The following is a 57,671-nucleotide window of genomic DNA, read 5'->3' on the forward strand; positions in this document are numbered from 1 at the left end:
GTAGTTGTTTGCCAGAATATGGGCAAGTATTGGGTCATATTTTTTTTCCGTATGTCTGGCTATTCCGATTGTTATGTGTTTTCCAAGCCGGGCAATCATATCTTCCTTTACGTTTTCATAGCTTGTACCGGCGCTTTTATCTACCAGAATTACAAAGTTTTTATGATTTTCAAAAAGCTGATACAGGTATTTATTGCCCACTTTTTCAAATCGATTCAGGCCGTTGCCTTCTTCAAGGGCTTCTTCTGCCTCCATGGCCTGGAAAAAACTCTTGTAAACATTCCCCACCACCGCATCAAAAAGTTCAGTCTTGTTCTTAAAATAGGAGTAAATCAGGCCCACAGACACATTTGCCCTGCGGGCAATATCTGCAAGCTTGGCACTGCGGTAGTCTTTTTGATAAAAAACCTCTTCCGCTGCCTTGAGAATATTGTTTTTGATTTCCTCTTTTAAAACTTGCAAATAAAACTCCTTTACTCTCCCGATAATTTGTTTTTTCAATCACACAAAAAAACAAGCTGAAGCACTGCTGTTTCAGGTATGACCGGCTCAAAGCTGAATGTTTATTCAAGAATAACAATTGTCCTGGTTTTTGTCAATACCTGAAAAGACTGAACGACCCTCTACTACAAGTCGGGGTGTTCACAAACCGTCGATTTGAAATCGACTATCATCTTGTGCGGACTCATAACGGATTGGCTTCTGAAGTGTTTAACACGACTCCAGACTGGTCATGCACCGTCCCCGGAAGCCTGTCCAATCTAATATTCTGCTCTGTTATGCTGAACTCTGATGCATATTCTGACTTGATTGATGGATTAAAACAGCTGATCTGGACGGGGATTCTGATGAGGATGTGATAGCAAGGTTTTCTGAGCCTAATCATATTGACTCAATTGTCGTGTTCATCAATCATCAGGTGGGACTACTATCTCCTCCAAATCCATTACAGGTACAAACTATGGTACCTCTTTAGAGACCTGTCATCCATAGACGCTGCTCTGGATACCGCTGAAGAGATTATTGTCTATTCCATGGAGCGGATCTGCAACGGAAAAAGCGTTCCATACTCCAAGAAAGTGATAAGTCTTTCAGATGGTTCCGCATCCATGATCATTAAGGGTGACAGGGAGCCGGATATCGGATACCGTCCCCAGGTGTGCAGAAGCCGGAACGGGTTCGTTACCGCGCTCAAGGTACCGGAGGGTAATACTGCGGACTCCCCTCAGCTTGACTCCATGGTCATGGAGTCAATACAGAACACCAATACTGTTCCCGAGAAAGTCAGTGCTGATGACGGATATTCCTCAGGAGCCGGACTCGAGATGGTTAAGTCCATAATCGGGGTAAAACATGTGAGTTTGTCAGGAACAAAGGGCAAACGGTTAATGACCGATGATGAATGGTTCAGTCAGGAACTCTCTGAATTCCGGAGGAACCGTTCTGCGGTGGAGTCATTGATGTTCGTTCTGAAGTATGTGGTCAATTTCGGCAGGGTCAGACGGAGAGGCATTCTTGCGGTAAGGACTGAGCTTATGGAAAAGGCGATTGCCTGCAACGTCATGCGTATCGTTCATCTCCGCAGGGAGCGGCGAAAGCAGATCCCCCTGGCATTGTAACCATACTTGGGCAGCTGACAGGTTGTTCTGGTGGTGGAATGTATCCTGATTCTGGGATACGGTCAGTTCCTGGATTATTTAAGCGGTATATTCCGCACTAATACGAGCATTGCCTATGCTAATGCCTTGGCGGGAGCCCCTGACTGGGTTATGATGCTTGAGGTGCTCCCTTTCTGGATGGGGTCTAGCTATGCCCTGCCCAATTCCAGTTCTAGCTCCAGTGACCAGAGCGACTTTTCCCAACAGCGAGAATTTTTCCAGGATCATGTTTTCACCCCTATGTGGTTCCATCACACCCCCCAAAGATATTTTTAATAACATCTCACCTAAAAAGAGCCAATACAACAAACGCCTTTCCTCCCCAACAGACATTGGGTTCGACATGAGTTCAACGTACCCAAAGTGGGAAGCACGCTTTCAAGCTCAACGCCTCTCACCAAAGAATCTATGCTCCATCAGTCAGTAGCGCTATCTCGACCGTCTATGCTGATTCTGATACAACGTTTTTTAAAAACTCGAAGAAGGATTTACCGGTGAATTGACACCCCTGATCGGCATTGAGAATCTTAGACTGCCCCACATCCAGAATTTTGTTCAAAGTGATGACACAAAATTGAGCATCCAGGATGTTGGAGACCTCCCAAGAGAGAATAGAGCGACCGCACCGGTTAATGACGGCTACACAATATATAAAGCCACTGGAAACGCCATAGCACGTGATATTCGTTCTCCAGAACCGGTTCAGCCTGATCAGCTGTGCGTTCCGAAACTGCCAGGGGAGAATCCCCCTCTCGAATAAAGGCTGCTGCATCCAGACGTGGGAGCTATGTCTTCAAAGCCCATAAGCCGCATCAGACGTTGAGCTCTCCTGCTATCTACGTCGTACCCTCCACGACGAAGACGGGCGATCATTTACGGCTCCCAGCCGAGAATATCACATCGCCTCCGCGATACTAAGCTCAGGACGGTCCAGTTCTACACAGGCCCGTCTTATTTCTTCCGATACAGATAAGCTTGGGAGAGCATCTATAGTTTACGGAAGACCCCGTGTGCTGGAGCTTTGGGATTCCACTACAATCTCCGTTTCTTCCACTACCTCATCTGGAGAGTAGGCCCCGAAAAAGCCCTGGAAAGCTGCACCAGGGCTTTTTGCCTTGAATTTCGGTAGACTTTGCTACCGTTTGACTGCCCATATATCTCTCTTTTTCTGAGACCACATGATACAGCAGTTTGTCTTGAACTTTACCTTAACAACTGAGCTTTTGGTCTTTTTTACGAAAGTACCGAACCTCCATCTCTCCTCAAGACACCCAAAAGCCCACTCTTAGTAAACTCAAAAAATATTTTAGTTTACAACGAAAGTACTTTTATATGTTACAAAAAGAACATTCAGAAGACTGTTTTTTTTGACTATTGTTTTCCTTATACTTGCAAGAACCTTACAACGACCGAGACATTCTCGGTGTATTTTTATGCCTCTGGATATTGTATAAAAGAACGAAACTTATTTGATTTTCAAATTCAATGTGGATATAGTCATATTGGAATGTAGCGTTCAACCTGTATGGCAGTGGCATACACCTTAGCCGAGCTGAGGAGGAATCCACGTGAGAGAACGCAAGAAGGACTTGGCCTACCAGGCTATCAAGAGCATGATTCTTTCCAAGAAGCTAACCAGCGAACAGTTTCTTTCCGAAAACGACCTGGCAAAAAAGCTGAACATAAGCCGGACTCCAGTGCGGGAGGCCCTTCTTCGTCTCAAATCGGAGGGGTTTATCCGCATCATACCCCACAAAGGAGCCGTCATCAACGAGGTTTCCATCGTGGAAGCTCGAGAGATTTTCGACATGCGTATGGCAATTGAGGAGTTCGTGGTTCGAAACGTTGCCGACCAACTGGAACCAGAACACTTCGCTATCCTGGACCGTTTGATCGATCAGCAGGAACAAGCGTCTGCGGCTAAGGACCTGGAGTCCTATCTGGCCGCAGATAGCGAGTTCCACGATTTTTTCCTGAGATTGTATAGAAACCGCGTCATATGGGATGCCGTTCTTCACGTCCGACAGCGTTTTCTCACCGTCGGGATATCGGTCCTGGTGACCCCTAAGGACATCGAGATATCCCTTCAGTACCACAAAGACATGGTGGAGGCTCTTCGAAGGGGAGATGTGGAAGAGGCGGTTCGCATAACTCATGACCACCTTAAATTCGGCAAGGCAAACCTTTTTCGGTAAACGTTCGGTGCCTTGAATCAATCTTCACGAATTTTCAGACATTAAGGAGGGAGCAATATGTGCGCAAAGCCAGTCCATAGAAAGGCGACGGTTCCGATCTCCTCGTACCCCAAGGATCTACTCACGAGTCTGTATCGAACCATGGTGACTATCCGGCTGTTCGAACAGACGGTCGAGAAGCACTTTCTGGCTGGGGATATCCCCGGATTTGTCCATCTCTACATCGGCCAGGAAGGCGTGGGTGCCGGAGTCATGGCCAACCTCACCAACGAGGATTACATCGAGAGTACCCACCGGGGACATGGACACACCATCGCCAAGGGCGCCGATCTCAAACGAATGATGGCGGAGATCTTCGGCAAGAGGACAGGCTACTGCAAGGGAAAGGGAGGGTCCATGCATATAGCCGATTTCAGTGTGGGGATGCTGGGAGCCAATGGAATCGTCGGCGGAGGATATAACCTGGCCGTAGGGGCTGGCCTGGCGTCCAAAATCCGAGGAGATAATCGAGTCTCCGTAGTTTTCTTCGGCGACGGAGCCTCCAATCGGGGAACATTTCACGAGGCTCTGAATATGGCGTCAGTATGGAAGCTCCCCGTTCTCTTCGTATGTGAAAATAATCAGTGGGCTTCCACGACCCCATACCTCACAACTACTTCGGTGGCCGACATCGCTGACCGGGCCCAAGGCTATAGCATCCCCGGCAGTATCGTGGACGGAAACGACGTTATGGCGGTCTACGAGGCAGCTAAGGACGTGATCCAAGGCATTCGATCAGGTGAGGGACCAGCCATTCTGGAGTGTAAAACCTACAGGATTAAAGGACATTTTGTGGGAGACCCTGAAAAATATCGAACTAAGGAAGAGGTACAAAAGATCTTCGATGACGATAACCCCATCGATCGTTTCGAAAGATCCGTCATTGAAGGGGGATGTCTCTCCCAGGGAGACTTAGACGTCGTGAAGGAACAGGCCCAAGCCTCTATTGAGGAAGCCGTTCAGTACGCGATGGCAAGCCCCGAACCTGATCCATCGGAGCTTTTGGATGACCTATACGTGTAGAGGCTGGAGGGATTGATCATGTCTGAGACGAAAACGATAAGTTTTTCACAGGCGACCCTTGAGGCCATGGAGGAAGAGATGGCTCGGGACAACACTGTGTTCATCATGGGCGAGGATATCGCCCGACAGGGGGGAATTTTCGGGCAATTCAAAGGACTCCCGGACGCTTTCGGAACAGAGCGGATTCGGGACACGCCCATCACTGAGACGGCTATCGTCGGAGCCGCCGTGGGGGCTGCTCTAGCAGGAATGCGGCCCATCGCAGACATGCATTTTGCCGATTTCATGTTAGTCTGTGGGGACGAGATCTACAACCAGATGGCAAAGGTCCACTACATGTTCGGGGGACAGAAAACGGTTCCCATGGTCCTTCGGGCACCTGACGGGCTGATCAACCAAGCAGCAGCACAGCATTCTCAAAGTCTGGAGGCGTTTTTCCAGCATATTCCAGGACTCAAAGTGGTGATCCCGTCCAATCCGGCAGACGCTAAAGGTCTCCTTAAGTCGGCGATCCGGGACGATAACCCTGTCATTTACTTCGAACACAAGGCCTTGTTCAATGTGAAGGGAGAGGTCCCTACAGGTGAGTATTTGACCCCCATCGGGAAAGCTCAGGTGGTGACCGAGGGATCGGACGTGACCCTGATTTCCTACTCTCACTGCCTCCACGCCGTGGCCAAGCCAGTCGTCGAGATGGCTGCCAGGGAAGGAATATCGGTGGAACTTGTCGATCTTCGATCCATATCGCCCGTGGACAAGGAAACGATCCTCCAGTCGGTGAGTAAAACCGGTCGGTTGGCTATCGTTCATGAGGCGGTGAAACAGGGGGGCGTGGGAGGAGAAATCGCGGCTATGGTGGCTGAGGAAGCCATCGATGTTCTGGACGCACCGATACTCCGATTCGGGGCTCCCTTTACGCCAGTACCCTTTGCCAAACCTCTGGAGCAGGCCTACCGAATCAAACCGGAGGTTGTCCTGGACGGCCTCCGTCGGATGATGTAGCTCATGTCCACCTTTCAGGCGGCAGTCGCCTACTCAACCAGGCGGATCGCGGCCCGCCTTACCCCGGGGAGCGACCTGTTTCAAGGGATTCGAGACATCTGTGAGCGGTACGACATAACCTGCGCCAGCATAGACCTGCTGCTGGGAAGTCTTCGCTCAGCGACGGTAACCTGTATCACCTCCGACCCGAACTCCCCATCGGGAACCGTCTATCGACCCCCTCTCACCGTCAGCGGGCCTCTGGAGCTTATCGGAGCGTGGGGGACCATCGGAGTCGAGGATAACGCCATTGCCGTTCATCTTCACGGTCTCGTCGCTCTTGACGAGCACTCCCCCATCTGCGGCCATTTTGTCGACAGTGGGGAGAACCTGGTATTGGCTACCGCAGAGATTCAGTTAACTGAACTGATGGGGATGGAATGGCTCAGAGAAATCGACTCAGAGACTGGTTTTCCCCTCTTCAAGCCTCAGCAGGGCGATCCCCAGCCTTAATAGGAGGTGATGATGAGAAAAATCAACGGCATCCACAATACGATGGATACACCTGAACAGCCACAACATAAGGAGGAGAGGACATGAAAAAATCGCTTCACGCAATCATAATTGCCAGTATGATTCTGTGTCTGTCCGCCACGGCTTTCGCCCAATATAAGGCCGAGTACAAGATGAGCGTCAACCCAGGAGCTGTCACAGCCTGGGGGATGGGGGCAGGCTATTTCGCCGATCTGGTCAAGGAACGAACCAACGGCCGGGTTAACATCAAGGTCTACTATTCAGGCCAGCTGTTCGCGGGCAAACAGACTGCCGAGTTCCTGTTGCTCCGTAACGGGGCAATCGACTTTTCCCTCGCCTCAACCATCAACTGGTCTCCCCAAGTCAAGGAACTGAACCTACCGGGATTGCCGTTCTTTATATCAGCCTATGGAAATAAACGTTATGAGGCCATGGACGCCATCGAGAACGGCAAAGCCGGCAAAATGATGATCAAAGCCATGGAGAAAAAGGGTGTCACCTTCCTAGCCTGGGGTGAGAATGGGTTCCGAGAGATGACCAACAGCGTCCGAGAGGTCGCCAAACCCGAGGACATGAAGGATCTGAAAATCCGGGTCGTGGGCAGCCCCATCTACATCGACACGTTCAAGGCCCTGGGAGCGAACCCCATCAACATGAACTGGGCCGAGGCTACCACGGCTTTCCAACAGAAGGTCGTGGATGGGCAGGAAAACCCTCTTGTTGGTATCTGCATTCCCGTCAAGATCTGGAACTACCATACGTACCTGACCAACTGGCACTATGTCATCGATCCCCTGGTTCTTGCGGCTAACCCCAAGGTCTGGAAGGGATTCTCTAAAGAGGATCAGCAGATCATCCGCGAGTGTGCCCTTGATTCGATGAAATACGAGAAGGCCATCGCCCGCATCGGCATGGACGATGGACAATCTCTGGCCTATCTTCAAAGCATCGGAAAAGCACCGGAGGAGGTAGATCCCTACGCCCTCTGTGAGAAGAACGGTATGGTCATAACCAACCTGACGCAGAAAAACCTGAAAGCATTCCGAGAGGCCACCGCCGGGATCCGGAAGGATTGGACAAAAAAGATCGGTCCCGAGTTAGTTGCCGCAGCGGAGGAGGATATGGCCTCGGTTAAATAACCGGATGAACACCCAGACCGGGGGGGGGGCCATACCTCTCCCCGGCTCTTGTCTCGAAAGGAGTGTCGACCCGTGGCTCGACGTTTTTTCGACCATTTTGAAGAGATCATCGGCTCCGTACTCGTTGCCGTTATGGTCACGATATCCTTCGTTAATGTAATAACTCGTTATTTCATAAAGATGTCCCTGTCATGGTCGGAGGAGATCACCGTCAATCTCTTCGTGTGGGTCGTCCTGCTCGGGACCGCCACCGCCTTCAAAAAAGGCAGCCATCTGGGGATGTCGTTTCTTTACGACAGGCTTTCCTCATCGTGGAAAAAACCTCTGAGTCTCCTGTCAGGACTGATCTGCATTGTTTTTTTCATAATTCTCGGTTGGCTGGGGGGCCTTGAGGTTCGGGACGAAATTCAACTGTCGGTCACCACCGAATCTCTTGCCATACCGGTATGGTACTACACCGTCGCTCTCCCAATATTCTCAGCGTTGATCATCCTTCGGGTGTTTCAAAGTACGTGGCGCTTTCTTCGGGATCAAGCCGAAGAGAAGGAGGACTAACCATGAGTTTTTCCGATCCGGCACTATGGACTCTGATTCTGTTCCTCGTCCCCCTGCTCATCAAGGTCCCGATCTCTATCGCCCTCGGCGGAGCCGCCGTAACAGTCGTGTACTTCTGGGAGATGGGGCTCCCCATGATCTCATATAACTTTTACGCCGGTATCTCCAAGTTTCCGCTTCTGGCTATCCCGTTTTTCATCCTGGCGGGGGTCATCATGGAAAAAGCCGGAATCGCCGAGCGAATTATCGACCTGATGAAAAAGCTGGCGGGCTCGATGACCGGAGGTCTCGCAATCGCTACCGTGGGGGTAGCGACCTTCTGGGGAGCCGTCAGTGGCTCGGGTCCCGCCACGGTTGCAGCTTTGGGGCTGATCCTTATCCCTGGCATGGCAACTGCGGGATATGACAAGGCTTTTGCGGCAGCCACCGTATCCGTGGCGTCGGGCCTGGCCATCATCATTCCACCGAGCATCGCCTTCATCGTCTACGGCGGGGTAGCTGATGTGTCCATCCCAGCCCTCTTCGCCGCTGGCTTTCTTCCAGGCGCGGTGGTCGCTCTATGTATGATGATGGCAGTCTACCTGGTCTCCCGGCAAATGGGCTACGGTGGGGGAGAACCTCCGAAACCAGGCGACCTCGTCCGATCGTTCAAGCGCGCACTCTGGGGCATCATGGCACCAGTGATCATTCTGGGAGGAATCTACGGCGGAGTGTTCACACCCACCGAGGCTGCAGCCGTGGCCGTTTTTTATGGTTTGTTCGTCGGAGTATTTATATATCGGACCATCAACTCATTCTCCATCATGTACGACATTCTCTCCTCGACGGTAACGGCAACATCGGTGGTCATGATCGTGGTAACCTGCGCCGGTCTTTATTCGTGGGTGGGGGCCACGGTCGGCTTGATCGAGAAGGCCGCAGGAGTTCTTCTGAGCATCTCGTCATCCTCCACAATCGTGTTACTCATGATAAACGTTATCTTACTTTTCGCCGGGATGGTCCTCGATGCTATCTCCATCTACTACGTATTCCTGCCCATCCTGCTGCCTATCATGGCACATTTCGGCTGGGATCCCATCTGGTTCGGAGTCATGATGACCATCAATCTGGCGGTAGGGCAGGTAACTCCACCTGTAGCGGTTAACCTCTACGTCGGAGCGAACATCAGCGGTCTGACTATTGAGGAAATCAGCAAGCCAGCGTTCCCCCTGATACTGGCGGCTCTGGTCGCCCTCGTCATCATTATCGTATTTCCCCAGCTCTCGACTTGGATGCCGACCATGCTGGGACTGAACTAGGAGGTGTCTCCATGGCAACCAATATACCCATGCCCAAACTGGGGCTCACCATGACCGAAGGGACCGTGTCCAAGTGGATCAAGCAAGAGGGTGATCCGGTAAAGACAGGGGAGGTTCTTTTCGTCGTCTCAACCGACAAAATCACCTACGAGGTGCAGTCTGAACGGGATGGTGTGTTGCTCAAAATATACGTGTCCGAAAACCAATCGGTCCCCGTGGGGGCCAATGTAGCGGCGATCGGAGAGGCCGATGAAGTGCTCGAACCGTGTGACGGAGCAGCACCCCTTCAAGAACCTAGCGAACCAACTCTACCGACGATATCTCCCGAGAAGTCGGGAGAGGAAACAAACCCCAAAGGACTTCGAGCCACTCCTAAGGCTCGAAAAACCGCCAAAGACCTTGGAATTGACCTGACCACGATATCGGGATCTGGTCCAGAGGGGAGCATCCGATGTAAAGACGTGATCACAGCATCCAAACGGAGTCCCAAGATGTCACCAGTAGCAGCCAAAATGGCAGCAGATCTGGGTCTCGATCCATCGGCCATTCCCGGGACTGGAAAACGAATCATGAAGGCCGACGTGACAGCTACAGGCACAACCGCCGTTCAGTGCCCTATCGGAGACACAATCGTCCCCATGACCACCATGAGGGCTATCATCGCCCGAAGAATGTTGGAGAGCGTCCAAACAATCCCCGCCGTCACTTACGACGTGGAGTTGGACTGCACGGCCATGATCAATCTCCGAAAGCAGGTCAAGGCTATGGGAGCCCAGATCTCCTACAACGACGTGGTCATGATGGCCTGCGCACGAGCGTTGACGGAGTACCCCATGTGTAACTGCTCCACCGACATGGAGAACCAGAGCTATATCATGCACTCGTCGGTCAACATCGGCCTGGCCGTGGCTATCGAGGGCGGTCTTCTCGTCCCCAACGTCAAGGACGTCCAGACTAAATTCCTCCTCGAGATTGCCACAGCCACCAAAGACCTGGTGGATAGAGCCAGATCCAATCGACTCCTGCCCCAAGATCTGGAGGGAGGGACCTTCACCATCACCAACCTGGGAATGTTTGGAGTGAAGAGCTTCAGCCCTATCGTCAACCCACCTGAGTCGTGTATCCTGGCGATCAACGCCATGAGGGAAACTCCAGTGGTTGTTGATGGAGCTGTGGTGGTCCGAACCATAACCAATCTGTGTCTCACAGCAGACCATCGTTCGGTGGACGGCGCCGACGGTGCCCAATTCCTGACTCGGGTGAAAGAGCTTCTGGAATCCCCGATGCTCCTGTTGCTGTAGGAGGCGATCATATATGACATCTCAAAAAAACGTGGTCGTCGTCGGTGGCGGACCGGGAGGGTACGTTTGCGCCATCAGGCTGGCCCAACTGGGCGCTTCTGTCATCGTTATCGAACGGGAACGAATGGGGGGCACCTGTCTGAACTGGGGCTGCATCCCAACCAAGGTTCTCGTCCACACCGCCGAGCTCTATCATGAGGCAGTAAACGCCGCCGATCTGGGACTCCATTTCGAGGGAGTATCCATTAACTGGAAGGAGCTCATGACCCGCAAGGAGCAGGTTGTCGAGCAACTGGTGGGCGGCGTCGAGGGGCTCATGGCCGCCAACAATATATCGGTGATCACTGGAGAGGCTTCGTTCCTATCGTCCAATACCCTTCAGGTGAACGACACGGTAATATCCTTCGACACCGCCATTATCGCCACCGGATCGGAGACGGTGATTCCGCCCATCCCTGGTATCGACATACCCGGGGTCATCACAAGCAGAGAGGCTCTGGATCTGGACAGAATACCCCACTCACTGACCGTGATCGGAGGCGGGGTTGTCGGGATGGAATTCGCCTCAATATACTCTATCCTTGGAACCAAGGTCACGGTGATTGAGATGCTCGATTCGGTACTCTCCTCTATGGACGGAGACATAACATCCGTGGTGAAAGGCAGGCTTGAGGGAGCAGGCGTTCGATTCCACACATCCTCACAGGTGACGGGGTTCACTATGGACGGCAACATCGTGGCAACCTCGGTAAAGACCCCTACAGGCCCAATGGTCGTCCACTCAGAAAAGACCCTCCTGTCGGTGGGACGAAGACCAGCCACAAACTCTCTCCTGTTGGAAAACGCTGGGATTCGTCATGATCGGGGACGGATACTCGTGGACGAGGCGATGAGCACATCGACTCCGAATATATACGCCATCGGCGACTGTTGCAGCTCCATCCAGCTGGCCCACGTGGCCTCGGCTCAGGGGGAAGTGGCAGCGGAGAACGTTATGGGACACAGGAGATTCATGGAATACAAAACAGTTCCGAGCTGCGTCTATACTCTACCTGAGGTGGCATCGGTCGGCCTCAGCGAATCGGAGGCAATCAGAAAGGGGTACGAAGTACAGGTAGGACGATTTCCTCTGTCTGCCAACGGCAAGAGTTTGATCATGAAGGGGTACGACGGCCTCGTGAAGTTCGTGGTAGACCGACGATACGACGAGATCCTCGGAGTTCACATGGTGGGGCCCAGGGTCACAGACCTCATCGTAGAAGGAGCTCTGGCCCTTCGACTGGAGGCAACGGTTGAGGAGATCGTCACCACGATACACGCTCATCCCACGATTGGCGAAGCTCTGGGAGAGGCTGCCATGGCTGTCCATCACCGGGCTGTTCATATGCCTCCGACAGCCCTCCCAATTACATAGAAAAGAGCTTTCTCCCCTGGGCAAGGTACAGTACAATGCTCCCAAAGAGCTTGAGAGGGGGAGAACTCATGACTGGACCGATCATCGCCATAGCCTCTAACCTGGAGTATCTGAACGAGGACAAGCTGACCCTGAACATAGCCTACGCCCAGGCTATTCGAAACACCGGAGCTATTCCGGTGATTCTGCCCGTGACCGACGATCACGATGAGATATCCACCGGGCTTGATCTGGCATCAGGCCTCCTGCTGCCAGGGGGATCCGACATATCCCCCCGGTTTTTTCGGGCAGAGCCTCACCCCGATATCGAGGAGGTTAAGCCCGAGCTCGACAGGTTTCAGCTGGCGATGACGGCCATGGCCCTGGAAAGGCAGCTGCCCATCCTGGGAATCTGTCGGGGAGCTCAGGTGCTGAACGTGGCTCTTGGGGGGAGCCTCATACAGCACATCGCCCCCGGAAAGGATACTGTTCAGCACCGTCAGAAAAGTCGTCGAAATGTTCCGAGCCACTCCGTGACCGCCGAGGCAGGTTCTCTTGTGGAGCAGATTCTCGGCCGGACTTTCCGGGTCAACAGCTATCACCACCAGGCGGTGGACACCCTGGGCCAAGGTCTGCGTATCACCGCTCGAGCGAGCGACGGGATCGTTGAGGCCGTGGAGCTTGAGGGGCACCCTTTTGTTATTGGAGTTCAATGGCACCCCGAGAACATGGCCGACCAGGACGGCCCTATGGCGCCTCTCTTTCAAGTCTTTGTTGAGGTCTGTGCATCTCGCTTGCCTTCCCATTCCCAGGAAACCGAGGATCGCCAGCAACGCTCGTCCGTACGACGTACAATCCAGATCTAAATACCAATATCGCCCCTGAAACTAAAAGCTGGGGAGACATTTTCCGATGTCTCCCCAGCTTTTTATGCATTTCAAGTCTCAATCAAATTAGCCTGACTTCGTAGCTTCGTCCGATCGTGCTATCTCATTGAGAGAGAGACCGATCTCCAAATATTGGGCCTCCGATTCCTGAAAGTGTTTCATGTCACGGGGATACCCCTCTTTGCGGTATTTCCGGTCTTTTTTATGTTCTTCGAGAGTGTGGCAAAGCTCCTGAAAAACCCCCATGGCCCGATCCATCTCGCGAACGTACGCTCGAAGGGCCATGAGGAACCGCCTCTGTGAATCCTCCGAGGGATTCAGCTCCTTTATGCCCTCCCGAACACCCCTCAGTCGCTCCCGCAGGGGAGCTACATCCCGAGCAGCAGCGAGAGGATCGGGACGGATAAAGCCCAGAGCTTTTTTGAAGGAGAACCGAAACAGACGGTTTTGGATAGCCAGGTACTCCCGAAGAACCCTGTTCGTCTCCAAAGCCGGCTCAGGAAAGTCGATCATGTATGCGCATCCTGACGAGCACGTTTTCCCAAGGCATGACGATGGTACCGAACCCAAGCACCTCGGCTGAGTTTAGCAACGAACATGCCCTGCACACTGAAAAATTCATCTGACAAGATAACAAGATAACCCCCTTCTCTGCTCTCGCCCTTTATAGTTGGATATCTCGATAAAGGAGTGTGTACTTTTTATCTTTCAAACGGTCTCACATATACGACCAAAAACTCAAGAAACCTCTCCAAAAGCAGTGTACCCCGACATGCGGGGAAAGGCAACTCATCGACAAAATCTGGACTCAAAACATTGAGATGAATCGCCTACCCCGGGCTTGCTTTTTTTGTTAAACAAGGTACACTAAGTTTGGTGCTTAATTTTTTTGCCCCGATCATGAGGGTCGAGGGCTTTTGTTAGTGCACAGAGGAAAGGAGACGATGGTTGTGAAAAAAGTTATTCGAGGAATTTTGGTTTTTTCGCTCTCCCTGATCGTGACCGCCTCCGCAATGGGGTGTACCGATATCGTGGCGGGCAAAGACGCCACGGTTGACGGTTCGGTCATCACCTCCCATACCGCCGACGGCGCCTTTTACGACGGTCGAGTTCGACTCATCCCCGGCGGTACACATTCAAAGGGCGAGATGACCCCAGTTTTCTGGAACATCACCAACGAGGAGTACGGTCCACCCCAGAAGATCGGCGAGATTCCTCAGGTAGAACAGACCTATGCATACTTCCACGTGGGATATCCCTTTATGAACGAACATGGGGTGGCTATTGGTGAGACCACTATCGGTCAGAAAGAGGAGCTTAAAACCTTCCGCCCTGACGCTCGGGCCATCCTGACCATTGAGCAGTTGGAGGCTCTCGGTCTCCAGCGAGCCAAGACCGCCCGGGAGGCCATCGCTGTCATGGGAGATCTGGCCGAAAAATATGGATTCCTTCCTTCCTGCGGGAGCGAGGGAGAGTGTCTGAGCGTCACCGACGCTAACGAGGCATGGATCTTCGAGCTCCGTAGCGTGGGCATGATGTGGACCAGGGAGAGTGGCAAGCCCGGCGCCATATGGGTCGCCCAGAGGGTTCCCGACGACATGGTCGTGGTCGTTCCAAATATGAGCCGTATTCAGGAGATCGACCCGAACGATACGGACAATTTCATGGTTGCCAAGGGATACAAACAGTTCGCTATCGACATGGGCTGGTATGATCCTAACGGGACGAAGCCTTTCATCTGGCAAAGAGCTTATTCTCCTTTGACGGGTAACGACAACTGGTCCCTCTCGTCGATGTGGATCCGCAACCGGCTTCATACGATTCACAAGATCCTGGCTCCGTCTCAGGAATGGGATCCCAACGCTGAAACCATGTCATATCCTTTCGCCATCAAACCCGAGAAGAAGATCTCCGTGGCAGACGTTATGGAAATGCTGCGGTCTCACATGACCGGAACTCCCTTCGACATGTACGAGGATCAGGCCTGGTTCGTCCGGGAGGGGGACAAGGCAGTGAAAAGCCCCTTGGCGACGCCCTTCCCCACGAAGGATGTTCGCCGACTTCTGGGCATCCCTTATAACCGCCCGGTGTCCAAATGGGACTGTGCCTATAGCTTCGTATCTCAGGCCAGACGGGACGTTCCAGAACCTATGCGGACAATTCTGTGGTTCGGGTTCGACAACCCCCACACCACATGCTACGTGCCGATCTACAACGGGGTTACCGATACGAAGGAATCGTGGCGAACCTTTGACCGAAACGCCTTCAGCCTGGATTCAACCCAGTGGGCTTTTATCCTGGCCGACGACCTCGTTAGCCGGCGGTATGGCGATTCCATGAGCGACCTTATCTCGGTCCGAGCTCCGCTTGAAAAGAGCTTCTTCGATAAGATCGCCGAGGTGGACGCCAAAGCGGCCAAGCTTTGTAAAGAGTGCCCCAAAAAAGCGAAGGCATACCTGACAGACTTCACAGATTCCTGCATGAAGGACGTGGAGAAAGCCTGGTGGACGTTGAACTGGTCACTTATCACCAAATATAACAACAACAAGATCCACTGATAATAAGCTGAGTACAAAGGGGAGGCCAACAGCCTGTGGCTGTTGGCCTCCCCTCTGCGTTTCTGTTACCGATGTATTTCCAATGAAAATAGAATGGACTGTTGTTTTCTGTAAACACCGCAAATTGCTACAACGAGTACTCCGTATCCGAGACTCCCATATCAGCTCTGAGGCTCTGGGCTATTTCATCTCGAACGACAGGGTCGCGGGACATCCCACGCCATATGGAAACACACGCGACAGCCATCACGATCGAAAAGGGGAAAGCCGCAACGATTGAAATTGTTTGCAAAGCCTTCAAACCTCCGCTGAAAAGAAGTACCGCCGCCAAAGCCGCAAGGAGAGCCCCCCAGAGCGCGACTTTGCCCCTGGAGGGATTCTCCACCCCTTCCTCAGAGTACATAGCCAAAACCAGTGACGCCGCCTGTCCAGATGTTATAAAGAATGTAGCCACCAGAAGAGCAGCCAAACCGGAGAGAATTTTTCCCAAGGGATAACAGGCAAAAACCTTGTAAAGCCCTGTCGATATGTTTTCAACAACCGCCTGCCCCACAGGTGCGATGCCATTGATCTCCAGATGTATTCCCGCCGTTCCAAATATGGCAAACCAAACGAAAGTTCCTAAACTGGGAGCCAGAAGGGCACCGGTAATAAATTCTCGAACCGTTCTTCCCCGGGAAACACGGGCGATAAATGACCCCGCAAAGGGAGCCCATGCAATCCACCAGGCCCAGTAAAAAACGGTCCATCCCCCAAGCCAGTCCGCAAAAGCACCTCCATAGGGTGCCATATGGAAAGATTCCTTGATCAGGCCACTAAAATAATAGGCAATCCCATCCAGTAACGACCGTAACATGGCGACTGACGGCCCGACGAAAAACATTACGATCATGATGAGAAACGCCAGCCACAGGTTGAGATCTGATATGAGTTTTATCCCCCGATTAATACCCGATATGGCCGCACCGATATAAACAACCGCCACACCGACGATAACAGCAAGTTGAGTTGTTACAACATCTGGTACACCCAAAAGATGGTTAAGACCACTGGCTATCTGCATCGCCCCCAACCCCAGAGAGGTTCCCAATCCTGCTAGGGTAGCAAAAATAGTCAGGATATCTATAATTTGACCAAAAGCACCCCTGGCCAGAGTCTCTCCCCCCAGAGGAACAAGGATACTGCTAATCAGAGCCGGAGCTTTTCTGCGGTATTGGGCGTACGCCATAGCCAGCCCCATAACACAGAACCCCGACCAAGGATGAAGTCCCCAATGGAAAAAAGTGATCTGCATCGCCTGTGATGCGGCTTCTATGGATTTGGGGTCAGCTACGGGAGGAGCCATGAAATGCATCAACGGTTCACCAACGCTGTAGAAAACCAAACCAATCCCCATTGATCCAGAAAACAACATCGCCAACCAGGAAAAATTGCTGAATTCTGGGCGATCCCCCGGCTTGCCTAGCACAATTCTACCGAAACGACTCATGGCAATCACAACGCTGAACAGAAGCAGGGCGGACATAACCGCAATATAGAGCCACCCGAAACGATCAATTAAAAACGAAAAAACACCATTTGCCAAATTTCCTAGTCCCTGGGGACTCACGACACCCCATACAACGATACACAGGGTCACTGCAGAAGAGCCGAAAAAAACGAAATTTCGTTGGCGTCTTTCCTTTATCATCCCTCATCGCTCCTTCTCAACTCTCAAAATCTCGATGATCAGCATTTACGGTGCCGTAAAAACTGTCTGACAAGAGATATCTGTCTCCAGAGCCGATATGGCCGTCGACACCAGCTTTCTTCTGAACTCAAACTCTTGTTCCTGATCAAGAGACGGGTTTCCTAATGGGTGGGGTATGGAACTGCCCTGAACAACCCGATTCGGTCCGATGGATACAGCAATATCTGTCAGATTTGTGACCACAACAACGGGAATGCCCGCCAATTCAATTTCCCTGGCCATCGTTGCCCCGCAACGAGTACATGTTCCTCAGGTCGTGACAAGCAAGACAGCGTCGACCTGATCGTCCCGAAGAAGTGCAATAATTTCCCGTGACATTCGAGAAGCATCTTTTTGAGCCGTCCCAGTTCCTACCGTAGCGAAAAATCGCGGATACACCGCTCCAATCTGACCCTGGCGCTCCAAAGCACGCACAGCGTCTAGAGGCAACACACGATTAGGATCTTCATTTGCCGCCGCCGAATCATAGCCCGCGTGGACAGTCACGAAATCACCAGCGTTCAGGCGTTCCATACCTGCTATGTCATATGCACCCCACAGTGTGGCCGATGCAGATTGAATTCTGTCTGGGTTACCTTCAGGAACAATACCTCCAGATGTTACCAGCGCAACGGTAGAAGCCTTCATGTCAGGTACAGCAGGAGCTATTGGCACGATATCCGGTTTCGGAATAGGCAGTTCTGTCTGAAAGGGCTCGTTTTTCAACTTTTTCATCAACATATCAAACATTCGATCACATGCAGGTACCCCGTCTTTGGGGAAATACTGCCGTCGAATACCACGTCCGAAATACCCCTCTTCATCGGCAGTGCCGAGGGGCACACCAAGGGCCAATTTTTCCGCAAATCCAGCAAGGGTACCCATATCCTGCCTCATATATGTAGCCTTCCGACCACCTTTGAAAACATACGCTGATTTACGGTACAGTTCCACCCCGGGGTTTTCCTCGTTCATTGAGGTCAAAACGGGAACGCCAAACCTCTCTGAGACAGCCGAACAGACTAAGCCACACCCAACACCATATCGACCTGCCATAAAAGCTGGCCCCGCTATGAAAATATCGAAATCGACGTTCTCAAGCCAAGACAGAATCGTGGTAAGAACTTCATCTGTCCACTCGTTAATATAATTGTCACCACAAATCACAGTGTGAGTAACCTCTACATGAGGCATAAGATCATTTAACATGACAGAGCTACCGACAAGGGGAGAATGAAACGTCGGTCCAGCATCTGCGGCATCCTCGCCTCCAATTTGACCAAAGAACTGGTTGATATAATGAATGGCCTTCATGTTTATTCTCCTTAAATTTTAAAATTCCGCACAACTTTTTACGGAAAATCCGGTTTGGGCGTCACCATCCATAAAAGCCTGAGCCTCAATGGTCAGAGATCCGTCATCCCTGACACAGCCTTCCCATCCACCACCACATCCATCACGGGCTACCGATTGCAGATCTCCAAGAACCACCGGCATAGGAGGTAACTCAAACACCTCCGAAACATTTCCTGCACTGACCAAGGCGTCCGCTTCTGGACGCATGAGAACCATGGGCTGAGAAGAGCCATCCTTTCCGGTACATTCGTTTACGACTCCAACGGTTTTAATCCCAACCTTTTCAAGACTGGCGATGCTCAACATGAAGCCCACATCAGCATTCCCATACCCCTCCCGAGAGATCAAAACGCCATCAAGCCCAAGGTTCTGAGCAAGCCTAACGTCCCTCAGAACGCTGACTCGTTTTTCTGAGAGCTCCACCGTCTCGTTGCTCAGGATAACACCAATAAAATTCACAGTTTTCCCGTGCTCTCGCATCAATTTTCGAATAACGGCATTTCTCTGAAACGAGTAGGTCGACATATTGTTCGAAGCAGGCGTAAAACTCCCACCAACAACAGCTCCATCAAGAATCTCGTTGGGATGAATGTATATAGGGAGAATTCTTTTCGTATCCCACCCGTACAGTTCGGCGTTATATCCCCGATCCTCCCATTGAGCCAGAACTTTCATGATATACCCCACTCTTGGAAGACCAGCAACATCACCCCCTCTTCGCCCCAGAGGAGGAAGATCGTATACCTCCACCTCTACAGGCGTTTCGGTTCTCAAACATTCCCCCAGATATGAAGCAAGCCTCATCCCGGCTCGGCGATGCACCAGATTCTTTTTCTGGAAAGAGTGTTTCTCATCTTCCTCATCAGTATCCGCTAGGAGTACGAGATTGACCATATTTCCAAAAATCGTGTGGTCCTGAAATTCTCCTCCCATATCGATCAGACCATCTTGGAAACATCCCCACCGTCCAACAGCCAAAACTGAACATCCAGTCAAAGCGTGTACAACGCCCTCTCCGGCAGCCTCCAGTTCATCAATAAAGCCGGGGAAAACACTCTGTCCCCCAGAAATCTTACAACGCGGCTCAAAGGCATCTTTCACAGGAGTGATACGAACCATATCACCAGGATGAACGATGTGAAGCTCCGCCGTGATCACATGCCTATCCTGTAGAACAAGGTTAAGAGCTTCCTCCTTGTTAACGAAAAGAACGCCATCTTCATAGCGTGTTCTCTCTCCAAACTCCATCCGCCGCACGGGAAATGAACCAATTTCCAGACGCATAGACAGCCCCCCTTAAATAATAGGATCTCCCATATATAGGATAGCTTTTTATGAGACCAAAAAAATAGCACACTGCGGGAAAAGCTTCTCCCACAGTGCGCTATTTTTCCTGCGGATTATCCGGCTTATTCAAGCCCGCAAATGCCTTCTCTAATGCAGTACCGCACCAGATCAACAAAGGTCTCACATCCGAGCTTAGTCATGATATTTCCCCTATGAGTATTGACCGTATGTCTGCTGATACACAGAAGCATTTCGATCTCCTGAACCCGTTTCCCCTGCATAAGCAAACGGAGGATCTCCTGTTCTCTTTCCGTCAATTCGGGAACCCGAGGCTCTCCCATGAAGTCCCGGGCCTGAATGTACTCTCTCACAACAAGCGCTCCAACCCCGGTCGAAAAGAAAACTCCACCCTGAGCCACTCCCCGAATAGCTACGAGCAGACTTTCCGCTCCGCAGTCCTTGAGAACATAGCCCTGGGCTCCGACTTTCAACATCTCGGAGACGATCAAACCATCGACATGCATGGACAGAGCGATGATCCGAACCTCCGGGAAGCCTTCCCGTATCTTTCGTGTAAGGGTAACCCCGTTCATACCTGGCATGGTCACGTCGATAACGGCCACCTGGACAGCGACACGAGACAAAAACTCAAGAGCCTGTTCTCCACTCGTCGCCAAAGCTGTGACGACCATGTCATCCTGGGCATCTATCGTCTGTTTCAGACCATCCAGAACCATCTGATGGTCGTCAACCAACATCACCTGGATCACGATGCCACCAGAGAGACAGGCGCATTAACAACGACGGAGCATCCCCGCCCCGGTTCTGAGTAGACCTGTAAGCAGCCTCCTATATAGCTCAGCCTTTCCCGTATGCTGAACAGACCGAAGCCACAGGATGAGCCAAGCCCTCCTCGTTGTTCCAGCGTCATCCCCACTCCATCGTCGTCAACAACGACCGTCACAGAGTTTTCCTTACGCCGCAGAGTTGCGGACACCCGAGATGCCTTGGCATGCTTCACTATGTTCACAAAAAGCTCCCGGACAATCTGGTACAGAAGTATGGTCACCTCATCGGAGATCCCCTGATCCGAGAGCTTGCCCTTGTAGAGATACACTATACCATGAGGAAGGATCATATCCTCGCCAAGTTTTTTCAAAGCCGCTCCGAGTCCCACCTCATATAAAACGGGAGAACTGATCTGAAAGGTCAACTTCCTCGTATGGTCCATCATCGTTCGCATTTTTTCCAGGACCACCGCCATGCGTTCCCGATCCCGAGGAGTGACCAACGAACTGTCTATCGCCTTGAGGCCGTTCATGATGTCTATTAAGGTATACCCCAGACCATCGTGGATTTCTGTGGCGATGGCTCTCCGAACCTTCTCTTCCGCCAGAGAAAACTTGGTTATCAATCCCTGAAGCTCCTTACGATACGTCAACAGCCTCGCCCGACTCTGATCTAGAGCTTCTTCAGATTGCCGCCAATCGGTGATATCCAGAAAAAGCACGCCCACATATTGGGAGGACACAGGAAAAGCCATCGAGTGCAGATATCGATCCACCTCCCTGCTGTATCCCTCGAAGTGAGCATGAATGCCACGCTCAGCAGCACAAATCATGTTGTCCACCCAGACATCCTCTGGATGCGGCCAAACTTGCCCAAACGTCTTACCGATCACCGCAGCGCGACAAACCCCCATAACCTTCTCATAGGCGGGATTAACATCGACAAAACGAAAATCTTTTGCGACACCATTCTCGTCTCGAAGAATTTTATGCAAAGAGAAGGGCTCAAACAGGTTTTGCAAGATAGTTCGATATATGATCCCAACACTCCTTAAGGTTTCCTCTCGAAAGTAGATTTCTCTCAAATACCATTATAACTACATATTCAAGAGAAAAAACAACTTACCTTGACAGACGATAAAGCATGCCCATACTATAATCTGTGACATTCAAGAAAGGAGAGAACTTTCATGAGCCTTTCGGAACTCGCCGGGCACATTCCGGTGTTCGGATCGGTTATCAATGCCCTGGCTATCCTGCTGGGAACCGGCGTAGGGCTGGTTTTTCGATCGGCTATCCCGCAGAGAATCAACACCGCAGCCTTTCACGTCATCGGGCTGTTCACCCTGTGGCTGGGCACCTCCACAGCCGGGAGCACTCACAATATCCTGATCCTGGTGGTAAGCCTGGTCCTGGGTACGGTGGCAGGTGAGCTCTTGGACCTCGACAGCCAATTCAGGCGAGGAACCCAGTTCCTCCAGCAAAAGATCGGCACCTCGGGGCCCTTCGGCGAGGGGTTTATGGCGGGAACTCTCCTCTTCTGCATGGGGTCCATGGCCATCCTTGGATCCCTGGAAGAAGGGCTGGGACAGTGGCCTAAACTTCTTCTGACCAAATCCCTCATGGACGGGATCGCCTCTGCGGCCTTCGCCGTATCCCTTGGTGTTGGGGTAGCCCTCTCAGCGGCGTCGGTTCTGCTCTACCAAGGAGCCATAACCCTGGCCGCAGGTGTCCTCGCTCCCTATATGAGCCAGCCAGTGACAGACGAGATCTCTGCCGTAGGTGGCGTCATGCTCATGGGGCTGGCTCTGGGAATCCTGGAGATCAAACAGATCAAGGTGATGAACATGCTTCCCGGCCTGGCAGTGGCAGCCCTCCTAGCGTCTCTGTTCTCTTTTTAGATCTGTTTCCAGTGCTTGAACCCCTCCCCCACGACCTCCGCTACATCGGAAAGGACGATGAAGGCCCCCGGGTCCACGGACACAACGTACCGCTTGAGCTCCATGGCCTGACGACGATTGAGCACGACGACAAACATCACCCTGGATTCACCAGTGTAGGCCCCCTCGGCCCTGAGGACCGTGGCGCTTTTATTCAAATCGTCCAGGATAAATCGGCGGACGACTGCATCTTGGGATGTGATCACCGTCAATTGCTTTCGGCGGTCGAAGGACTTGAGGACATAGTCGATAGTGATGCTCTCGGCATAGAGGACCACCCCCCCCAACAGAAGTTTCTCCAAATCCACGATGAACCAGAATAGAAACAAAATAGCGATGTTGATGTAAAAGGAATACATCCCGACATCTACACCCCAGGTTTTTCGAGCGACCATAACCACCACGTCGGTCCCCCCGGTGGACCCCCCAACCCGAAAGACGAGACCGATGCCGATACCTCCGCAGACTCCAGACAGGAGCCCCGCCAACAGTACATTATCCAACATAGGATATTGAAATAACTCGAAGACGGCCACCGCCGCCGACGAAAGCAGGGAAACGTACAGCGTCCATAGAACAAAGCGAGGTGATAGAGCCCGCCACCCCCACAACAGAAGAAGCAGGTTCCCGATGGCCATGAGCCACGCCGGGGAGATGCCCCACACATAATTGGTCCACAGAGCCAAACCCGCCAAACCCGCACTGGCAAAACGGTAGGGAATAGTGAGAGCCACGATGGCAAAACTCATGATCACGGTCCCCACCGTTGTTACCACAAAGGTTCCCCATTCCTGACGAACCCAATCCACGACGTGACGGACGAGTCGACGAGACGATGTCTGAACCATGGGGCTCCCCCTTTCAACACTTAAAATACCCATTCTCAGCACAAATAAGTATTTTGCCCCAAGCCAACGAGACCATATGCAGCTATACTTCAAGAGAGATTTCTACAAGGAGGCGATACGAATGAACGTACGAAAGATCATAACACTGCTCGCTGTGGTTTTCATCATCAGCGGCACTCTGTATCTGAAAAATAACAAAGTCATCGACACCACAGCCATAGCCAAAGAAAGCGTCCAAGCGCAAACGCTCTTGCCCCAGCTCCTGGATCTCGCAGCCCCAGGCTGACCAGCGTGCGTCCAGATGGCGCGAATCCTGGAAGGATTCGAGAAAGAGAACCCCGGCGTTATGGTAAACACCGTCAACCTTATGGAGAACATGGACTACGGCAAAAAATACAAGGTACGGGTTGTCCCAACCCTGGTTTTCCTCTCCCCGGAGGGTGAGATGCTTCACCGCCAAGAGGGTGTCATGACGGCGGAACAGCTTCAAGATAAGTGGATGGAGCTGGGATATGACATATCCGAGAGCAAAAACTAGCATCAAAGGAAGGATCGTATGGGTGCTCTGATTACATCGGTTCAGGGGGCCCTTTCGGGCGCCGGAGGTGCCGCTTTTGCTGCGGCCTTCGCCTGGGGTATCTTCAGTGTCCTCTTGAGCCCATGCAGCCTGGTAAGCATTCCACTGGTCATCGGCTATATTCAGGGACAGGGAGGCTCGGGAACCAGGAATGCTCTTCTGGTCTCTGGAGCCTTTTCTCTGGGCATTTTTGTCAACATCGCCTTGGTCGGTGCGGTGATCGCATCAGCAGGAGCCCTTATGGAAGGGCTGAGCTCGGTGATGAATTACGTCGTGTCAATAGTGCTCTTCGTATTCGGGCTCCATCTCCTGGACGTGGTCACTATCCCATGGTTTGTCTCGGGATCCCTGGAGGCCGGTAATCGGCGAAAAGGCCTCTGGGGTGCCTTGGTCCTGGGATGTGTCTCTGGAATGGCCTTGGGGCCCTGCACCTTCGCGTACATGGCTCCCATGCTCGTCATCGCCATGAAAGCCGCTACCGACAGTGTTCTGCGGGGTGTTGGATTGGTGGCTCTCTTCGGCTTGGGGTACTGCCTGGTGATCCTTCTGGCTGGGACCTTCGCCGATATGCTGGACCGATACATGAACTGGACGGAAAACAGCAGAGGAACTTTTGTGGTCAACCAGATCTGCGGCTGGCTGGTTGTCCTGGCTGGGGCGTATTTTTTGTACATCGCTTGATCTGCTGCCCCTTGTAAAAAACCAACAAACGCCCCGATTATCCCTTTGTGAGGTCGGGGCGTTTCTCTTGCGTGGAATCTCCCTTGTCAGTACAATTGTCAAAAAGCTATTCGCCCCGCTGCATTCATCATGAGAGGACGTGACGTATAATGCCCACCTTGCAACGAGCACTTCAAGTCGTCCTGATCGTGGAGCTTTAAAGGTGGACATGAAGCCTGTCACACCGAAACCGTTCTCTCTGGAACGCTGGTGCACAGCCATAGCCTCGGTGCTTCTTATTCTCTGTCTGGGAGGAGCTCTGGTAAGCTTGGTGGCTCACCACTTCATGGATTGCTCGAGGATGTGGACTGATCGGATGATCCGAGACTCCCTGATCTGGATCGTCATGCTGGGAGCCGTCGAACCCCTGGGACATCGAGGACATCGCCATCTCAGACTGCTCCATCGAAGTGGTCGCCCCTTGGCTGTAGTCATGACGCTGGCCCGAACGGTAACCCAGGCAGCTGCCCTTGGATGTCTGATCTGGACGGGGTTGAAAGCCGTGGGACACGGGATGGAGGAGACAGCGGTTCTCCTGGGAGCCACCGTCATGTTGGTGGCGATCCTCCTGAGAATCCTTCGTCGAGACGGAGGGAACCCACGCCAATGACAGCTCTCATCGTAATCTTTCTCTGTCTTCTCATGGCCCTGGAGGTTCCCCTGTACGCTGTCTTTCTCTGCGCCGGCGTAATCGGCGCTCTTCTGTGGGGAGACCCTTCCTGGATCGCCAGAATCCCACGACAGATATTTGGCTCCATGGACCCATATGCCCTCATGTCCATCGTCTTTTTCATCATGACGGGGAACCTGATGAACCGATCAGGGCTCACAGAGCGGCTTCTGAACCTGAGCTGCGCCCTGACTGGCTCTCATCAGGGCGGATCGGGATATCCCACGGTGATCGGAGGCGCCTTTCTCGCGGGAGTGAACGGCTCCACCGCCGGAGCGGTTACCTTAGGCGAGCGATTCATACCAGCAATGAAGCAACAGGGATTCCCCCGGGGATACGCCGCCGGGCTCACGGCAAGTAGCGCCCTTGTGGGCCCTATTCTGCCTCCAAGCCTGTTCATGACCGTGTACTCAGCTATCACGGGAACCTCTATGGGTGGACTGTTTGCGGCAGGGATCCTTCCTGGTTTGCTCCTCGTTGGGGTAGTAGCCTGGATTCATGGTCGCTTTCAACGAAAGTATTCCCCGACAACCAGGAAACGGAGCTCATGGACCGCACAGATGAAAGCGTTTGGGCACGCTATACCGGGGCTCCTTGCACCAACAATCATCGCTGGCGGCGTGATCGTGGGGACACTATCCCCTACCGAGGCTGGAGCTCTGGCGGCAGTCTACTGCCTAATCACGGGACTGGTCATCACCGGTGAGCTCTCCCCGAGGAATGTCTGGCTGGCCCTGAGAGAGACCGTCAACTCCGCCAGCTCGGTCCTGCTTGTCGTAGGGGCATCTTCAGCTATGGGTTGGCTCCTGAGGTGGGAGGCAGCCGCTCAATCCCTGTGGACCACCGTGACCTCCTCGGGGCTGCTGGATCACCCCAGATTGTTTATGATCGCCGTGAGTCTCGCGATTTTTCTCATAGGGACGCTTATGGAGGAGGTCACCCTCCTGACGGTGCTTACCCCCCTCCTGGCTCCTCTGGGAGCCGCTGCGGGGATCGATCCGTACCACTTCGGACTGGTCATGACCTTCAACGTCACAATCGCCATGATCACCCCACCGGTGGGGGGCTACAACGAATCGGTAGCATCGGTGGAGCGAGTCCCTTTGAGACGGATCTTTCGGTGTGAGCTGCCCTTCATTATCGGGGCCCTGGGGGTTCTCCTGACCATGATCCTCTGGCCTCCAATGACGGTGTTCTTGCCCCGCCTGGCCGGGTATTGACTACCAACCGCCCAAGTTAACCCCCTCGATGGCCAGCAACCGTCGTTTCAGCGACAAGCCAGATGAAAAACCCGTCAGGGAACCGTCGCTTCCGATGACCCGATGGCAAGGGATCACCACCGGTATTGGATTCTTCCCGTTAGCGCCGCCGACGGCCCGACAGGCCGATGGTCTTCCTATGGACGCCGCCAGCTGACCATAGGAGATCGTTTGCCCATAGGGGATTTCCGTCAGAGCACGCCAGACAGTGCGTTGAAACGCCGTCCCTTCGGGAGCCAGAGGCAAGTCGAACCGACTCAGCTCCCCGGCAAAATACGCCTGGAGCTGTTCCACGGCGTTGGCCAACTCGGAGGGCATCAGCCGCCACCCTTCCGGCGGGCAGGGAGTCGTCCCCTCGAACAGGCGGATCGACCGAATGCCCTCATCGTCCTGCCCGATCAGAGCGCCGCCCCAAGACACAAAGACAAAATCGTACAACATCACCGTACTCACCTCCCTCAAGGCTCTCAGCCTTTCGCCTCGTGGTCATCACTTCTCCTCCATCGAGCCATCTCGGACCTAACCATCCATCCCCCCATCAGACCGCCCCCTACATCCATGATGGGAAAGGAGAGCCATGCTCCGTCAACGCCCATCAACGGTGGTAGTAAAATCAGAGGAGGCAGAAGAAAGAGCACCTGACGACAGAGGTTCAGGGCCAGACTCTGACGGGCTTTACCCAAAGCCTGAAAGAAAAAGGCCGATATGATGGCCACCCCCGCCATAGGAGCTCCTGCGTAGCCAATGCGAATGGCCCGGACTGCCAGATCCGCGAGAGAGCGGTTGTCATCGTTAAAAAGCCTGACCAGTAAATGAGGCACCGTCTCGGCCACAACCAGGGAGCCTAAGAAAAAGACGACGGCGGCAGTCATGGCTAGAAAGACGGTCCGACTCACTCGATCGAACTTCCCAGCCCCGTAATTATAGCCGATAAGCGGTTGAGCCCCCTCCCCGATACCAACGACCGGCATGAAGAGCAAGCTGTCCAGGCTGAAGAAGATTCCCATCGCTGAGACAGCCACTTCCCCGCCCAGGCGACTCAGAGTGCGGTTTAAAACCACCATGATCAGCACGAAAAACATCTCCATCATACAGGGAGAGAATCCCACGGTAACCATCTCGACCATGATGTCCCGTTGCGGACGGATTTCCCTCAGGTCCAGTCCCCCCATGCGCCGAACGTAGAAAGACAGGACCCACAGGGAGGCCACTACCTGGGCCAGAACCGTCCCCAAAGCCGCTCCTCGAACCCCCATATTCATGCGGACGATAAACAGCCAGTCCAAAACGACGTTGCCCCCGGCCCCCAGGATCAGGGTCCACATTGCGTGCCTGGGATGCCCCTCGGCCCGAATGAAGTAATTTCCGCAAAAACTCACGAGCTGAAATGGGACACCCCAGAGGATAACCTCCAGATAGGATCGAATCATGGGCATAAGGGCCGGGGTGGCCCCGCAGAGCCTCATGAGATCATCCATAAAGACAGCCCCCACCGATATGACCAGGATCGACGCACCCATCATGGCCATAATACCATTGCCCATGGCCGCCTGAGCCCAATCGTGTCGCCCCTCACCCAGCGCTCGGGAGATCTGAGAGGACGTCCCCACGCCAATCAGGATCCCCGAGGCGATAATAAAGAGAAAAAACGGAAAGGTCACGGTGACGGCGGCGAGACCCCGGCTCCCCACCACGTGGCCGATGAACATACGATCCACGATGTTGTACAGAGCACTGGCCACCATCCCCACGATGGCAGGGATGGAAAATTGAAACAACAGCCACCCGACCGGCTCCTGACCCATACGGCTCGATCGGCTCTTCAACGACACGGCACCCCCTCTCCTCCCCGATACGGATACTGTCGCCTCATTCTACGACAAACGGTGATGAAATGGCGTATTTCGTCGTCATCACATACAATACGGACGAGGAGGACACACCTCCGATTATTCGAAAGGGGAGAACAGCATTGAAAGCTATCGTAGGGAGCGCTGTGGAGACCATCTCATCGGGGCGACTGGAACGAGGGACCATTCTCGTCGAGAACGAAAAAATCATCGCAGTAGGGGACAACATCCCATTACCACCCGAAGCCCATATCATAGACGGCTCGGGCATGACGACCACCCCAGGGCTTATCGACGCCCACACCCACATTGGCGCATGCCCCGAGGGCATGCCCTATTCCATGACCGACGAAAACGACATGACCGATCCGGCAACTCCACAGTTGCGTATCCTCGATTCCATCTATCCCTTTGACCCAGCATTCGAAGAAGCCAGAGAGGGCGGGGTCACGACCCTTCAGGTCCTCCCCGGGAGTGCCAACGTCATCGGCGGACAGGGGGCCGTGATCAAGACGGTAGGATCGGTTGTGGACGCCATGACCGTAGCAGCTCCCTCAGGGATGAAAGCCGCCCTGGGCGAGAACCCCATCGGCGTGTATAAAAAACGAGATCAACTGCCCACAACGAGGATGGGCAACGCAGCAATCATGAGAAATTCCCTCTACCAGGCCATAAACTATAAGGCAAATAAAATTCACCACGAAAATAAAAAGGACGACGACAAGGAACCTTTCGAGATTAAGCCCGACATGGAAGCCATGCTTCCCGTCCTGGAGGGGGCTATGCCTCTCAGGGTCCATTGTCACAGGGCTGACGATATCGCCACCGCCATCCGTACAGCCGAGGAATTCGGAATCCATCTCACCCTTGAGCACTGCACCGAAGGGCACCTGATTGCCGAGTACCTGGCGTCTAAGAAGGTGATGGCTGCCGTGGGGCCCACCCTGTCCACACGCCCAAAAATCGAGCTGCGTCACATGACCTGGAATACCCTCAAGGTCTTCGCCGACCGAGGCATTCACTTCTGTATCATTACCGATCATCCGGTCATCCCGGTCCAGGCACTGATCCTCTGCGCCACCATGGCTCATAAAGCTGGGCTCCGACGTGATCAGGCTCTTCGGGCCATCACACTCTCGGGAGCGGAACACCTGGGGCTGGAGGGACGTCTGGGTTCCATAGAACCCGGAAAGGACGCCGACCTAGTCCTGTGGGATGGAGACCCTCTGGATGCCCGAACTCACGTATCGATGACCCTGATCGATGGGAAGATCGTTTACCGCAACGCCGATACATTTCTTCGATGATGCCCCTCCCCAACGCTTACACCGTAACCCAACCGTACAGGAGGCCCGCAAGGGACGAGAGAGCGACGACCAAGCCCACATAGGTCACGGTCTTTGCCGTCCCCAGCAGGCTTCGGATAACCAGCATATTGGGCAAAGAGAGAGCCGGTCCGGCCAAGAGGAGGGCCAGTGCCGGCCCTTGCCCCATTCCCGCTCCTAAAAGCCCCTGAAGTATAGGCACCTCCGTGAGGGTAGCAACATACATAAAAGCCCCGGAGAGGGCAGCCAGGACATTTGCCCTCAAAGAATTTCCTCCCACCAGGGATGACACCCAACGTTCGGAAATGAGAGCTTGATGTCCCGGACGGCCAAAGAGGAACCCAGCCAGAAGCACCCCCATTAAAAGCAAGGGGAGAACCTGAACGGCAAAGCCCAGGGATGCCTCCAGCCACTCTCCAAGATCCTCTTTCCGAAGCCACGCCCAACTGGCAACGACTACGGAGAGGACGGCAATCCCTGCCAGGATCCATTTCAGGCGGTAGAGACAGTCCCAAACCCCGTCCCCTGATGGAGAGGTTGCCCAGTTAGCCAGGATCAAAAAGGCGACCAAACTCCCTACATGCCAGATTGTCTGCCACAGAGGACATGTCTGTTCCCCGTCTGGCACCTCGGCAAATCCCTGCTGTCGTTGATCCTCATCCAAGCGGAAAATCACCGCCATGCTCAGGCCGATAACGACGGAAAAAACGACGGCTCCTAAAGCCCGGACCACCCCCAGGCGAAACCCCAGAACCCGGGCCGTCAGGGCTATGGACAGGACGTTGATGGCCGGCCCCGAGTACAGAAAGGCCGTAGCTGGACCCAGTCCGGCCCCCCGCCGGTAGATGCCAGCGAAGAGAGGGAGAACCGTGCAGGAACACACAGCGAGGATACTCCCCGAGACGGCAGCTATCGAATAGGCAATCCACCTTTTAGCCCGAGCTCCCAGGTAGGCTGTCACCGTCTGACTGCTGACAAAAACCGAGATGGCACCGGCGATAAGGAACGCCGGCAGCAAGCAAAGAAGCACGTGCTCCCTCGCGTAGTCCCGGACCATGGCCAGAGCCTCCACCGCTCCAGCCTGAACAGCCGGGGACTCCACAGGAAGCCAGTATAAAACGCCAAAGACAACGGCAATCCGTAGAGCTTTTCTCCCATCGCTCATTGGGATCTCCTTTCAACTGCACGTAACAAAAAGCCTCGGTGTATAACCGAGGCTTTTTCATTTCAAAGCATCATCTATGAGGCGTCGGACCGCCAGGGGGGTGGGAAGCCGTCCGGCCGCGACCACCGTTCCGTTCACGGCCAGCCCTGGCGTAACCATCACCCCCATATCGGCCATGGTCCCCAGGTCCGAAACCTTTTCGAAAGTATAATCAAGTCCAAGCTCTCGGGCTGCTTCCTCGGTCATTCGGGCCAGTTTGTCGCATTTGGCACACCCAGTGCCGAAAATCTGCAGGGTGACGGTCATTGTACATTCTCTCACAGACGATTCGCCATGTCGGGAAGGGATATCACGCGAGCTCCGCCGCTGTGATCACGTTGCCCAAAAGCATGGCGATCGTCAAAGGTCCCACTCCTCCGGGAACCGGGGAAATAGCCCCCGCTGCAGGCAGGACATCGTCGTAGTCTACGTCACCCACGATACCCGTCTCGGTGCTGTTTATCCCCACATCCACCACCACGGCCCCAGGTTTAATCATGTCCTTTGTGATCATACGGGGCCGCCCCACAGCGGCAATCACGATATCGCCGGAGCGAACCACCTCAGCCAGATTTTCAGTTCGACTGTGACACAGGGTCACAGTGGCGTTTTTCTCCAGAAGAAGCAAGGCTACGGGCTTGCCCACGATGGTGCTTCGACCCACCACAACAGCGTGCTTGCCCTCCAGCTCCACGCCGTATTTCTCCATGAGGTACATAGCTCCCTGAGGGGTACAGGGCCGGAGAGACGGCAGGCCCGCGAGAAGACACCCCAGGTTCGCGGGATTCGACCCATCGACGTCTTTTTCAGGGGCGATAGCTGCCTGAACTCGTTCGTTGGAAATCTGTTTGGGCAGAGGCATCTCCACCAGAATACCGTGGACCTTGGCATCTGCGTTCAATCGAGCTACCAGCTGGATAAGTTCATCCTCTGACGTATCTTCCGGCAACTGATAGAAGGAGAAAGCTACCCCCACAGAATCACAGTTTTTTCGCTTCTGCTCAGCGTACACCTTGGACGCCGGATCATCGCCCACCAGGACGACTGCCAGAGCTGGCGCAACTCCTTTTTTCTTGAGGACCTCAACCCTGGTTCGAAGATCCTCCTTTGCCGCCTTGGCCGCAGTGCGACCGTCCAGAACGACTTGCTCCATTTCATTCTCCTCCTGTCATGTGAGATGTCAGAGCAAAACAGCCCCGAGTTATCGCCGATAAAACCAACTTTTTTAATAATACCATTCAAAAAAAATCCTTCAAGATATGGTGTCTCTGCCGATATAAGCAGGAAGAGCTTGCTCCTCATCCTTAAGAAAACTCCTCGGACGAGGCCAGTTTCCTGACATAGAGGTCCATCTGAGGGAACGGAATCTCGATACCCTCCCGGTCGAATACATCCTGGATTTTATACCGAAGGTCGCTGGTCACGGTGCTGGGATAGCCTCGACGAATGTCGACCCAAAAGTACAGGATAAAGTCCATCGAGCTGGCCCCATAGTCGGAGAACAGAACGTAGGGTTTCGGATCGTTGAGGATAACTTTGTGTTCCTTGGCCATTTGAAGAAGGAGCTCCTCCACCTTGCGGGCTGGAGTGCCGTAGGCCACGCCAATCTCGAGTTTACCCCGAATAACCTTGTCGGAGAGGGTCCAGTTAGTAATTCGGTTCTCCAGAAAATAGCTGTTGGGGACCACCACGTCGATGCTATCGAAAGTGCGGACCTTGGTAGAGCGAGAATCAACCTCCAGCACCGTAGCGGTGACATCCTCGAACTGGACGATATCGTTAATCTTAAACGGCTGATGAATCATGATAATAAATCCGCTGATTAGGTTATTAAACAGATTCTGGGCACCGAACCCCACGGCGATGGCGATGGCACCTCCCAAGAAGGCAAAGGCCGTCAGGGGGACATTGACGATCTTCAGAGCAACGAGGAAACTACTACACAGCAGGATGTAGTAAAGGAGCTGCTCAATGGCGTGAACCACGGTCACCTCCATCCTTTTGGAATGAAGGAGCAACCATCGCCGGGTGAATCTGGCCACCCTGCGGCTAGCCAGAAGGCCCAGAACCAGAATGAACATAGCGATGACAAATTCCTTGAGCCGTACAGCATAGCCTCCCACATACCACAGCTCGGTGTTCAGAAGCTGAGCAATTCGGTTCCGCCATAAAGAAGAGACCTTCTCGGTGATGTCTACCGTACTGATCCTATCGACTATCTCATCAAGAAGTCGCTGGTTCATGGTATTCAAATCGATAAGGAGAGCCATGTACGCCATGTTCTGGACCATGATGGCATCCAGAACCTTGCCCCGTTCTTTCAGGGATGCTGCCTCCGCTTTGCTCAGATCGGCCTCCTCCTGCTCCTTGTCCAGAGCCGCAGAGCGAGAAAAGAGGGCCGCCTGATATTTCTGCTGAGCGATGATGACGTCCTCAAAACGCCCCATTCTCTTCTTGACCTCATCCCGCTCCTTAATAAGCACGTCAGCACTGACCCCGGTTCTCTGGAGAAGCGAACATCGATCTATCCAGATGTCCCGCATCTCGTTGGCAAAGCCGATCATCTCCTGAGTTTGCTCAGCCGACAGGTGGAGATATTCTCGACGAAGGTCGGCCAAGGCAAAGATTCGCTGAGCCTTCTTCGTTGCCTTCTCCCCCGTGGCAACGCTCAGGTTGGCATGGGCCTCAGCATAGGCCGTCTCGGCTTTTGCGACCTGTGCCTCCAGAGCTTCACTCCTCTGGCTGAGCTTTTTCAGGTGATCCTCATGCCGAGCGATACCGCTCTCCAGGTCGTTCTTATCGAAGATCAGGTTCCCATACACATATTTTCGAGCCTCCTCCACCTGCCCTAAGCGGAGCTCTGCGGCTTTCTTCTGAAGATTCAGATTCTCCAGGTTTTTCTTGAGATACGCCAAGGTCACTTGCCACAGCTCCTCCTGAAGTTCAGCTTTCTGGAGGAGCCACTGCTTGGCCAACTCCTGATCGGTACCTTGAGCCTTTTCAAACTCACTCTGAGCAAGACGCAGGAGCTTCCCGGATTCAGTCAGTCGGTCTTGAGCGCTGACGATAGCTTTCTGCTCCCGGAGTACAGCATCGCCTAGCCCCTCTTTTTTCACGACCAAATCGTCGACATTCCTCAGGTACGAGTCGTAGTACGTCAAGGTGTAAGGCGGCTTCTCCTCCAAGGCAAGCTTAGCCTGATCGGAATCCAGAAGCCGCTTCTCCACCTCGACTTTCAGGGGAGCCGTCTTCTCCGTAGCGGTAGATAGCCGTCTGTAGAAATTCTGAAGCGCTGCAAGGACGGTGATTCGGTCCTCCACATCGGCCTCGGTAACCCCAAAACGAGCAGCCGACTCGGCTATAGGAACCGCAGACCATTTCCCCATGGTCTGCTCCAGCTGGACCACCCGCATCTCGCCGAACTCCTTATCACCCAGATCTGAAGACGTACTTACCTTCGGCTGGGATGACTGATCGCCTGACGTGACGGCCTGCACCATACATGGAGATATACCCCCCGACAGGAACAGAAGAAAAATGACGAACAGGACTCGAAGAGTATTTCTTATCATAAACATCGGCCTCCTTGCATCGATTTTTTTATACTACCACATACCCTTTTGTGCGGGTGAAGGAGGGTGTATCATAATAGACATACGATTATAGATTCAGAGGTGAGACGAGATGAAACTCTATATCAGCGTCGACATGGAGGGAGCCACTGGAATAGTCCGATCAGAGCAAATTCGGGCGGAGTCGCCTGAATACGGTTTTGGGCGACGTATGCAGACCGGCGATCTTCTCGCGGCCCTTGAAGGAGCTTTTGATGGCGGAGCTACCGAAGTTCTGATCAACGATTCCCATGACCGGATGATCAATATCTCGCCATCGGACCTGGATCATCAGCCGGGTTCGGTTTCTTTGATCTCGGGTTCCCCCAAGCCTCTGGGCATGATGGAAGGGATTCAGGGATGTGATGCCGCTGTGTTCCTCTGCTATCACGCCAAGGCAGGGACGACAAAGGCCGTCTTAGATCACACCATCTCCGGGAGAGCCATCTATCAGGTTTTTTTGAACGGTATAGAAATGGGCGAGACGGGGCTCAACGCCGCCACAGCAGCTCAGTTTGGGATCCCCGTAATCGCGGTCACCGGTGATCACGCCCTCTGCCGTGAGGCTCAGGCCCTTCTCGGTGACGATTTGGTCGTCTGCCAGGTCAAGGAAGGAATGGGGCACAGCACCGCTCGATGCCTGCCTCCTGACGCCTCACACACTCTCATTCGAGACGGCATCTCAAAAGCCACTCAACAACTATGTAAGGGGAAAAAAACTCCACCGCCGATGGATATAGGCTCGGGAACGTTCCGCCTGGACCTGGTCTTTCACTACGCATCCCAGGCCGACAACGCCGCTATAGTTCCAGGAACGATTCGACTGGACGGCCGGACTGTCCGAGTGGAGGGAGAAGGCATGGATACTATGAGGCAATGGGCGGGAGCACTTATCTCCCTGGGAGGATCTGTAGCGTTCTGAGAGACCAAATATGGCTTGACACTCAATCTTAAAAATTCTATCATTGCAACACATTTGCAATGACACTTCGTGCACCAGCGCGAATGGACGAAAAGGGACCTCAGGTCCTGAGAAGGGGGACGTCCTTTGGGCAGGTTTATCGTTCGACGGTTGCTTTTAGCTATTCCCGTGCTGATTGGGGTATCGATCATTGCATTTCTGATTCTCCACCTCTCTCCCGGTGACCCGGCAGAGCTTTTGGCTGGGGATGAAGCTTCTCAGACCGACATCCAGATTATCCGGGAAAAGTTCGGGTTGGATCGCCCCCTTGGAACTCAGTATCTTTTATTCATTCGGGGCGTGATCACCGGCGATCTGGTCTCCATGAAATACGATGTCCCGGTGATGGAGATTGTAGGGACCAGGTTAAAAAACACCCTGATCCTCTCATCGGCAGCTATCGTCATCTCGGTATCAGTGGGCATCGCTGCTGGAGTTCTCTCAGCGGTCCATCGATATTCCTGGGTGGATTACACCTCCACCTTTATCGCTCTTCTCGGCGTCTCTATGCCCGTATTCTGGTGGGGCCTCCTGATGATCCTTTTGTTCTCGGTAAATCTCATGTGCCTTCCCTCGGGGGGGATGGGAGGTTTCCGTCACCTCATTATGCCTGCTATCGCATTGGGGACGGCGTCCACAGGGATTATCGCCCGGATGACCCGCTCCAGCATGTTGGATGTCCTGCAACAGGATTACATCACCACCGCCAAAGCCAAGGGCCTTCTGCGCCGGCTGGTGATTTACCGTCATGGGCTGAGAAACGCCCTCATCCCCACCGTAACCGTCATCGGCCTTCAGTTTGGCTATATGCTGGCCGGGGCCGTCCTCACCGAGACGGTCTTCTCCTGGCCGGGCATCGGTCGACTTCTGGTCAACTCCATCATGGGGCGGGATTACCCAGTAGTTCAAACAGCTCTTCTGGTGATCGCCCTTATCTTCGTGCTGGCGAACCTGGCAGTGGACATGCTCTACGCCTTGCTGGATCCAAGGATTCGCTACAATGACTAACCATCTTGCGCCAGGCCGCACCTCTCACCTGACCATCATCTGGCGGCGATTACGCCGGAGTAAAACCGCCGTCCTTGGGCTGGCTATCGTTGGTTTATACGTGTTCGTTGCCCTGGCTGGACCCTTCATCGCCCCCAGAGACCCTCTGGCCCAGAATCTGAACGACGCCTTCTCTCCGCCTTCGGCACAACACCTTATGGGATGTGACGAATTCGGTCGGGACATATTCAGCCGGATCATCTACGGTGCCAGAGTTTCCTTAATTATCCAGTTCAACTCGGTGGTGATCGCCCTCTTCCTTGGTGTAGCGCTGGGAGCACTCGGGGGATATTTCGGCAGCTTTATTGACGAGCTCATCATGCGATTCATAGACGTGATGCTGGCCTTCCCGGGAATGCTCCTGGCCCTAGCCATCGTCGCTATGCTGGGGCCTAACCTGACCAACCTCATCATCGCTATCGGCATCTACTCTGTACCTCAGTTTGCTCGAATAGCTCGAGGATCGGTGATCTCCGTGAAGAAAAACGACTACGTCACGGCAGCCCGGGCTATCGGCGAATCCCATCGAGCGGTCATTCTCCGGTACGTACTCCCTAATTCTCTGTCACCTATCATAGTCCAGACGACCCTTCGGATGGCAACCGTCCTGCTCACCGCCGCTGGTTTGGGTTTTCTGGGATTAGGAGTTCAGCCCCCCACGCCTGAGTGGGGCACCATGCTGAGCGGGGCTCGAATGTACCTTCGAACCGCCCCTTTCGTGGCCTTTTTCCCCGGTCTCGCCATCATGCTCGTTGTGCTGGGATTTAATTTTTTTGGCGACGGGCTCCAAGACGCCCTGAACCCGAGGCTGAAGGAGTGACGTCATGAACGCCCCAATTCTCGAGGTCACCGATCTCTCTACATGGTTCTACACGGAGGAGGGCATCGTCAAGGCTCTGGAGAAGGTGAGTTTCTCACTGGCTCCTGGGGAGATCCTTGGCATCGTTGGCGAGACGGGCTGCGGTAAATCGGTAACCACCCGGTCCATCATGGGACTGATCCCCCAGCCGCCGGGAAAGATCGTGGAGGGACGAGCCCTGTTTCAGGGAACCGACCTGTTTCGTCTGTCCGACGAAGAGCTCCGTTCCGTTCGAGGGAGTGAAATCGCCATGATTTTTCAGGATCCAATGAGCAGCTTGAACCCGGTACTTCCGGTGGGATTTCAGGTAGAAGAAGCCATCCAGGCCCACGGAGCCGTCCCGGACCGGGAGGCAAAACGCCGGGTCCTGGAGATGTTCGAAAAAGTCAACATTCCCGATCCGACCAAGGCGGTGAACCGTTTCCCCCATCAGTTCTCTGGAGGGATGAAACAGAGGGTCATGATCGCCATGGCTCTGTCTTGTTCTCCCCGGCTCCTCATCGCCGATGAGCCCACAACAGCCCTGGACGTTTCGATCCAGGCCCAGATTCTGTCTCTGATCAAAGAGCTCCAACGGGATCTGGGAAGCTCCATCGTCCTTATATCCCACGACCTGGGGGTGATCGCCACCATGGCTCAGAAGGTTGCAGTGATGTATGCCGGAAGCGTCATCGAGTACGGCTCGGCGGAACAGGTTTTCGATGCCCCCCTTCACCCCTACACGATGGGACTCATGGGGGCCATCCCCAGACTGGATCGAGATCAGGAGAGCCTGACGGTCATTCCGGGCTCACTGCCAAACCTGATCCACCTGCCCGAAGGATGCAAATTCAGGGAAAGATGCTCCGAGGCCGAGCCGATCTGTGCCAAGGGACGCCCCCCTCGGCTCGACAAAGGGAAAGGACACGAGGTGGCCTGTTATGTCCGTCGTTGAGGTTTCGGGACTGGTTAAACACTTTCCCGTCGATAAGGGGATCGTCTTTCCAAAGATCGTAGGGCACGTAAAAGCCGTGGACGGGGTTTCCTTCTCTATCGACTCTGGCCGGACCCTGGGGCTGGTAGGCGAATCGGGGAGCGGTAAATCAACAACGGGCTCCATGATCCTTCGGCTTCTGGAGCCCACGGCGGGCACCATCCAATTTCATGGAGAATCGATCACCCACATGGACGACCAAGCTCTTCACGCCTTTCGATGCAAGGCTCAGATGGTCTTCCAAAACCCTTTTGCCTCCCTGAACCCCAGGATGATCGTCCGGGATATCGTGGGGCGAGTCCTCAAGGTTCACGGCGAATCGGACGAGGACCGGATCACCCAAGCTGTTCTGGATATTCTCAGGGAGGTGGGGCTCAAGGAGGAACACATGACCCGCTATCCCCACGAATTTTCGGGTGGTCAGCGACAGCGGATTGCCGTCGCTCGAGCCCTGATCTCCAACCCGGAATTTGTGGTTCTGGACGAGCCCACTTCGGCTCTGGACGTGTCGGTCCAGGCCCAGATTCTGAACCTTTTCAAGGACATCCAGCGAGATCGGGGGCTCTCGTACCTGTTTATCTCCCACGATCTGAGCGTCGTCCGCCACATCAGCCACGACGTGGCTGTTCTCTACCTGGGGAAAACCATGGAATACGCTTCAAAGGACGCTCTGTTCACCTCGCCCAGGCACCCATACACCCAGGCTTTGTTGGAAAGTATCCCCAAACCCTTCATCACAGGTGAAGCCATTGAGGACAAGGTTATACGGGGGGATATTCCCAGTCCTATGACCCCCCCGTCGGGGTGTCGATTTCATACCCGGTGTCCTCGGGCCGATGATTTATGTCGGACCGAGGATCCCTTATGGAGGGAGGTGGCACCAAGGCATTTCGTTGCCTGTCATCAAGCGTAGGAGAAACCGTCAAAGAGAAAAAGGAGACAAAAAATGAAAGGAGGGAAATACACATGATAAGGAACCAAAAGACACTTGTCCTGGCACTGATCGTCCTGTTTGGGGCATTGGCCCTGTCAGGGGCGGCCTTTGGAGGAGGTAAGGATCTGATCATCGCCAAGGGAAGAGAAGCTCTGGCCCTGGATCCTCAGGACATCTCAGATACGCCTTCGGAGGAGGTCAACCACGCCATCTACGAGGGATTGGTCACCTTCGATCCAGAATTGAAGATCGTGCCGATGTTGGCCACCAAGTGGAGCCATTCCGACGACGGGTTAGAATGGACCTTCACTCTCCGAGAAGGGGTCACCTTCCACAGCGGCGCTCCTCTGAATGCCGAGGCCGTGAAGATCAATTTTGATCGAATCCTGAACGGCTCCTACAAGCGAACATCACTCTACGCTCCTGTCATCAATGAGGTCTCCGTGGTCGACGAGCACACGGTCCGATTTACTCTGAAAGAGTCCTTCGGCCCCTTCCTGAACATCTTGGCCCACACGGCGGGTCTCATCCTCGATCCCACGTACGTTCAGGACGAGAAGAAGAACGCCGAGATCAAGTTCAAGCCATCGGGGACCGGTCCCTTTATGCTTAAGAACTGGGAACAGGGAGATTCAATCACGCTGAAGGCTTACAAAAAATACTGGCAGGGTACGCCTAAGCTCGACCGGGTCATCTTCAAGACAGTGCCCGAGGACAGTGCCCGGGCCATGATGATTGAGACCGGCGAGGTGGATATTGCCGAGCAGATCCCTCCCACCGACGTGAAACGTCTGGAGAAAAACGACAGGGTGGACATGAGGGTTCTGCCTTCCATCACAGTCCAATTCGTCGCCGTCAACTGCCATAATCCCATCCTGAAAGATCCCGCGATTCGCCAGGCCCTGGCCCACGCCATTGACCGCCAGGCTATCTGTGATAAGATCCTTTTGGGCTACGCTGAACCTATCAACTCCATGATTGCTCCCTTGGTCAACGGGTACAGCGAGGTGCCGGGCTTCACCTACAATCCCAAAAAGGCCGCTGAGATTCTGGAGAAAGCCGGATGGATCGATACTGATGGCGATGGCATTCGAGAGAAGGATGGGGTAAAACTATCCATCGAGTTCTGGACCCACGGTCGGGATACCCTCTCTCTGAAAGTACCTCAAGCCGTTCAATCCTTTGCCTCAGCGGTAGGATTTGACTGCAAAATGAAAGTCATGGATTGGGGGGCTTTCTTAGCCGCTACGGGCAAGCCCCTGGAGGAAAGTACATCTCAGCTTATGTGGCTGGGCTGGAGTCCATCCACGGGCGATGCCGACTGGGTCTATCGTCCCCTTGTCTACTCGGAAAACTGGAAACCCAAGGGCCCCAACCGAACGTTCTACAAAAACGAAGATGTGGATAAAGCTATCGTGGTGGGCTTCCACAGCGTAGACCAAACCGAGCGTAAAGCAGCGTACAAAAAGGCCCAGGAGATCCTGAACGTCGAGCTTCCCTGGATTCCCTTATATACCAGGAAAACCCTGCACGCTTTCAGCAAAAAACTTCACAACCTGGAATATCTGCCCCTGGACTTCGTGGTTATCTCCCATATCACGGACAAAGACTGACGATCCCGGGGTCAAGCGTCGAGAGCTCCCTTCTCACGAAGGGAGCTCTTTTAATTCAGGAGGTCTTATGTGTATTTCTCTCTTGCTCTTTCTCTCTCTTCTGCTCATCTTTCTCCATGTGACTGCCGCCCGTGCCTGTACCTGCATCGTTGTAGGACGAAAGGCATCTGCCACCGGCCGGGTTCTCGTCGGGCATAACGAGGACGATCCGGGGCGCTGCGTCGTTGCCCGCCACCTGGTAGCTCAGGGGACACGCCCAAAAGCCTTTGAAACCGCCTTTGAGCCCTGCTCACCATCGCTTGACCGCTCAGGCCCCTCACTGGGATATATATGGTCCCAGGTTCGAGGCTGCCCCGGGCTCTCAGGCGCTGACTGTTTTTTCAACGAACGAGGTGTCTTCATCGCAAGCGACAACTGCCGCCCCTCCCGGGAGGATAACGAACCGGATTTGCGAGGAGGCGGTATCGGTTATGGGCTTCGGCTTCTTTTAGCCGAACGGGCCACCTCGGCACGACACGGCGTTCAAATCGCTTCCGACCTCTTAAGCACCTACGGCTACAGGGAGCCAGGTCGATGCTACACCATCGCCGACGCCAACGAAGCCTGGATGATCCAGACCATCCGGGGCGTCCACTTCTGTGCCCGACGGGTGGACGACGAGCAGGTGGCCTTCATCCCCAACCACTACACGATAGACATGCCTACAGAAGGCCCGGACTGCCTTCTGTCATCGGGCTTCGTCGACATGGCGCACCGTAAAGGCTGGATTCCCGACTCCGGCCCGTGGACATTCGCCTCAGCAGCACAGAACCCATCGGGCCGTGACAAACCGGGCAATACGTTCCGCCACCGCCACGGGCTCCGGGCCATAACGGGAACCACCTGGGATGGTCCCCTACCTTTTCAGGTCAAGCCCGCACAACCTCTCGCTGTTCCCGACGTCATGGCGATCCTGCGGGATCACTACGAGGGAAGCGAAGACGACCACCGAGAAGGCCCGATTCCCTCGCCCCATGCCTCAGCACCCAGACGAATCTGCACCACAACCACGTTGGAGTCGATAATAGTACAATTTCGAGACGAGCCCGAGCTGACAACCCTCTGGACCGCTCAGGGACGCCCCTGCACATCGCCCTACGTCCCATGGTACGGTGGCATCGTAGGGATGCCCCGTGATCTGTGGATTGAGAACCCTGACGATGCCCTGAAACACCATTTTCACATACTACCCGAGAATCTGGCCCCCGAAGAGCACCCCTGGTGGCGACTCCAGGGCATGCAAACCCTGCTGGATGGCCAATATGATCACCAAGCCAAAAGGATTCAGGGGCACATAACTCAGACGGAACGCCTCTGGCTCGAACAAGACGAACGTATCGTCGCCAAAGCCAAGAAGATACTGGATCAGGATCGAGAGAAAGCCATGGTATACCTCACCGAGCAAACGGCCACACGCTGGAGCCAGTCCGATGACATGGTCAAAAATTTCGACTGCGAACTTCCCTGCGTGACGCTGAAGGCCTCGCCCTCCGTCGTGCCCAAGGAGCCCCGGGGAGAGATCACCCTCACCGGAACAGGTCCGCTGCCACAGGAGGATACCCTTCGATTCGGCCAGGAGATGCAAAACACCACGACCTGGGGAACAGCTGTTGAGGGGTCCCTCCGTCCCCTCGAGAACGACACTTGGTCCGTCCGGTTTCGATTTCGGGAACTCACCGAGACGTGGCTCGTCTGCCGCAGCCGTTTCTGGTTATACGGAAAAAGTCAGGATGACCGCCCTCTTGTCGGATCAGTCATTTTGGACGTAGATAAAAACACAAAAGAAAGGAGCTGAAAAAACATGTCGAGAAAAGACGAAGCATTGCGATTTCTGGACGAAGCCGGGATCTCCTACACAATCCGGGAGCACGACCCCGTCGATACCATCGCGGACATGGAGGCCTTGGGACTCGACAAGGAAGGTCATATCTGCAAGAACCTGTTCCTTCGAGACATGAAGGGGAAAAAACACTTCCTCGTGGTTATGAGCAAGGACAAACAAGCCAACCTCAAAGGACTGGCCGGGGCACTCAAATCGACCAAGCTCAGCTTTGCGTCGGATAAGAGACTGGCAAAATATCTGGGCCTTGCTCCCGGCGGAGTCTCACCTCTGGGAGTGATCAACGACGTCAATCACGAAGTGCACGTGGTCTTCGACAACGACCTCCCTAAACACCCCATCGTAGGGATCCACCCCAACGATAACAGAGCTACTCTCTACCTGGCCTTCAAGGATCTGGAAAAAATAATCCGGGAGCAGGGGAATACAATCTCCTTCGTCACCGTCCTTTAAGATTACCGAGGCCTCAGAGCCAAACTGATAGCCAGGATGATGACTTTTTTACAATCATTAGCAGGACTCATGACCTGAAATTGACGTATGACGACGAATGCGGCCTCACAATGAGGCCGCATTCGTCGTTGCACAGAATCGTACGTTTAGGAGTCTAACTCCTTGATTTCCATATCGAAGACCAAGAACAGTCAGATGCCTTTATTCCTTCCTCGGTGGCTCGGCGAAACGTTCTAACTGAAAGGCCACGTAGAGCCGAAGACACTCCCGAAAGTCCCGGACGTTCACTCCGAGGATATCCTCCACTTTATTCAGACGATACAGCAGGGTATTTCGATGAATGTGAAGGCTTCTGGAGGCTTCTACGAGAGAAAACCCTCCATCACACCACTGAATGATCGTGTCCCGGAGGATCGTCCAATCCCTGTGAGGCTTCAGATCCCGAACGATTCGATGGACAAATCGGTTTCTCTCCGCAGGAGGGATGTGGACAAGCAGTTCCTCCACTCTATATTCCCAGACTGGAAAGACCCCTGGCCCCTGGCGAAATTTCTTTCCCAGGCTCAGGACATTCCATGCCTCTCGGTAGGCGGACGCAAGTTCCTCCAGTCCCGAGGATGCCGACCCTACTCCTACGGCCACCTTGTGCTCCAGCTGAGCCAGAGCCTCAAGCACCGACTCTCCTACCGCTCGTCCCTCAGCATGCCACAGATCGTTCGTCAAGCCCTCAGGCAAAGCGTAGAGGATCACGTACCGATTGTTTCCCATCATGGAGACCAGATGAGCCCGATCTTTATGGAAGAGATCCCGGATCACCCGGAGAATCCTGTTTTTTGTGGACTGGATGATCACCTCAGCGTCGGGCCCCTCGGATCGAATTTTATGGGCATACCGACCAAACTGGTACAGATCGACCCCCATAGGCATATATCGTCTGGAGGGATCATATCCAAACTCTCTGGCCCGAGCTAAGAGGTTTTTTCTATCGTGGCCACCCCGAACGTAGTGGACCATGTCGGAGACCACGGTCTGAAGGGACTGCTCCCGATACTGGGCGACCTCCAAAAGCCTTTTTTCCCGAATCATAATCTCAATATGTTTTTTCACGATCAGGGCAAAGGGACGAACGTCCCAAGGGGTTCCCCGAATGGCCATGGTCCCCACCACGTCACCGGAGAAACCGGAAATGGGATAGGTCACTCCAGGATAGGTCCCTTTAAGTCGAGAGGCCTCAGCATCGTCCACGGACTCTCCAAGACCGGATCGGATAACGTTAAGCGATGCCTCATGCAGACTCCCTACCCGCTCTGGTTGGCTTGAGCCTATGATAATCCCGTCCAAGTCGGTTATGAGAACAGCATACCCGATAACATCAGAAGTCGAACAGGCAATCTCCTGAGCGTAGCGTTTCACCCATTTCATCTCCTTTCCGATCACAATTATACTCTTTGTACAAAAAAAAACCATCGAAGCAAAACCCCATCATTGTCTTTGGACGATGAAAGTGCCTTTGTGTGCCTGTACACTACATCAGGGGGAAAGATTCCTTAACACATAGTCGATTGGTAACTTATGTACACATTACAAGGAGGCATGTCTGATGAGGTTAGAATTGAGGCAGGTGCTCGTGAAGGACGTTCAATGGGGCGGGCCCACCAGGGTTGAAAATCACGTTCTCTACGTGGACAAAGAGGCGCTACTTGAAAAGCTGAGTGACGATGACCGCATTGAGAGCTGGGAGGTGGATCTTGCCCGCCCCGGCGAATCCGTGCGCATCATCCCCGTTAAGGACGTAATCGAGCCTCGGGTTAAGCTGGAGGGCGGCTGCGGGTTCTTCCCGGGAGTCCTTGGCCCCAACGAGACGGTAGGCAGCGGTGCGACATTGGTCCTCAAGGGAGCTGCTGTGGTCTCAGCCGGCCCCATCATGGCCTTCCAGGAGGGCTTTATTGATATGAGTGGCCCCGGCGCTGAGCACACGCCTTTCTCCAAGACTCAGAACGTGGTCATCCTCGCCCAGCCTAAAGACGGGCTGGAGAAACACCAGTACGAAGAGGCTCTTCGGGTGGCCGGCCTGAAAGTGGCTCTGTACCTGGCAGAGAGTTGTACCGACGCCAAGATCGACGAGGTGAAAGTCTTTGAAAAGGGTACAGTGACCGAGGAAGCGCTGAAATATCCCAACCTGCCCAAGGTGGTTCACCTGTGTATGTGCATCACCCAGGGGCTCCTTCACGACACGTATCTTTACGGTGCCGATATGAAGTCGATTCTCCCCACGCTGGTTCATCCCAACGAAATTATCGACGGTGCCATGGTCTCCGGCAACTGCGTCTCTGCCTGCGATAAAAACACCACATGGCATCACGTAAACGACCCGGTCATTCAGGAGCTCTACGCCCTCCATGGCAAGGAGATCAACTTCTTGGGGATGATACCCACTCTGGAATCCACGGTTCTCGCTGGCAAGGAGCGCACGTCGTCCTTTAACGCAAAACTTGCCCACGAATTGGGAGCTAACGGCGTTATAATCACCGAGGAGGGCTACGGAAACCCAGATACGGATATCTGCATGAACGTCCGCAAGTGTGAGGCTCTGGGCATCAAGACGGTGGTCATTGCCGACGAGGCCTCGGGCACTGACGGATCCAGCCAGGGGTTGGCCGACGCAACGCCAGAGCTGACGGCATTCGTCTCCGCTGGCAACGTAAACGAGATGCTCGAGGTTCCGGCCATGGACAAGATCATCGGTTACCCCGAGTCTATCGCCCATGTCTCGGGCGGTGCAGCAGAAAGTCTGAGGGAGGACGGCTCCATGTACGTCGAGCTCCAGTCCATCATCGGATCGACCTGCGAGATCGGATCCAATCGGTCCGGTTCTCTCTGGGTGTAGGCGGGGAGGAATATATCATGACATACAGAATTGTCCATTACATAAATCAATTCTACGCTGGAATCGGCGGAGAGGAGCAAGCTCATGTAGGCCCCGAGTCCCGGGACGGAGCCGTCGGCCCCGGGATGGCACTGGCTCAGGCTATGGGGAGTGATGCCCAGATCGTGGGCACGGTAATCTGCGGCGACAGCTACTACGGCGAGAACATGGATCAGGCTCGAAAGGCAGTCTTGGACATGATTGCCGCTTTCAAACCTGACGGAGTGGTGGCTGGACCGGGCTTTTTCGCCGGTCGGTACGGTGTTGCCTGTGGCGATGTCTGTGCCTCCGTGGAGGAGACCCTTAAGATCCCTACGGTAACTGCGCTGTATCCCGAGAACCCAGGTGCCGAGATGTACGCACCCAAGACCTACATCGTCAAGTCCTCAGACAGCGCTCGCGGCATGAAAGACGCCGTCGAAAAAATGGCGACCCTGATCTTAAAGAGAGTCAAGGGAGAGGCTATGGGTTCCGCTGACGAGGAAGGCTACCTCTCCAGAGGCGCCCGAAAGGTCTTCTTCCACGAGAAAACCGGAGCTCAGCGAGCCGTGGATATGTTGCTGAAAAAGATGAAAGGCGAGCCCTTCCAAACCGAGTACGAGATGCCAGTTTTCAAGAAAATCGCCCCCTCGGCGCCCGTCAAGGACCTGAAGAAGGCCACTATAGCCTTGATTACCTCGGGTGGGATCGTCCCCAAGGGGAATCCCGACAAGATCCGGGTCTCCTCCGCCGAAAGTTACGGCCGGTATGACATCACCGGAATAGACGACCTGAACGCCGAGAACTACGAATCCATCCACGGCGGCTATGACACCACCTGGGCAAACGAAAATCCCGACGTGGTTCTGCCTCTTGATGCCATGCGCCAGCTTGAAAAAGAAGGCGTCATCGGCAAGCTCCACAAATACGTCTACTGCACCACGGGAACCGGTACCGCCGTGGCACATGCCGAGAGGTTTGGCCAGGAGATCGGCGAAGAGCTGAAGGAAGCTGGAGTCGACGCCGTTATATTGACCTCCACCTGAGGCTCCTGCACTCGATGCGGTGCATCGATGTCTCGTGAGATTGAAAAACTGGCCGATATTCCCGTAGTCCAGATGGCTACAATCGTACCCATCATGTTGACCGTGGGTGCCAACCGGATCGTCCCGGGCGTGGCCATCCCCCATCCCCTTGGAGCCCCCGACCTGGGGCCTGAGGGGGACTTAAAGACCAGGAAAAAACTGCTCACAAAGGCCTTTGAAGCTATGACAACGGCCATTTCAGAGCAAACAGTGTTCAAAGCCTTCTAAGCATACTCACAGCGCACCATATCCTATGAGAGGGGCGGTCTCTTTGAGGCCGCCCCTCCCCCCCTGAAAGGATTGAGCTTATGATGATCGTGGTGACCAACAACGAGAACGTACAAGCTATCGTCCCGTCGGTGGACTGGGTCGAGGGCACCCCCTTGGACGTAATCACCCGAGTGGAAACTCTGCTCCAACAGGGCTATAGACTGGTCACCAGTCCACTTTCAGCCAACAACAGATTAAACCGATCACCCTATCGCTCGGTGATCATGAGCTCCACCTCTACCTGGAACGGAGACGACTTGGCCCTTCTGCAACGAGCCCGCTCGCTTATAGAACGTCAAGGGATGGTCTCGGACAAGAGCGCCGAGGCTGATTATCGGTGGCTTGACGCCGAATTAACCCGCGTGGCCTGGGGACAAAGTTCATACGGGGACATGGAGAACAAGTGATAGACCTGTTGTTGTGTTGATGAGGTCGTGTGTGTGCCTCTGGTTGACAATGGCACATGCGTCTCTCCAGCTATGAGCTCTATGTCTATGTCAAGAAGAGAACACACCGAACCCCCATCAGAATATCCGTTCCAAAATGGGACAGGTCCTCGGAAGTTCCAGAGCCGAAACAAAAAGACTGCGTATCTACAAACCGCCCTCCCTACGGAATTGAGGCGCCTCAGACCGTCGACGAAATCCCTTTTTTCTCTTCGTTCAGAGAATAACGGAATTATGTGCGCACAGAGCTCAAGGATTTTTGTCGTAAGTGGAATCTCTGGCTCTGGGCACAGTCGAGATGCCCCTGAAGGCCATGAAAGAGACAATCCGCCCTGACGTTTATCTAACGATACAACGCCGGGGCGGATTTATTAACACCTTGCTTGCGTCCCTCAAAAGGACCGTTGTTCGTCCGCTATTTTCTCCCTAGGAACAACGGCAGTGCCAAGAAAGGAAGGATAAACAAGGAAAAACCTGCGTTACAGCCGGAACCGCTGGAGTCTGCGCTGGGAGGAACGCCAGGAGATCTCTCCGGGGTGGAGGGTTTTGCAGGGCCTATAATTACAAGTCCGGGGTCTTCCTCTGCGTTTACTCCGGTGCTGATAACCATGATGTTGGACTTCTCGGAATATCCGCTGAAGTTCTGGACCTTGAACGACCATTCCCCGGGCGTATTGTCATTGGCAGGAACCTCGACAGCGCCTTTTCCATTTTGCAGCTCAAGGGTTCTGTACAGAGTTCCATTGGGTGTGTACATATCAACAGTACATGAGTACGAGTTCATCAAAGCGCTTTCCGAGAAAGCGTTTTTCGCCGATTCGGAAAAATCGTATATCCTGAGAAAAAATTTTGCAACGCCGCTGGGCACAATTTTTACCGGAATCCCGAGATTTTTTGCACTGGAAAGGGAGCTACTGTTGCTGGCAACCAGGTGGGATGGCGGGATGTTATTTTCGACAAACTCCTCGTTAACAATACTGTTGATCGCGGTAGTGTCAGCGAAGAACTCCAGAACGTCCTTTGCGTCTTTTGTCATTCCCTCTTCTGTATGGAAGGTAGTGTAAAGGATTGTACCATTACCCGCTTTGAAAAGAATCGCCAACTTGGCGTCCTGGATGGGCCCCCCAAAGGTCATGACATCACCTGTGATCAGTGGCTTGCACTTATGCCCACCGGAACTCTTGATTACGGACCAAGAAGATAAGTCATAATGAATAGATATTTTGTCCTTGCCTTTCAGATACTTTTTAAGACCATTTTCCTTTATGTATCCGGTGGTGAAACCTTCCTCGCCACTATCTTCAAAAGTAAAACCCCAAGGTTCAAGGTAGTTATGCGCCCAATCGGAAATGTACAGACTACCTCCCTCCTCGACGAATTTCTTAACCTTGTTCAGGACACCGCTATGCGGGGTATCTGAACCACAATTGATGTAAAGCTGACTGACCTCGCTTAAATCATAGTTCTCCAGTTCACGACCATCAATGATAGAGTGAGCTCTATTCATCTTCTCAAGAACCGATTCAATGGAATCAAAATCTCCCCTAACGACGACGGCGTTCTTCCCTCCTGCACTCTTTTGCCCAATTGACACGGGATGCCCTGTAGGCTTGAACTCAGACGCATACGATACTCCAATTCCAAAAGACACAAGACCTGAGATCACAAAAAACACACGGAAAAATGCTGTTAACCTTTTCATGATAAGAAACCTCCGCCATACTTCAAAATTTTTTCGAAACAAACAAAAAATAAACTAATTAAACTAAAAATACCCATCAATATCCGCATTAGAAGATGGCATCCCCTCCATTTCAGGGATGCCACGCCAGCCGAGAATTTTATATCTCAGAACATCCCTCTCTCAGGATTGCTTTTACAATGATAAAAATATCAGTCAAAAAAACATTGGTGGGGAAGATTTTAAACTGATAGTCTAAAACGAAAAAAATTCTTAAAAACGCTCTTCCTGAAAGTGGAACCCATTGCCTTCCTCGTTTATACTCAAGACGGGATCGATTTCTCATGCAAACAGAGAAACATCCTGCAGAAGAAACCGCTTACAATAGCCTCAGGAGACAGATCTACAGATCGAAGATCCAACGCAAGGGGTTCTCCGCACGAGACATCGGAGCAACCCAAGCTCCCTCTTTTGTCGAGGTGCCTCTCCTTTTGCCTCTGATCTCACACATACCAAAACCCATACTTTAAATATATAGCAATATAGCAATAAAATGTATATAAACAAGACGCCATAGAGGAGATAAAACAAACCTTGACTAACATACTTCCACCTCTCCTCCCAGTCAAGTACAGCCATGAATCCATTGTGACGAGACAGAGTTTAAAATTATTAAAAAGAGGAAAAACCACTAAAAACCTCGGGCATGAGCATTCTGAGAACGACGGGTATCAGAACGCCAGATACAGGAGCCCCTGTTACAGGGAAGAACAAAGGGCTGGGAAGAGATACATCCTGTTTCAGGACGCACAGGAGGTCGTATATTTAGAGAAGCATGTTTTCATGGTCCATGTATCGAAGATGCCAATCGAAGGCTGAAGCCAGATCGTGGGGCTCATGGCCTCCCCGCCGCTCTGCTATTCGTAGGTAGTCTCGAAGGAGAGGCCGATAGTCTGGATGAGCACATCGATCGATCATGAGACAACTTCGTTCCCTCGGTATGAGTCCTCTGAGGTCGGCGACACCGTGTTCGGTCACCACCACGTCCACGTCGTGCTCCGTGTGATCCACGTGGGAACAAAACGGAACGATCCGGGATATCCGTCCTTCATCGGTGACCGAGGGGCAGAGAAAAACGCTCAAGAAGGCATTTCTCGCAAAGTCTCCCGAGCCGCCTATACCGTTGATCATCCGGCTTCCCATGGCCACCGTGGAGTTAACGTGACCGTAGAGGTCCACTTCAAGCGCCGTGTTCACGGCGATGAGACCTAAGCGACGGATGATCTCCGGGTGGTTGCTGATTTCCTGGGGACGGAGTACCGCTTTTTTGCGTATTTCCTCAAGCCGATGACGCAGCTGCTTCGCTCCCTCAGGGGAGTTGGTAAAGGCCGTTCCCGACATCTGGCAAACCTTGCCCCGTTCCAAAAGATCGAGCATAGAATCCTGTATGACCTCAGTGTATATTCGAAGATCGTCGGTGGGCCAATCAACCAAGCCACCGATAACGGCGTTAGCCACATTGCCTACCCCAGCCTGGATGGGAAGCAAACCGGGAGGAACGGTACCGGCTTTGACCTCCATGGACAAAAAATCCAACAGATTGTCCGCCATGGCCTGAGAGACAGAATCTGGAGCTTTCATGGCATTCAGGTGGTCTGGCACATCACAAGGAGAGACCGCCACGATTTTTTCTATGGGACACGGGATGTAGGGCGTGCCAATTCGGTCGTTGACTTCCAAGACATGGAGCGGCTTTCGGAAGGGGGGTTCTGCAGGGATAAAAACATCATGAATACCCTCTAAATCCTGGGGCTGGGTAACGTTTACCTCCACGATAACCCGATCAGCAGCAGCGACAAAACTGGGCGAGTTCCCCACGGACGTGGTGGGAACAAGATGCCCTTCTTCCGTGATGGCACAGACTTCGATGATGGCGACATCCATATTGCCGTAAAAACCGTAGCGGAGGTTTTGGGGCGTCATGGACAGATGCATATCCTGAAAGCCCACCTGACCAGCGTTGATGGAGCCTCGGATGGCCTTACCTGTTTGGTAAGGGAAACGATAGGCGATGGCTCCCGCCTCGGCAAGACGTCCGTCCAGCTCGGGGGCGACAGACGCACCTGTCCAGAGGGTGAGGTTTTTGGGGCCTCCGGCCAGAGCTCGGTCGGCCATGGCCGAGGGGACTGCCTTGGGGTAACCCGCTGGGGTAAAGCCACTACACCCCACGACGTTCCCCTCCTGAATATAGAGGGTCGCTTCCTCCGGCGCCATCAATCTGGACCTTAGGGCAGGGCATCGGATTCGATCTCGTACCTGGTCGAACAAATCGCTCATGTCTTTTCTCCTTTTGTAGGCCATGCAAATAAAAAGAGACGTCCTTTGAGGACGCCTCTAAATCAGCAACACGAAAAAACACCCCGTCCACTCACAAAGGACGGCGAGTCTCCGCTTGCCCCGAATCCTCGCAGGGGTCGTAGGTCTCGTCCTCAGGCCGGTATCCTGGCTTCCCTCATCCGCCCGTCAAGCCTTCCCGGAGAGATTCCAGTGGCTATGATCGACAAACGTCAGGTACACAGTGGCGGGTCCGCGCCGGATTTTCACCGGTCTTCCCTGTCACCTGAGAACGCTTAAGTTGTAGGAGCCATTATACCCATCTTTTTCAAAAGGACAATCCTGTATATAGACAAAAGCACACACGATTGATTTTTTCCTCAACGAGCTACCGAGAGAGGAGAACACTGATTCGCTTGTAGAGTGCAAAAGTCGCCAGAGAAACGATGATACCCTTGAATATATTAAAGGGCACCACTCCATAGAGAACCAAGCTCCTCAGATCGGTGATGGCTGGGATCACGGCATGAGACATGGCAACGATTTTATCCAGAGGGATAAAGCGGGAGTAGAAGGGTAAGAGAAACCATGTGTTCGCGACAGCCGCTATGACGGCCATGGACAACGTCCCCAGAATCAGGCCAGCGACAGCACCTTTTTTTGTGTGCCAGCGCCGGTAGACAAACCCCGCAGGAAGGACGAGGGCTGAGCCCATGATGAAGTTGGCCACCTGGCCGATGCCCGCCGATGTGGTGGTAAAGGTGTTGATGCCATTTTTGATAGCTTCGATAAGAATGCCAGCTCCCGGCCCCCAGATGAAGGCACCGATGAGAGCGGGAACGTCGGACAGATCCATCTTAAGGAAGGAAGGGAACAGGGGCACCGCCATGTCAAGATACATGAGGAGCGCTGCCAAGGCCGACAAAAGGGCGGTCCAGACCATCTGTCTGGTACGAGTGGCATAGGAAACAGCTTCCATGAAAAATCATCCTTTCGTGATCGGTCATAAAAAAAGCCCCGGTAACCATAGGTCAACCGGGGCTTGTTTTCTCTCCATAGCGTCTCCTTCCATCCTGACTCGACAACCTGAAAGGGTTGCCTCACAGTCGGCTCCGGATTCTCACCGGATCAACCTCTCGGCTCGCGGGCTTGGGATCTCTGCGATCCACCACCGCCGGTTCGGGATTTTCACCCGGCCCCGAAGACATCAAAACTATCATACCCTATATTTTCGAACTTGACCACCTGTGTTGCATGATACGTGTATAATCTGGAAGATTTTATTGCTACGCTTTTGAATAGAACCTCAATACATATGCTTTCGACAGCACATTTCAAGGCCCCCTGCTCCATCAAGTACAATCCCTCTGCCTTTAGGACCTCATCTGTATAAAATCATTCCCGTCACCAAGGGCTCGTCTCGACGAGTCACCGTGCTTTTGTACGTACAGGAAGGATATCGTCTCGTATATCACGGTTACGGATGACAGCCATATGACAGTGAGAGAGTCTTTTGTGAGACCTTCGCAGTACTCCTTCAACGAGTGTCCAAAGAGGGACCAGCCTACTGTTTGTTACACGTACCAATGAATCATTCGCCTTTTCGCAACTATCGGAGGTGCTTTCTCCCGCAAGGAGGCCTCGTCATCTCAGGAAAGTATCATTTTTCTCAATTTTTGGGGCATAAATTTTATTTTTACCCTTTTAACCTGGAGAGGAAAATACTACTCTGCCATTATGAGATTTTTCAGAGGTGTCCTCAGGTACTCCAACGCGACTATCGTCATCAGCTTGGTTATAAAAATAATATTCTCGCTGTCGACATGGAACCTTGAATTATGCATTACAGGCCCTTCACCAACTCCAACCCAAATCATTGTCGAGGGTGTATTTTGTGAATAGAATCCAAAATCTTCACTTTTCATCGAAAACTGATTCCCTGCAAGGATCAATTCATTGACGTTTGTTTCTGATATATCAAGGTTTTTATACAGCTCATCAGCATTGGACATAATTGTATCAACGACAAAGCCTGTTAGCCCTTCATCATTGTATACCGAATCGTATCCATATCTTCTCTTGATCTCGCATTCACCGCCCATCATCGAAGCCGTTTCTCTGCATATTGTTTCAATTCTTTCGGCAAAAATATCTCTTGCTTTCTGGGTTTTATTCCTCATCATCAACTCCATTTTGACTTCTCCCGCGATGATATTAGGTGCCGTACCACCGACAATTTTCCCCACATTGAGCGTGGAGGATTCAAGTGGATTGATGTTCTTTGCAACTATAGTATTCAACGTTGATATAATTTGGGCTGCGATACCTATAGCGTCAACACCATCCTCTGGTGCTGACGAATGTGCTGTTTTGCCCTTAACCGTAATATAGAACGCATCTGAATAAGCTGTGAGATTTTTAGAACCTGCCACAACAACGCCTAGTTTTTTATTTAGGACATGTATTGCAAAACATGCGTCCGGAAGCTCATCCATCAGTCCGTTTCTGATCATCTCTCGGCCTCCACCGCCATTTTCCTCCCCCGGCTGAAATACAAGCTTAACCTTACCCGTCCATTCCCCCTTCAATTCTTTCAGGATTTTACCAACTGCCAGAAGATTTGCGACATGAATATCGTGCCCGCACGCATGCATGACGCCGTCAATCTTGGATTTGTATGACACATCAACATCCTCTTGAATAGGCAATGCGTCCATATCTGCCCTTAACATCAAAAAATTTCCTGGTTTGTCGCTGTCAATCTCCGCAATAACCCCATTTTCGACAGGACTATTCACATAGCCAATTCCCATTTTGTTCAGCTCATCTCTGATAAGACGGCTCGTCTCGTATTCTTTGAACGATAACTCAGGATATCTGTGTATTCTTTCACGGATCTCTATTATGTAATTCTCATTGAACAAAGCAAGTTCGGAAACCCTCTTTGCCAAACTAGTCATCTTTCCTCCTTAATCAAAAGTCTACCGACCTTGAGTCAGTAAACTTCATAAAAATATCACATTCGTGCAAAACTAAAAACCCATTTTACTGCCAATAACGATCGAAACACACATCACCACAAATAACACACTGTAAATAGGGACTATAAGCTTGTACCATTCTTTAAATGATGCCTTTGCTAAGGCTAAACAGGCGAGAAGGTTCACACTCGTAGGCGCCAAAAGATTTGTAAATCCATCTCCATACTGAAGCGAAAGAAGTGCCATCTGACGTGTGACGTTGGTGACGTCAGAAAGCGGTGCCATGATAGGCATCATAATAGCCGTCTGCCCAGAACCGCTGTTGATAAATACATTAATAATACTGTTCGCAATAAACATCCCAATAGCTGCAGCGGTATGACCAAGAGCATTCAAAGGAATTGAAATAAAATAGACTATTGAATCTATAATCATGGAATTATTAAGCGTCGCCAGCATAGAACAACTCAAAATCATAAAGATCAAGACAGGCATCATGTCCTTTGCCCCATCAACAAATTTATTCATGGTTTTATCAAGGTCATAGCCGGAGATAAAACCTATCACGATACCTGCCGGAAGCATAATGGAGCTTAGCTGAAGAAGATTCAGCTTAAAAACGGGGCCTCCCAATGCGAAGAGCACGAACGCACCAGCGAAAAGAATCAAAACAGCAATCTGTTTTCGAGTCAATTTTTCTACACTGATTTCAAAGGCCTCCTCTGAATCATCTCCCTCTCCGAAGGAATCTAGATATTTCGAGGGATTTTTCTGGGTTCTTTTCGCATATAACATTAACCCAACCGATACAACCGCAAGGTTGATGATCGTGACAACAGTTCTGAAAAACATACCTGAAAATGGCTCAAGTCCCGCTATTTCCTGTCCTAAAACGGTCGTAAACATACATACAGGCGAGGACATAAATCCTGTATAGGACCCAATAATAATTAATGCGACACCAAACACCCTGTCTGTTTTAAGTTTTTTTGCAACTGCGAGGCCAAGCGGTATAAACAAGATAGCGGTTGATATCATGGAACCAAGGGCGCCTATAAATCCCATCACGAAGATAAAAATAGGTATTATCCATAAAGCTTTATCCTTGAGCTTCAATATCAGGTTGGTAAGAGCTATATCCAGTGTTTTAGTTGAGTTCACTACTCCCATCATTCCCCCAAAGATCAAAATTGCTATGAAGAGTTTTCCGAATGTGGCATAGGCTTGAGAGGGGACTGCCCCCAGAGCCTCAAAGGGATTTAAATACACTTTTTCCATCTCTTGATAGGAGCCTGGAATTGCATACCTTCCATCTCTTTGAAATTGACCTGAAGGGATAATAAATGACAAAAGATACACCGTCAGGATCACAATCATGATAACCCACCACATACTCGTCTGTTTTTTCTTATGTGCTGTTTTCATATTCTTAATAAATCCTCCTTTGTCTGGGAGGACCTCTAAGAGCCCCTTTTCGAAGCTCTGAGGCACAAAAAAAGATACGACCCAGAACCGGCGGCAAGTTATATTAACAAAGACTAACACAAAAAACTTTTACCGCCGGTTCTCTTGAACAAGACAATTTGGAGCATTATTGAAGAATTGAACATACAGCCCCTGACGTCATCATCAGGAACGAGAATAGATAGAGTGATGATATAGGCCAACGCCTCCGCCCTATGCTGCGAAGACTCGAACCTTCCCGACGCTAAATATGTTGTTGTAATGAACTAAGGTCGGGGCCTCTTATCGCTTCACTATTGAGACTCTGCAGCGATGTATCACCGAGTCAGGAAGAGCCGCGATTCGAGAGGCGTCCTTATTACTGACAACGATATCGACGTTTTGGGTCGCGACCAGGCCTGTCGGGGTGATGATCAGAGGAGATGCTGCCACCCGAGGCTGATCCTTGGCCCAGCCCATGTTGGTGTGGTAGTCACACAGACCAGACGCCAGAAAATGCTCCATCTCGACCCGGTCGAAGCTGTAGACTTCTTTCCCCGACTGAGAGAGTATGCGGAACGTGAGGGCGGGGATCAGCGGCAGGTTACGACAATCCAGGACAAGCCCCGTGTGTCCCGACCTCTTCTTCGCCTTTTTGTGTTTAGGAGCAGCCTCCTTTGCGACCTGCGCCTTGATGGACGGAGCCATAGCCTGACGAATATCCTGGAGAGGAATGCGTCCCCAGACGGTGTATATCTCGCCATCCCACTCAGATCGAACGATGTTCACGTTTTTGACCATGCCCGAGATACTCGTCCTAGCCATGTCGTCAGCCATGAAGTTATCCAGAGTAGTCCTGGAAGTGACCTGAACCCCCTTGATGAACTCCAGCAAATTACGCTGGACATCGACGACAGCCCCTCTCTGAGCCAGAAGCTTACCCTGGGCCGTGTTCTCTTTCCCCGTCGGAGGAACGGCCTGCCCCATAGCCTCAATGTACTCTCTTGTCCAGTCAAGGACGACCTTGCCTGTTTGATCGGCTCTCGTCTCTCCCCATACAGTGGGCACCAACATGACACAAA

Annotated in this window: 54 protein-coding genes and 2 riboswitches (1 of these 56 running past the window's edge); of the genes, 30 read left to right on the forward strand and 24 right to left on the reverse strand. The window is 52.9% G+C overall.

What is annotated here, in order from left to right:
* A partial coding sequence (locus CSA35_01375; protein PIE55114.1) for a TetR family transcriptional regulator occupies positions 1–462 on the reverse strand: 462 nt, incomplete at its 3' end.
* A 425-nt stretch (positions 463–887) separates the two neighbouring features.
* On the opposite strand from CSA35_01375, the gene CSA35_01380 reads away from it, so the two are divergent.
* A complete protein-coding gene (locus tag CSA35_01380) occupies positions 888–1,619 on the forward strand; it encodes a hypothetical protein (protein PIE55115.1) in 732 nt (243 codons plus the stop codon).
* 78 nt (positions 1,620–1,697) lie between these two features.
* Here the strand turns inward: CSA35_01380 and CSA35_01385 are convergent, their stop codons facing one another.
* Together CSA35_01385 and CSA35_01390 are read right to left on the reverse strand one after the other, a co-directional pair.
* Positions 1,698–1,967 carry a hypothetical protein gene (locus tag CSA35_01385; protein ID PIE55116.1) on the reverse strand — a complete coding sequence of 90 codons (270 nt, stop codon included), beginning with the start codon at positions 1,965–1,967 and terminating at the stop codon, positions 1,698–1,700.
* A gap of 133 nt (positions 1,968–2,100) precedes the next feature.
* Entirely contained in the window at positions 2,101–2,430 is a 330-nt protein-coding gene (locus CSA35_01390; GenBank protein PIE55117.1) for a hypothetical protein, read from the reverse strand.
* Positions 2,431–3,226: 796 nt separating this feature from the next.
* On the opposite strand from CSA35_01390, the gene CSA35_01395 reads away from it, so the two are divergent.
* The 10 genes from CSA35_01395 to CSA35_01440 all read left to right on the forward strand — a co-directional run bounded on the left by CSA35_01395 (position 3,227) and on the right by CSA35_01440 (position 12,982).
* Entirely contained in the window at positions 3,227–3,853 is a 627-nt protein-coding gene (locus tag CSA35_01395; GenBank protein PIE55118.1) for a hypothetical protein, read from the forward strand.
* A 57-nt stretch (positions 3,854–3,910) separates the two neighbouring features.
* Positions 3,911–4,915, forward strand: a complete 1,005-nt coding sequence (locus CSA35_01400) for a pyruvate dehydrogenase (acetyl-transferring) E1 component subunit alpha (protein ID PIE55119.1) — start codon at positions 3,911–3,913, stop codon at positions 4,913–4,915.
* Positions 4,916–4,933: 18 nt separating this feature from the next.
* Positions 4,934–5,917 carry an alpha-ketoacid dehydrogenase subunit beta gene (locus CSA35_01405; GenBank protein ID PIE55120.1) on the forward strand — a complete coding sequence of 328 codons (984 nt, stop codon included), beginning with the start codon at positions 4,934–4,936 and terminating at the stop codon, positions 5,915–5,917.
* A 3-nt stretch (positions 5,918–5,920) separates the two neighbouring features.
* A complete protein-coding gene (locus tag CSA35_01410; protein ID PIE55121.1) occupies positions 5,921–6,409 on the forward strand; it encodes a hypothetical protein in 489 nt (162 codons plus the stop codon).
* Positions 6,410–6,492: 83 nt separating this feature from the next.
* A complete protein-coding gene (locus tag CSA35_01415; protein PIE55122.1) occupies positions 6,493–7,569 on the forward strand; it encodes a TRAP transporter substrate-binding protein DctP in 1,077 nt (358 codons plus the stop codon).
* A 132-nt stretch (positions 7,570–7,701) separates the two neighbouring features.
* Positions 7,702–8,124: a TRAP transporter permease DctQ gene (locus tag CSA35_01420; protein PIE55333.1), complete on the forward strand. Its 423-nt coding sequence runs from the start codon at positions 7,702–7,704 to the stop codon at positions 8,122–8,124.
* A 2-nt stretch (positions 8,125–8,126) separates the two neighbouring features.
* Positions 8,127–9,422, forward strand: coding sequence for a C4-dicarboxylate ABC transporter permease (locus CSA35_01425; GenBank protein ID PIE55123.1), 1,296 nt, complete (start codon positions 8,127–8,129; stop codon positions 9,420–9,422).
* 11 nt (positions 9,423–9,433) lie between these two features.
* The gene (locus tag CSA35_01430) at positions 9,434–10,723 is read left to right on the forward strand and encodes a dihydrolipoyllysine succinyltransferase (GenBank protein ID PIE55124.1); all 1,290 of its coding nucleotides are present in this window, start codon (positions 9,434–9,436) and stop codon (positions 10,721–10,723) included.
* Between the two features lie 13 nt (positions 10,724–10,736).
* On the forward strand, positions 10,737–12,137 hold the full coding sequence (lpdA, locus tag CSA35_01435) for a dihydrolipoyl dehydrogenase (GenBank protein ID PIE55125.1): 1,401 nt from the start codon (positions 10,737–10,739) through the stop codon (positions 12,135–12,137).
* Positions 12,138–12,172: 35 nt separating this feature from the next.
* Positions 12,173–12,982, forward strand: coding sequence for a gamma-glutamyl-gamma-aminobutyrate hydrolase (locus CSA35_01440; GenBank protein PIE55126.1), 810 nt, complete (start codon positions 12,173–12,175; stop codon positions 12,980–12,982).
* An 87-nt stretch (positions 12,983–13,069) separates the two neighbouring features.
* Here CSA35_01440 and CSA35_01445 read toward each other — a convergent pair whose 3' ends face one another.
* Entirely contained in the window at positions 13,070–13,516 is a 447-nt protein-coding gene (locus CSA35_01445; protein PIE55127.1) for a hypothetical protein, read from the reverse strand.
* Positions 13,517–13,947: 431 nt separating this feature from the next.
* On the opposite strand from CSA35_01445, the gene CSA35_01450 reads away from it, so the two are divergent.
* The gene (locus CSA35_01450) at positions 13,948–15,561 is read left to right on the forward strand and encodes a peptidase (protein ID PIE55128.1); all 1,614 of its coding nucleotides are present in this window, start codon (positions 13,948–13,950) and stop codon (positions 15,559–15,561) included.
* Between the two features lie 127 nt (positions 15,562–15,688).
* Here CSA35_01450 and CSA35_01455 read toward each other — a convergent pair whose 3' ends face one another.
* From CSA35_01455 to CSA35_01475, 5 genes are all read right to left on the reverse strand, one after another.
* On the reverse strand, positions 15,689–17,251 hold the full coding sequence (locus CSA35_01455; GenBank protein PIE55129.1) for a glycine/betaine ABC transporter permease: 1,563 nt from the start codon (positions 17,249–17,251) through the stop codon (positions 15,689–15,691).
* Positions 17,252–17,296: 45 nt separating this feature from the next.
* Positions 17,297–18,604 (reverse strand): glycine/betaine/sarcosine/D-proline family reductase selenoprotein B, encoded by a 1,308-nt coding sequence (locus tag CSA35_01460; protein PIE55130.1) that lies wholly within the window; start codon positions 18,602–18,604, stop codon positions 17,297–17,299.
* Positions 18,605–18,622: 18 nt separating this feature from the next.
* On the reverse strand, positions 18,623–19,930 hold the full coding sequence (locus CSA35_01465) for a betaine reductase (GenBank protein ID PIE55131.1): 1,308 nt from the start codon (positions 19,928–19,930) through the stop codon (positions 18,623–18,625).
* Between the two features lie 125 nt (positions 19,931–20,055).
* Entirely contained in the window at positions 20,056–20,703 is a 648-nt protein-coding gene (locus CSA35_01470; protein PIE55132.1) for a hypothetical protein, read from the reverse strand.
* Entirely contained in the window at positions 20,700–21,743 is a 1,044-nt protein-coding gene (locus CSA35_01475; GenBank protein ID PIE55133.1) for a histidine kinase, read from the reverse strand. The genes CSA35_01470 and CSA35_01475 overlap by 4 nt, the downstream gene beginning before the upstream one ends.
* Positions 21,744–21,911: 168 nt before the next feature.
* On the opposite strand from CSA35_01475, the gene CSA35_01480 reads away from it, so the two are divergent.
* Positions 21,912–22,622: a hypothetical protein gene (locus CSA35_01480; protein ID PIE55134.1), complete on the forward strand. Its 711-nt coding sequence runs from the start codon at positions 21,912–21,914 to the stop codon at positions 22,620–22,622.
* On the opposite strand, the gene CSA35_01485 is transcribed toward CSA35_01480, so the two are convergent.
* Entirely contained in the window at positions 22,619–23,509 is an 891-nt protein-coding gene (locus CSA35_01485) for a hypothetical protein (protein PIE55135.1), read from the reverse strand. The genes CSA35_01480 and CSA35_01485 overlap by 4 nt on opposite strands.
* A 301-nt stretch (positions 23,510–23,810) precedes the next feature.
* On the opposite strand from CSA35_01485, the gene CSA35_01490 reads away from it, so the two are divergent.
* From CSA35_01490 to CSA35_01505, 4 genes are all read left to right on the forward strand, one after another.
* Positions 23,811–24,047 (forward strand): hypothetical protein, encoded by a 237-nt coding sequence (locus tag CSA35_01490; protein PIE55136.1) that lies wholly within the window; start codon positions 23,811–23,813, stop codon positions 24,045–24,047.
* Positions 24,048–24,065: 18 nt separating this feature from the next.
* The gene (locus CSA35_01495) at positions 24,066–24,767 is read left to right on the forward strand and encodes a cytochrome C biogenesis protein (protein PIE55137.1); all 702 of its coding nucleotides are present in this window, start codon (positions 24,066–24,068) and stop codon (positions 24,765–24,767) included.
* Positions 24,768–24,969: 202 nt separating this feature from the next.
* Positions 24,970–25,416 (forward strand): hypothetical protein, encoded by a 447-nt coding sequence (locus CSA35_01500; protein ID PIE55138.1) that lies wholly within the window; start codon positions 24,970–24,972, stop codon positions 25,414–25,416.
* Entirely contained in the window at positions 25,413–26,696 is a 1,284-nt protein-coding gene (locus tag CSA35_01505) for a C4-dicarboxylate ABC transporter permease (GenBank protein PIE55139.1), read from the forward strand. The genes CSA35_01500 and CSA35_01505 overlap by 4 nt, the downstream gene beginning before the upstream one ends.
* Here CSA35_01505 and CSA35_01510 read toward each other — a convergent pair whose 3' ends face one another.
* Positions 26,697–27,176: a cysteine methyltransferase gene (locus CSA35_01510; protein PIE55334.1), complete on the reverse strand. Its 480-nt coding sequence runs from the start codon at positions 27,174–27,176 to the stop codon at positions 26,697–26,699.
* Between the two features lie 26 nt (positions 27,177–27,202).
* The gene (locus CSA35_01515) at positions 27,203–28,567 is read right to left on the reverse strand and encodes an MATE family efflux transporter (GenBank protein PIE55140.1); all 1,365 of its coding nucleotides are present in this window, start codon (positions 28,565–28,567) and stop codon (positions 27,203–27,205) included.
* Between the two features lie 287 nt (positions 28,568–28,854).
* Here CSA35_01515 and CSA35_01520 point away from each other — a divergent pair, with 287 nt between their 5' ends.
* Entirely contained in the window at positions 28,855–29,892 is a 1,038-nt protein-coding gene (locus tag CSA35_01520) for an amidohydrolase (protein PIE55335.1), read from the forward strand.
* A gap of 16 nt (positions 29,893–29,908) precedes the next feature.
* Here the strand turns inward: CSA35_01520 and CSA35_01525 are convergent, their stop codons facing one another.
* The 4 genes from CSA35_01525 to CSA35_01540 form a co-directional block, all read right to left on the reverse strand.
* Positions 29,909–31,075, reverse strand: coding sequence for a hypothetical protein (locus CSA35_01525; protein ID PIE55141.1), 1,167 nt, complete (start codon positions 31,073–31,075; stop codon positions 29,909–29,911).
* Positions 31,076–31,132: 57 nt separating this feature from the next.
* Entirely contained in the window at positions 31,133–31,381 is a 249-nt protein-coding gene (locus CSA35_01530) for a thioredoxin family protein (GenBank protein PIE55142.1), read from the reverse strand.
* 43 nt (positions 31,382–31,424) lie between these two features.
* Positions 31,425–32,267 (reverse strand): bifunctional methylenetetrahydrofolate dehydrogenase/methenyltetrahydrofolate cyclohydrolase, encoded by an 843-nt coding sequence (locus tag CSA35_01535; protein ID PIE55143.1) that lies wholly within the window; start codon positions 32,265–32,267, stop codon positions 31,425–31,427.
* Positions 32,268–32,418: 151 nt separating this feature from the next.
* Positions 32,419–34,692 (reverse strand): hypothetical protein, encoded by a 2,274-nt coding sequence (locus tag CSA35_01540; protein PIE55144.1) that lies wholly within the window; start codon positions 34,690–34,692, stop codon positions 32,419–32,421.
* Between the two features lie 106 nt (positions 34,693–34,798).
* Between CSA35_01540 and CSA35_01545 the strand changes: the two genes are divergently transcribed.
* From CSA35_01545 to CSA35_01580, 8 genes are all read left to right on the forward strand, one after another.
* The gene (locus CSA35_01545; protein PIE55145.1) at positions 34,799–35,647 is read left to right on the forward strand and encodes an aminopeptidase; all 849 of its coding nucleotides are present in this window, start codon (positions 34,799–34,801) and stop codon (positions 35,645–35,647) included.
* A 126-nt stretch (positions 35,648–35,773) separates the two neighbouring features.
* On the forward strand, positions 35,774–36,694 hold the full coding sequence (locus CSA35_01550; protein ID PIE55146.1) for a peptide ABC transporter permease: 921 nt from the start codon (positions 35,774–35,776) through the stop codon (positions 36,692–36,694).
* Positions 36,687–37,553 carry a glutathione ABC transporter permease GsiD gene (locus CSA35_01555; GenBank protein ID PIE55147.1) on the forward strand — a complete coding sequence of 289 codons (867 nt, stop codon included), beginning with the start codon at positions 36,687–36,689 and terminating at the stop codon, positions 37,551–37,553. The genes CSA35_01550 and CSA35_01555 overlap by 8 nt, the downstream gene beginning before the upstream one ends.
* 4 nt (positions 37,554–37,557) lie before the next feature.
* On the forward strand, positions 37,558–38,526 hold the full coding sequence (locus CSA35_01560) for a peptide ABC transporter ATP-binding protein (GenBank protein ID PIE55148.1): 969 nt from the start codon (positions 37,558–37,560) through the stop codon (positions 38,524–38,526).
* Entirely contained in the window at positions 38,513–39,478 is a 966-nt protein-coding gene (locus tag CSA35_01565; protein PIE55149.1) for an oligopeptide ABC transporter ATP-binding protein, read from the forward strand. The genes CSA35_01560 and CSA35_01565 overlap by 14 nt, the downstream gene beginning before the upstream one ends.
* Before the next feature lie 53 nt (positions 39,479–39,531).
* Entirely contained in the window at positions 39,532–41,112 is a 1,581-nt protein-coding gene (locus CSA35_01570; protein PIE55150.1) for a glutathione ABC transporter substrate-binding protein, read from the forward strand.
* A gap of 67 nt (positions 41,113–41,179) precedes the next feature.
* Entirely contained in the window at positions 41,180–42,946 is a 1,767-nt protein-coding gene (locus CSA35_01575; protein PIE55151.1) for a hypothetical protein, read from the forward strand.
* A 6-nt stretch (positions 42,947–42,952) separates the two neighbouring features.
* Positions 42,953–43,444: a prolyl-tRNA editing protein proX gene (locus CSA35_01580; protein ID PIE55152.1), complete on the forward strand. Its 492-nt coding sequence runs from the start codon at positions 42,953–42,955 to the stop codon at positions 43,442–43,444.
* Between the two features lie 201 nt (positions 43,445–43,645).
* On the opposite strand, the gene CSA35_01585 is transcribed toward CSA35_01580, so the two are convergent.
* Entirely contained in the window at positions 43,646–44,911 is a 1,266-nt protein-coding gene (locus CSA35_01585; GenBank protein ID PIE55153.1) for a sugar diacid utilization regulator, read from the reverse strand.
* 133 nt (positions 44,912–45,044) lie between these two features.
* Here CSA35_01585 and CSA35_01590 point away from each other — a divergent pair, with 133 nt between their 5' ends.
* From CSA35_01590 to CSA35_01605, 4 genes are all read left to right on the forward strand, one after another.
* Positions 45,045–46,331 (forward strand): beta-aspartyl-peptidase, encoded by a 1,287-nt coding sequence (locus tag CSA35_01590; protein PIE55154.1) that lies wholly within the window; start codon positions 45,045–45,047, stop codon positions 46,329–46,331.
* Positions 46,332–46,348: 17 nt separating this feature from the next.
* Positions 46,349–47,662, forward strand: coding sequence for a glycine/betaine/sarcosine/D-proline family reductase selenoprotein B (locus CSA35_01595; GenBank protein ID PIE55155.1), 1,314 nt, complete (start codon positions 46,349–46,351; stop codon positions 47,660–47,662).
* A gap of 80 nt (positions 47,663–47,742) precedes the next feature.
* Positions 47,743–48,111 (forward strand): GrdX protein, encoded by a 369-nt coding sequence (locus tag CSA35_01600; protein ID PIE55156.1) that lies wholly within the window; start codon positions 47,743–47,745, stop codon positions 48,109–48,111.
* A gap of 56 nt (positions 48,112–48,167) precedes the next feature.
* Entirely contained in the window at positions 48,168–48,377 is a 210-nt protein-coding gene (locus tag CSA35_01605; GenBank protein PIE55157.1) for a hypothetical protein, read from the forward strand.
* A gap of 188 nt (positions 48,378–48,565) precedes the next feature.
* On the opposite strand, the gene CSA35_01610 is transcribed toward CSA35_01605, so the two are convergent.
* The 7 genes from CSA35_01610 to CSA35_01640 all read right to left on the reverse strand — a co-directional run.
* Positions 48,566–49,852 carry a hypothetical protein gene (locus tag CSA35_01610; protein ID PIE55158.1) on the reverse strand — a complete coding sequence of 429 codons (1,287 nt, stop codon included), beginning with the start codon at positions 49,850–49,852 and terminating at the stop codon, positions 48,566–48,568.
* A gap of 139 nt (positions 49,853–49,991) precedes the next feature.
* Complete coding sequence (locus tag CSA35_01615) at positions 49,992–50,177, reverse strand: hypothetical protein (protein ID PIE55159.1); 186 nt, start codon at positions 50,175–50,177, stop codon at positions 49,992–49,994.
* Between the two features lie 479 nt (positions 50,178–50,656).
* Positions 50,657–52,168 (reverse strand): acetyl-CoA hydrolase, encoded by a 1,512-nt coding sequence (locus tag CSA35_01620; protein PIE55160.1) that lies wholly within the window; start codon positions 52,166–52,168, stop codon positions 50,657–50,659.
* A 137-nt stretch (positions 52,169–52,305) separates the two neighbouring features.
* Positions 52,306–52,470: riboswitch (cobalamin riboswitch) on the reverse strand.
* 83 nt (positions 52,471–52,553) lie between these two features.
* Entirely contained in the window at positions 52,554–53,144 is a 591-nt protein-coding gene (locus CSA35_01625) for an ECF transporter S component (GenBank protein PIE55161.1), read from the reverse strand.
* 77 nt (positions 53,145–53,221) lie between these two features.
* A riboswitch (FMN riboswitch) is annotated at positions 53,222–53,375 on the reverse strand.
* Positions 53,376–53,889: 514 nt separating this feature from the next.
* Positions 53,890–55,125 carry a peptidase M20 gene (locus CSA35_01630; GenBank protein PIE55162.1) on the reverse strand — a complete coding sequence of 412 codons (1,236 nt, stop codon included), beginning with the start codon at positions 55,123–55,125 and terminating at the stop codon, positions 53,890–53,892.
* A gap of 72 nt (positions 55,126–55,197) precedes the next feature.
* The gene (locus CSA35_01635) at positions 55,198–56,571 is read right to left on the reverse strand and encodes a hypothetical protein (protein ID PIE55163.1); all 1,374 of its coding nucleotides are present in this window, start codon (positions 56,569–56,571) and stop codon (positions 55,198–55,200) included.
* A gap of 321 nt (positions 56,572–56,892) precedes the next feature.
* Positions 56,893–57,671: the 3' portion of a hypothetical protein gene (locus CSA35_01640; protein ID PIE55164.1), read on the reverse strand. Its footprint extends 61 nt past the window's final position; 779 of the gene's 840 nt are visible here — the last part of the coding sequence; the start codon falls outside the window, past its right edge — the gene reads right to left on this strand; it ends in the stop codon at positions 56,893–56,895.

This window comes from Dethiosulfovibrio peptidovorans, assembly GCA_002748665.1.
In the GTDB taxonomy this organism is placed as follows: domain Bacteria; phylum Synergistota; class Synergistia; order Synergistales; family Dethiosulfovibrionaceae; genus Dethiosulfovibrio; species Dethiosulfovibrio peptidovorans_A.

Bases quoted from the DNA above. Each gene is read 5' to 3' on its own strand.
- CSA35_01545 (PIE55145.1), top strand. From the start codon at position 34,799: ATGAAACTCTATATCAGCGTCGACATGGAGGGAGCCACTGGAATAGTC.
- CSA35_01530 (PIE55142.1), bottom strand. From the start codon at position 31,381: ATGACCGTCACCCTGCAGATTTTCGGCACTGGGTGTGCCAAATGCGAC.
- CSA35_01575 (PIE55151.1), top strand. From the start codon at position 41,180: ATGTGTATTTCTCTCTTGCTCTTTCTCTCTCTTCTGCTCATCTTTCTC.
- CSA35_01620 (PIE55160.1), bottom strand. From the start codon at position 52,168: ATGAGCGATTTGTTCGACCAGGTACGAGATCGAATCCGATGCCCTGCC.
- CSA35_01430 (PIE55124.1), top strand. From the start codon at position 9,434: ATGGCAACCAATATACCCATGCCCAAACTGGGGCTCACCATGACCGAA.
- CSA35_01570 (PIE55150.1), top strand. From the start codon at position 39,532: ATGATAAGGAACCAAAAGACACTTGTCCTGGCACTGATCGTCCTGTTT.
- CSA35_01490 (PIE55136.1), top strand. From the start codon at position 23,811: ATGGCGCGAATCCTGGAAGGATTCGAGAAAGAGAACCCCGGCGTTATG.
- CSA35_01580 (PIE55152.1), top strand. From the start codon at position 42,953: ATGTCGAGAAAAGACGAAGCATTGCGATTTCTGGACGAAGCCGGGATC.
- CSA35_01615 (PIE55159.1), bottom strand. From the start codon at position 50,177: ATGAGAAATCGATCCCGTCTTGAGTATAAACGAGGAAGGCAATGGGTT.
- CSA35_01445 (PIE55127.1), bottom strand. From the start codon at position 13,516: ATGATCGACTTTCCTGAGCCGGCTTTGGAGACGAACAGGGTTCTTCGG.
- CSA35_01400 (PIE55119.1), top strand. From the start codon at position 3,911: ATGTGCGCAAAGCCAGTCCATAGAAAGGCGACGGTTCCGATCTCCTCG.
- CSA35_01450 (PIE55128.1), top strand. From the start codon at position 13,948: ATGGTTGTGAAAAAAGTTATTCGAGGAATTTTGGTTTTTTCGCTCTCC.
- CSA35_01555 (PIE55147.1), top strand. From the start codon at position 36,687: ATGACTAACCATCTTGCGCCAGGCCGCACCTCTCACCTGACCATCATC.
- CSA35_01480 (PIE55134.1), top strand. From the start codon at position 21,912: ATGAGCCTTTCGGAACTCGCCGGGCACATTCCGGTGTTCGGATCGGTT.
- CSA35_01440 (PIE55126.1), top strand. From the start codon at position 12,173: ATGCTCCCAAAGAGCTTGAGAGGGGGAGAACTCATGACTGGACCGATC.
- CSA35_01585 (PIE55153.1), bottom strand. From the start codon at position 44,911: ATGGTTTTTTTTTGTACAAAGAGTATAATTGTGATCGGAAAGGAGATG.
- CSA35_01600 (PIE55156.1), top strand. From the start codon at position 47,743: ATGATGATCGTGGTGACCAACAACGAGAACGTACAAGCTATCGTCCCG.
- CSA35_01425 (PIE55123.1), top strand. From the start codon at position 8,127: ATGAGTTTTTCCGATCCGGCACTATGGACTCTGATTCTGTTCCTCGTC.
- CSA35_01495 (PIE55137.1), top strand. From the start codon at position 24,066: ATGGGTGCTCTGATTACATCGGTTCAGGGGGCCCTTTCGGGCGCCGGA.
- CSA35_01520 (PIE55335.1), top strand. From the start codon at position 28,855: ATGACGACCACCCCAGGGCTTATCGACGCCCACACCCACATTGGCGCA.
- CSA35_01625 (PIE55161.1), bottom strand. From the start codon at position 53,144: ATGGAAGCTGTTTCCTATGCCACTCGTACCAGACAGATGGTCTGGACC.
- CSA35_01505 (PIE55139.1), top strand. From the start codon at position 25,413: ATGACAGCTCTCATCGTAATCTTTCTCTGTCTTCTCATGGCCCTGGAG.
- CSA35_01630 (PIE55162.1), bottom strand. From the start codon at position 55,125: ATGACTAGTTTGGCAAAGAGGGTTTCCGAACTTGCTTTGTTCAATGAG.
- CSA35_01560 (PIE55148.1), top strand. From the start codon at position 37,558: ATGAACGCCCCAATTCTCGAGGTCACCGATCTCTCTACATGGTTCTAC.
- CSA35_01565 (PIE55149.1), top strand. From the start codon at position 38,513: ATGTCCGTCGTTGAGGTTTCGGGACTGGTTAAACACTTTCCCGTCGAT.
- CSA35_01410 (PIE55121.1), top strand. From the start codon at position 5,921: ATGTCCACCTTTCAGGCGGCAGTCGCCTACTCAACCAGGCGGATCGCG.
- CSA35_01510 (PIE55334.1), bottom strand. From the start codon at position 27,176: ATGTTGTACGATTTTGTCTTTGTGTCTTGGGGCGGCGCTCTGATCGGG.
- CSA35_01605 (PIE55157.1), top strand. From the start codon at position 48,168: ATGCGTCTCTCCAGCTATGAGCTCTATGTCTATGTCAAGAAGAGAACA.
- CSA35_01485 (PIE55135.1), bottom strand. From the start codon at position 23,509: ATGGTTCAGACATCGTCTCGTCGACTCGTCCGTCACGTCGTGGATTGG.
- CSA35_01535 (PIE55143.1), bottom strand. From the start codon at position 32,267: ATGGAGCAAGTCGTTCTGGACGGTCGCACTGCGGCCAAGGCGGCAAAG.
- CSA35_01415 (PIE55122.1), top strand. From the start codon at position 6,493: ATGAAAAAATCGCTTCACGCAATCATAATTGCCAGTATGATTCTGTGT.
- CSA35_01390 (PIE55117.1), bottom strand. From the start codon at position 2,430: ATGCAGCAGCCTTTATTCGAGAGGGGGATTCTCCCCTGGCAGTTTCGG.
- CSA35_01610 (PIE55158.1), bottom strand. From the start codon at position 49,852: ATGAAAAGGTTAACAGCATTTTTCCGTGTGTTTTTTGTGATCTCAGGT.
- CSA35_01540 (PIE55144.1), bottom strand. From the start codon at position 34,692: ATGTTTATGATAAGAAATACTCTTCGAGTCCTGTTCGTCATTTTTCTT.
- CSA35_01405 (PIE55120.1), top strand. From the start codon at position 4,934: ATGTCTGAGACGAAAACGATAAGTTTTTCACAGGCGACCCTTGAGGCC.
- lpdA (PIE55125.1), top strand. From the start codon at position 10,737: ATGACATCTCAAAAAAACGTGGTCGTCGTCGGTGGCGGACCGGGAGGG.
- CSA35_01525 (PIE55141.1), bottom strand. From the start codon at position 31,075: ATGAGCGATGGGAGAAAAGCTCTACGGATTGCCGTTGTCTTTGGCGTT.
- CSA35_01590 (PIE55154.1), top strand. From the start codon at position 45,045: ATGAGGTTAGAATTGAGGCAGGTGCTCGTGAAGGACGTTCAATGGGGC.
- CSA35_01455 (PIE55129.1), bottom strand. From the start codon at position 17,251: ATGATAAAGGAAAGACGCCAACGAAATTTCGTTTTTTTCGGCTCTTCT.
- CSA35_01420 (PIE55333.1), top strand. From the start codon at position 7,702: ATGGTCACGATATCCTTCGTTAATGTAATAACTCGTTATTTCATAAAG.
- CSA35_01465 (PIE55131.1), bottom strand. From the start codon at position 19,930: ATGCGTCTGGAAATTGGTTCATTTCCCGTGCGGCGGATGGAGTTTGGA.
- CSA35_01635 (PIE55163.1), bottom strand. From the start codon at position 56,571: ATGAAAACAGCACATAAGAAAAAACAGACGAGTATGTGGTGGGTTATC.